This window comes from uncultured Methanobrevibacter sp. (assembly GCF_900314615.1).
Classification (GTDB): domain Archaea; phylum Methanobacteriota; class Methanobacteria; order Methanobacteriales; family Methanobacteriaceae; genus Methanocatella.
In genome coordinates this window covers 1-56841 of the sequence record NZ_OMWA01000019.1, presented here as the reverse complement: position 1 = coordinate 56841, position 56841 = coordinate 1, and the positions used below count along the sequence as shown (strand labels likewise).

The window sequence follows — 56841 nt, the reverse complement described above, 5'->3', positions numbered from 1 at the left end:
AAACAAGGACAAGTCAAGTGACTATCACTCAGTAGAGACAAATGATCAGGGTGTTGGAAAATTAACACTTGATAAGGATGACGGAAAATACACAATATCCGTTACATATGGTGGAAATGATAAATATAAAGGTTGTAATGCTACAAAAACTATTACAATCAAAAAAGAAGCTGAACAGGCTTCATCAGATACATCATCAACATCATCTTCCAGTTCAAAGTCCGCATACGCATACAAATCTGACGGAACTCCAATGTACAGTCAGGCTGAAGTAGACCAGTACATGTACAACAAATACGGTTCTGTAAACTACCATGTAGGCAGTAACGGTTATATGGATCTTGACGAACCTGGATTTGACGATGCAGGTCACTTTGTCGGATACTAATCTAAGTAGGTGAAATCTCACCTGCTGCTTTTTTTATTTTTTTAAATCTCTGCATACATTTAAACAGCTTTTTTTTAATTTTTGTGAATTTTCCATTTAACTTCCGGCAGGATAACTATTTATAATCTTGTTTCTAAAAGATTAATTAACGATGTAATTGAGGTTATTAAGATGGATACAAAAAATATAATAATAATTTGTTTAGTTATTGTTATTGTAGTTATGGCTATGTCAATAGGATTTCTGATTGGTCAGCAGGAAAATCATAATGACAATAATGTCACTAATGCTACTAATATCACTAATTCAACTAATTCAACTAATTCTACAAATGTTGCACCGAATGACGATGATGTAAGTGACACTTCATCGAGTGTTCAAGAGGAAGTCAAAACTGACACTTCCAAATCCAGCCAACAGGAGAAAGTGGATTATAATAGTCCTGATAGCGAGTATTATAAATGGGATACTGATGGAAGTTATCATAAAAAACAAGAAGGTGTGGATTATGTTTATGCTCAAGATGCAGTAACCGGAGAATGGAGCTATTGGGCAGATAAATCTTAAAAGAGGGAAATACTATGAACATAAAAAAAGTATTGTTAATATTAATTATTGGAGTAGCTGTAATTGCTTCAGCTAGCGCAGTCAGCGCAGGATTTTTAGATGGGCTGTTCGGTGAAGAACAGCATGACAATGTTATTCAAATAGAAAATATCACATTTAATACAACAAATGTATCTTCATTTAAATTATGGAATGGAACCGATATTTATGGGGTCCATGCCAATGGGTACGTTGATGAAAATGACTCAGGATACAATGTGCATATAATTAATTGCAGTAATATTGAAGGAATTTCATTTGAAGAGTTTATTCAAAGCTATTTAACTGAATTTGATAATTCTCCATCTCAAACAATTAATGGTGCTGTCATTTATACTTTATCTGCAGATTCTGGAGAACATGTAGGTGAACCAAGATATGTGTCTTATGTAAAAAATAAAGATTTACAGACTTTAGTTGAAATAAGCAGTCCTGATGCAAATGAAACTGCAAAAATGATTCTATCTTTAAAATTCAAATAATTTGATACAATTTTCAATTCATATAGATTGTTAGTAATAAATACTGAAAAATAAAATTGTTTAGATTCACATCAAATGTAAACTATGGATAAAATTAAAGCAGAAATAATTATATTACAGGTATTTGAAAAAAATTTGGAGGAATTTAATGGAAAACAAAAATATAATCATAATGCTTGTTGTTATAATTCTTGTTCTTGCTGCAGTTTTAGGTGCAGTAATGTTCATGTCTTTTAATTCAAAAGAACCTGTCAAAATAGTTATAACTAGCAATAATACACTAAATGAAGGTGAAAATCTGACTGTACAGTTAGCAGACTTAAATAAAACTGCTATATCCAAACAAAAGGTTAACGTTACAGTTACAGATTCCAAAGGTAAAGAAGTAGTTAACAAAGCAGTTAAAACCAACTCAAAAGGCAAGGCAACTCTTGATTTGGATTTGAAAAAAGGAAAATACAATGTCACTGTCTCCTTTGAGGGAAATGAAAAATATGGTGGAAATAGTACTGTACAGAAATTGACTATTAAAGAAGCAACTACTCAGTCAATCAGCGAAAATACTGTTGATATGAGTTTGTATACTGGTTATTCCTCAGCTATCGGCAGTTATAGAGTTGTTGAACATCAGCAGGAGCTGGGACTTCTTGAAACACCTGGTGGTAATTACTATGTTATGGGCGGTGACGGTATCTACACTTACGCAGGACGTGACTCACAGGGACATTACCAGTTAGGATCACCTGTCTGATAAATTAAAGTGCATTTGCACTTTTTTTTAAAACAAGTCTTTATTTAGTATAATCAACATATCTTAATATGTAATATTTTGTGAATTTACTTTTTCACATACTGGAGATGTATTAATGTTCAAGGTTTCAAATAAAATTTTAATTATTATGGCATTATTTATTTTTCTGATGCTTGTGCCTGTAAGCTTTGCACAGGAAAGCCAGACAGATTCATCAGATGATATTAATGCAACAATATTATCAGACTCACTGCAGACTTCAGACATATCTGCAGTGGAAGATGCGGATGAATTAAAACTCGCTGAAAGCCATTCCAGTGAAGTTAAAGAAGATGTATCTTCAAACTCAGATATCATTTCAGATGATGCATCATTAAAAAACAGGGATTTGCTTTCAACAAAAATACCTGTTGCATTTGCAGCAAATGTAATAATCGATTCAAATAATGTTGTTATCAATATTTCATCAGACAATCTAATCAATGAAAGCATTCAGGTTGATGTTAATAATGAAAGTCACGTTATAAATATGGTTAACGGTAAAGCCAGTCTGGAATTATCTGACTTAAAGAAAGGAAAATACACAGCTATTATCTCTATTATAAATAGTGCTGAATATTCTGCTCAGGCCAGTCTTCCGTTTGAGATTGAGGGTGTTAAAACAAGATTTCATTCAAACAATATTACTGTAATTGAAAATCAGAACGCAAACTTCAAAATTCAGCTGGTAGATGATAAAAGTATTGGCATTGCAGATAAACAGGTAATATTTACAATAGACGGTTTGGAAAAAAAAGAAGCTGTAACAGACTCTCAGGGTTATGCAACTATCCAGATTTGTCTGGAAGGTGGAAAACATACAATTACCACTTCATTTAACGGTGATGACACATATATATCAACAATTTTAGAAAACAAAGTTACAGCAAAATATATTCTTACAGCGCAGATTGACATTACTAAACAGTTAAATAATGTAACTGTGGACATTACACTCTCCAGACCTGTAACTCTTAACATGACTGCGCATTTTGACAATAAGGATAAACTTATCAAGGTCGTTAACGGTAAAGCCACTTTAGAACTGCCAAATATTGATTACGGAACATACACTATAGGACTTTATCTGGATAATGAAGAATATTACATGGCCAGTTACTCCGAAGATGTAGTTATTGAAGTAGTTCAGACAAGAATGAGTGCAGCAGATCTTCAAACTACAGAATTCAGCAATGAAGGATATTCAATCAGACTGACTGAAAACGGTAATAAGGCTCTTTCAAACAAAAAGGTTACATTCACATTGAACGGCAAGGTATATGAGGTTTTAACCGACAGCAGAGGTTATGCAAAACTCAATATCAACCTGACCGCCGGAAGTTATAAAATCACAACAAAATTCGACGGTGAAGGTTTATATCTGCCTGTAAGCAGCACAAACACAATCGATGTAAAGGCTAAACTTCATTTAGGTGGAGCCATAAAAATGGACTACAATAATGTGACAATTGACATTGAACTTTCCAAAAGCATCGATGCTGATTTTGAAGCTGAAGTTAACGGTAAAACATATAATCTCCATGCTGTGAAAGGTAAGACAAAACTTGTTTTAAATAATCTGGAAAACGGCAGATACGTTCTTCAGGTTATAATGAAAAATAGTGAACTTTATGAGGTAAACGGTATAAAAACCGCTTTTGTAGTCAATGTCACAAGACCTGAAATAATCATAAATGACTTTGAAACTTCTGAGCACAGCAATGAATCAATGAAAATCAGACTGGTCGATGAAGATAATAGGGGCATTTTCAATGGAACAATGATTGTTACCATAGACGGCAACGGATATAAAAAGATAACAGATAATGAAGGATATGTATCAATGCCGATAGATCTCGACGGGGGAAATCACAAGATTTCCGTCCAGTTTATAGGAGATGATGTCTTAATGCCAGCATCAGCTTCAGCAAATATTCTTGTAAAATCAGTTATATCCTCTGAAATACTTGTCAGCAAAAATTCAAAACATGTTCAAATCAGAGTAAATCTCTCAAAAGACATCAGCGCTGATTTGACAGTTATTGTCAACGGCAAATCATATAAACTGAATTCAAAGGATATTTTAAAACTAGATAATCTTGAAGACGGAAAATATAATGTATCTGTAAGCTTAAATGATGACAAGTATGTATTCATACCATCAGATACAAGCTTTACAGTTTCATCTTCACAGTTAAGCTCACAAATCCTTGCTCAGGATATGACCATATATTACTCAACTGAAATTACATTCAAAGCTCGCCTTGTAGATAGTGACGGTGCTGCACTTGCAGGAAAAACTCTAAGATACATTTTAAACGGTAAAGAGTCTACAATTGTCACTGACAGTCTGGGAACCGCTTCAGTTCCAGTGGAGTCTGCTGTCGGAGAATATGAAATCGAACTATATTTTGACGGGGATGAAAGTTATACAAAATCAAGTTCTGCAAATAAAATAACAGTCAAAACATCAATAATTCTTCCTTCACAGGATGTTTACACATTAAACGCACCATATGCTTTAATACTGCTGGATGAAAACGGTAATGCATCTACCCTTAAAGGTTCAGGATTCTTTGTCGATGACCTTACAGGAAATTTAATCCCTGACAGTGACGGTGTTGTTACACTGACTATAGGTCTGGATAAGGGAGTTCATTCATTAAAAATCATCAATCACATGACTGGTGAGGTAAAAACCCATAAAATTACCGTCCTTGACAGATTAAGCCAAAACAAGGATATTACCATGTACTATGGTGCCGGAAAATATTATAAAGTCAAAGTTCTTGACGATTACGGCCAGCCGGCTGATGGCGTTAACATAAACATAAAAATAGGTTCCACATCAAAAACAGTGAAAACTGATGGAAACGGTTATGCAAGCATTAAAATTACACAGAAACCTGGAAAATATTCTGTAACAGCTACATATAAAGGTTTCAAGGTATCAAACAAAGTCACAGTTAAAACAACACTTGTTACCAAAAACATAGCTGTTAAAAAAGGAAAAACCATTAAGTTTACTGCAAAGCTTTTAAACAGTAATGGTAAAATCCTCAAAAACAAGAAAGTAACCTTTAAATTCAGCGGCAAAACCTATAAAATCAAGACAGACAGCAAAGGAATAGCTACTCTTAAAGTAACAAACAAAAAGCTTAAGGTTGGAAAATACACTATCAAGACAACCTACGGCAAACTGACCAATTCCAATAAAATTACAATTAAAAAATAAGGTGGTTTGATGAAAATATGTCCTGAATGCGGTTCAATACTTGCGGATTTTGAACCTTACTGCAACAACTGCGGTTTTGATCCGGATTATGATAGGGGTGACTGGATAGAAGACTAATTGCACAAAAATCAATTACCCCAATGGGATTGATTTAATAAACTTTAGTAGATGCAAATGCATCTATATTTTTCTTTTTTTGAATCTCTAAAATTCAGCTTATTTTTTAACGTTTTATTCAAAATTTCTAATTCTGCTGTTTTTTACAGTTATCTATTGAAAGATTCAGGTCTTTTGTGATAATGGTGAATAGTTTTCTGTCGAAAATGTTATTATCTAATTTGTGAATAAATAGTATCAGTCATTATGTATATTGGAGGAAAATGGAATGGAGAGCAAAAATATAATTATAATATTGATTGTAATAATTGTTATTCTTGCAGCTGCAATAGGATTTGCAATGTTTAATCCAATGCATGCTAAAGAGCCAACAAAAGTAAAAATTACAAGTGATAAAGAGCAATATGAAGGTGGAAATTTGTCAGTGCAGCTGACAGATTTAAATAAAACTCCACTGTCAAAAGAAGTAGTTAACATTACAATAACTAACAGTAAAGGTAAAGTAGTTGTTGATCAGGTTGTAAAAACAGATTCTAAAGGTAAGGCAAAACTTGATCTTGATTTGAAGAAAGGAAAGTATAATGTTACTGTAAGTTATGGTGGAAATGAAAACTACACTGGAAACAATACAACACAAAAATTGACTATTAAAGAAGAAGTAGTTGAAGCGGAGCCTGCTAGTTCAAGCAGTAGTAGCAGTAGTTCATCTAATACTGATTCTGGAGCATTTTATAGTGCTCAATCTAATAAAATGTTTTATACTGGAGATGTAGTTGATACTCCTGGTGGTGGTAAAGCAAGACATCTTGGAAATAATAAATGGGAGCAAATATCTTATGGATAAATATTTAAATTATTTTAGATGCAATTGCATCTAAATCATCTCTTTTTTCGACTTGAAATATATTAAAATGTTATAACAATATATCATTTCTTTTATTAATTTGGCATTAACTGAATTATACAGTTCTTGGTTTGTAGGTATACATTTATGAATCATTAATATTATCATATATTTTAGACAAAGTAATTTACATGAAAAAAGTAAAGATTACTATTTTAAAAACAACTTTTCAGGAAGACCTGGCAAAGGAATACGGTATCGAAGGACTCACAACCTGCCCGTTAATGAAGGAAGGAGAAGTCTATTATGCTGATTATGCAAAGCCGGATGGATTTTGTGATGAGGCCTGGAAAGCAATATACCAGTATGTTTTTGCACTGGCTCATGGAGTTAAAGATGTCTGGTATTACAATGACTGGATTAAAACTCCGGGTGTTGCTATTGTTTCCTGCAATGACGGTTTAAGGCCGGTTATAATGAAACTGGAAGCAACTGACATTGAATCCAAAAACGATTAAAATATCTCAATGGATAAATGTTCAAATTGTGGTGTTAAACAATTAAAGAGTTTGATTAAAACTGATCAAACTCCTTTTGTGCATTTTCATAAAAATACCCTAGTTCACGGCCGTTTACAAATATGTGATTGACTGTAATGGATACGCTCATTTTATAATTTTCATTTACTTTTCCCCAGGTCACAAGAGGCTGGATTTGGTTTCCGGTCAAAACACAGTTGGTAATGCAGTCAAAATCAACCCACGGGATGCAGGAAAAGTTGGCAATATTTGTAAAGTCTCTTTTCTCCATCTCTAATGTAAATCCTTCATCTTCACCTTTTAAAATAGACTGGGAAAGCTGCCTAACATAATCATGCCATTCTATGATATCTTCAAACTCCTGAGGTGTTTTAACTCTCATCTCTCTGTAAATCTTTTTTCCTTCATCCATTATCGGACTTACTCCATCGAGATGGTCATATTCAACCGCTTTTCCGTCAACTATTCTTCTTTTAAGATTGTCAACTGAGTTTACAGCATTCATAAGACATCCCAGACTCATCACAAAAAATGACTTGTCGTTTTCATGGCACCATTTCCAGAGTTTTTCCACATCTACTCTTGCACACATCACATAACGTGAAGATAAAAAATTAATAAAAGGGTTCCTTTCTAAATCAAAATTGATTTCTTTCATATTATGACCTTAATCTTTTTATACTATATTTTATTATATTATATATTGTATAAATCATATACGGTTTTGTTAAAATGAAAGTAGTAATTGTCGGTGGAGGAGCTGGAGGTATCTCAACAGCTTCAAATATACGTAAACTTAATAAAGAAATAGAAATTACAGTAATCACAAGAGACAATAAGGTAGCATACTCTCCATGCGCTATTCCTTATGTATTGTCTGGTAAAATAGAATCTTTTGATGATATTGTAATGAGAACTCCTGAAGATTATAAAGAAAAAGACATTGATGTTATCATTGAAGCAGAAGTTACTGCAGTCGATTCTGATAAAAAAACAGTAACCTATGAAAAAGAAGGAAAGGAAACTGTTTTAAATTACGATAAACTTGTGCTTGCAACCGGAGGTAATCCGTTTGTCCCTCCTATGCAGGGTGTAGACCTTGACGGTGTATATAGAATCAGAAACATCGATGACGGTATTAAAGTGCAGGAAGCTATGAAAGAAGCTAAAAGTGCAATCGTCACAGGTGCAGGTTTAATCGGAATCGAAATTGCATATGCTCTTAAAAAACAGGGTTTGAATGTTATTTTAAGTGAAATGCTTCCTCAGATTGTACCAAGGTCTCTTGACAAGGACATGTCTGACATTCTTGTAAAATACCTTGAGATGGAAGGAATTCAGGTTGTTTTAGGTAAACCAATCACCAAACTCATAGGTGACGGTAAAGTCGAAAAGGCATGCTTCGGTGATGAAGAACTTTATGACGCTGATATGGTCATCATGGCAACCGGTGTTAGAGCAGAACTTAAACTTGCAGAAATGGCAGGATGTGAAGTCGGAAGATGGGCTATTATGGTAAACGACAGGATGGAAACTTCAGTGGAAGACGTTTATGCTGTCGGAGACTGTGTAGAATCCAAAGACCTTATCTTAGGTTCAAACACCATTTCCCAGTTAGGTACTACTGCTGTTCGCCAGTCCAAAACTTTAGCACGTACAATATGTGACAAGAAATCCAAATTCAATCCTGTATTGAACTCCATGGTATCTAAAGTAGGTAAACTTGAATTCGGTGCTGTTGGATACACTACAAGTTTTGCTCAGCAGAACAGAATCAGACCGGTTGTACAAAAAGTTGAAGCTCTTACAAGAGCAAGATATTATCCGAACGCCAAACCGATGGATATCAAAGTTATCTGTGACGGAAACGGAACCATAATAGGATGTCAGATCATAGCAGAGGAAAGAGTGGCTGAAAGAATCGATACAATGACATTAGCTATTACAGAAGGTTTAACCTGCTTTGATTTAAGCAATATGGAATTCGCTTACGCACCGCCTGTATCAATGGTTACCGATCCGCTTATATTAGCAGTAGAAGAAGTAAGTAAAAAATTCAATTAAATTATTAGGGGGAAAAAATTATGCCTGAACATGGACATGGTCATCATGGTCACGGGGGTCAGATGACTCCTGAACAGCAAAGACAAATGATTGAGCAGGAAATTAGGCTTGCAAAAAATCTAGGTCAGATTAAACATAAGATTGTAGTTATGAGCGGAAAAGGAGGAGTAGGAAAATCCACTGTAGCTGCAAACATCGCTGAGACTTTACAGAAACTCGGTTTTAAAACCGGAATTTTAGACGCAGATATTCACGGACCGAACATCCCGAAAATGTTAGGACTTGAACTTTACGGTGAAAATTTCCAGAACTATCAGTTTGAAGTATTCAGAGACCTTACAGAAGGAGCAATGGCAAAAGAAACATTTGAAAATGATGAACAGAAAGCAGAATTCATCAAAGCAAAACAGGAAGAATACAAGCATTCAATGTTTCCGGCAACAACTCCTAGCGGTCTTAAAGTAATGTCAATGGCATTCCTTCTGGACAATATTGACACACCAATCATCTGGAGAGGTCCTCAAAAAACCGGTGCTATCAGACAGCTCATATCTGACGCTCACTGGGGAAATCTTGATTATTTAATCATCGATAACCCGCCTGGAACCGGAGATGAACCTTTAACAGTTTTACAGACTATTCCTGATGCTGATGCTGTAATTATGGTAACAACACCGAACGTAGTATCACAGGAAGACGTTTTGAAATGTGTTAAAATGGTTGAAATGATGAATATAGATAAAATTGGCCTTATTGAAAATATGGCTTACTATATCTGTCCTCACTGTGGTGAAAAACTTCCTGTATTCGGTGAAGGCAACGGTGAGAAATTCGCAGATGAAATGGAAATCACATATCTTGGAGATCTTCCAATTGAAGAAAAAGTTTCCGATTCACCTAACAAGGACGGTGTTATCGCAACACTTGACCCAAGTGATGAGGTTTCAAAAAGATTTGTTGAAATCGTTTCTGAAATTCAAAACGACTTCATAAAAGACTAGTATTAATTATATAGCTCACACGAGCAATATTTATGATGTATCCTAAGAAATTAGGATCTTCTTTTAATTTTTTAAAATAATCTAATTTTTCAATAACGTATTCCTTGTTTTCATCCATGACATTGAGTGAAAAGTACTGCATTCCCATTACGTATTCATGTTCGTCTGTAAATGCAGGAACGAGATATTCTCCGTCATTGGCATAAGGAATTTTAACAGGCTTTCCGTCTTCAACAGATATTATCAAATAGTTTTCTTTAATATAGTTCCTTATTTTTTCTTCTGTTTCATCAATTGCCTTTTGATTCTGGTTTTCACTGTGCATATAAATCATGTTTATGTGATTTTTAAGCTCCGGATTATTTATGTCTTCGATTTTCATTGTATCAATTTTTGTCTGTTATATGTTAAAAAATTATTTTTTAATGTAGTCGTCCTTAGGTATGAATTTCAGTGCGGCGGAATTGATGCAGTAGCGGGGGCTTCCTCCGGGTCCGTCATGAAACAGATGGCCCAAGTGTGAGTTTGACTTAGCGCTTCTAACTTCAATGCGTGTTGTTCCGTGTGAAAAGTCCCTGTGCTTTATAACGGCATCTTCACTGGCAGGCTTTGAAAATGCAGGCCATCCGCATCCTGAATCGAACTTGTCATCTGATGTGAAGAGAACTTCACCGTCAACTACGTCTACATATACACCTTCTTCAAAAAAATCATCATATTTGTTGGTGAAAGGTGCTTCCGTTAAAGAAAGCTGTGTTATTTCATATTCTTCTTTGGTTAAGTGGTCAAATTCTTTATCGTCTATTAAATTTAAATCAACATGACAGTAGCCCTGCGGGTTTTTTTCAAGATACTTCTGATGATACTCCTCAGCAGGATAGAAGCTGCCGATTGCATGGGCCTCTGTAACGATTCTTTTTGATGACAGTTTCTGTTTTGCGGATAAAAACTTCAAAACAATAGTTTTCTGTGAGTCATCCTGCCAGTAGATTCCTGTTCTGTACTGTGTTCCGATATCCGGACCCTGACGGTTTAAAACGTAAGGGTCAATAATCTTGAAAAAATTCTCCAAAATCTCTTCCAGGCTAATGATTTGGGGATTGTATGTTGCCTTGACGCATTCTGCATGGCCGGTACGTCCTGTACATACCTTTTCATAGGTCGGTGCCAAATCCCTTCCGTTGGCATATCCCACTTCTGTTTGGTTAACGCCTTTAAGACGTGAGATAAAAGCTTCAACGCCCCAGAAACATCCTCCTGCCAGATAAATAACTCGCTGTTTTACAAACATAATTAATAATTTGTCATTAAACATAAAATATTTTTATTAAAAAATCTAAAGTTAATAACAGTTAGGAGGAATCTCATGTTTTACAGTACAATTATGAAAATTGATTCAATTGACAGATTAAGAGATATTAGGGATGCACTGCTTGTTGAACAAGGTATCAATCCCACTCGTCAAGGTGAACAGGCTATTAAAGTTGTAGTTGAAAGAATCGATGAAATTCAAGCTACTTTAGATAAATCTGCTACTAAAAATTTAAACAGAAGATAAGTGATTTTCGTGTTAAGGCGTGTCAGCAACAATAGGCGTCTTTTAAGAAAACGGATTTACAGGGCGCCCCACACCAGAAGTAGAATTTCCACATATTACCGTGAAAACAAGAACCTGGCCAAACCTTTCCAGGAAAAGTTCAGGGAAATGAACGGGCCAAACATAAAACGTAAAAAAAGACCTAAACGTGAAGTCGAAAAAGGCTTCAAGATGTCTTACCGCTACAAGTACTACCGTCAGGAAGTTGTGGAAAAAGAGGATGTGGATGAAGAAGAATCAGAATGATTCTTCCAATAATTCTTTTTTTGAAATATATTTATTTTCATCATGTATATTTAAAATGATGCCGCTGAAGGCATCGTCATTGCGTGAAAGTTCCTGAAATAGATGAAGGGAAACTTCACATGGCTTATAGTCAGCTAATTCTAAATAATCATAACCTTTTTTGTATTCATCTTCATCGCTGAAGACAATTATCTTAAAATCATCAAGGCTTCCCATTACAAGAAAGTCCTTTTCGTGATCTTCTCCGATTGCAGGGCAAATAAATTTCATTTAAAAACTCCCGTTCCTGTCCATATTAAAGTTCTGTGAGTGGGGATTAATTACAAAACCCTCAAAATGCTCATCTTCATCTGCTATTTCTGCAATATCCTCAGGGGTAATGACTTTCATTTCAAGCTTTTCCAAAAAGAGTTTTGATATTTCAGCGCTTCCAAGAGCATACTCGCGAATATCAGTAAATACAGGAATGATGTAGTTTGGATTAGGCTCTTTAACAATAAGCCTCACCCAGTCATCCTTCTCATCAATCAGTGTAAAGTATATTTCTTCAGGATATGCCTTTTTGATGTTTTTCTTAATCGGTTCAAGTTCCATGGCATCCTCGTTTTTGAGCTTTTTTACCATGTCTGCATAAACCTGAATATACTCTTTAATCTGGCTTTTTGAAGCCTTGACATTATTTTTCTGATAATCTTCGTAATCCTTAAGTTTCATGTTTAATCACAGCAGTCATGAACCTCTTCAGCGAATATGACAAAGTCACATTGAGGTGCATTGATAGCCAATCCTAAAAATTCTTCGTCATCGGCATATGCCTGAACGATTGCATTTCCATTAGCTTTGTCACATTTGAAGTTAGCTTCACCGGATTCATCACTAAATGATTCGATTGCTTTTTTAGCTTCTTCCTCATCGGTGTAAACAGGAATTAAAAATTCTTCCCTGTCTTCCTCTTCGTCACTGATGATAAGTGCAATTACTTCGTCATCTTCAGTATCTGCATTATAGACGATTACGAATTCTTCGTTGTAGACTAAATGGTCGATTTCATGGCCCATGTCATGGAGTTCGCCTGCTAAGGTTTGAAATTCTTCGGATTCATTATCTTCGATTTCATCCAGTTTTTCTTCAAGTTCAATATAATTATTAATTAATTCTTTAAGTTCGCTCATAATAATCACTATAATCGTTAATTTCTACAAAAAAAGATTTTTTAAATCTTCCTAAACACCACTAAAGGAATACAAACGAATGCTCATTTCAACCATCACCATTGTTCATATTATAAAAAAATAGTATATAACAATATGAACAATAGTATATTGCCTTTCAACATATATAAAGTTTTAGATTATTCTTATAATTTAGAAGTCATTTTCTATTGATTTAATTAAATTATAAATAATTCTGTTGGTACTTACATCAATGCCATATGTCTCAGCAAGTCTGATAACGCTGCCGTTAAGGGAATCAATTTCGGTTTTAATTTTCCTTTTCACATCCCGGTGGGTGGATGAGATGTGTTCATAGGTGTCCGGAACAAGTTTATTGTAGAAAATTTTCTTGTATTCTTCAGAATTGTCCCAAAAAGTCTCATATTCGCTTGCATTGATTACATCAAATATCTCATCGATAATTCTGTCCATAATCTCTTTTGAATATTCATTTTCAGTCAGTTTTCCGTAGTTTACATCAAGAATAGTGCCCAGTGGATTTAATGCGCAGTTGTAAAGCATTTTTGCCCAGAGATATTTGTCCACTTCATCTGTAAGCTCACAGCCTATACCTGATGCGGCAATCATATCTGCAATCTCTTTTAGGTCTTTCGGGTCCTGATTTTGAAGTGATCCGATTTGAATAGGTTCAGTATATACTGTAACTTCACTTATGTACCGGTCATGGCGTGCAAAACCGGTAATTAGTCTTGCGCAGAAAACTTCGCTTTTATCAAAGTATCTGAGATATGCATTGTCATTTCCAAAGCCGTTTTGAAAGATGATAATCTTGAAGTCAGTTTTTAAAATGTCTCTGAATTCATTCAGTTTCTGTGAAATGTCGTCATTTGCAGTTGTTTTTGATGTAATAAATACATAGTCAAAGCTGTTTTTGGCAATATCTCTGTAGTCACTGAATACCTTAACTTCATCTGAGCTGAATGAGTAGTTTTCAAAAAGTCCGCATCGTTTAATTCCATTTTTTTTAATAGCCTTTGCAGTTTCGCCTCTTGCATAAATTGAAACGTCAGCATTCTGGGACATCAATGATGCTGCAAGACCGATTCCAACTGCTCCGGCCCCAATCACTAAAATCTTCATCATTTAAATTTTTATTTTTATGTTATAAAAATATTTAGTTATGCCTAATTTTACTTATTTTTTGATATAACTAAATTTTTTAATTAGTTTTACCTAAAAAAGACTTCTCAATCGATTAATTTAAATATAATTAAATATAATATTTATTTTAAGTGATTATATGGCAACTACCGATTATATTATTAAAGAGGATAATACACAAAAGATATTTTTAAGTGAAAATACCTTGAATGTAGCTGATATCCTTAAAAAGCATTATATATACATTTATGAAGCCATTATCGATGAAGGAATAATTCTGAAGGCCGATGAATGCAGTCTGTTTAAGGAACTTGTTTTTGAAAATAAGGTAGTTGGATTTTGCAGCTATGACTTTTCAAGGGAATTTATAACAGTTGCCATCAACAATATCTATGTTCTTCCGGAGTTTCGGGGAAACGGCATTTTTCATGATGAGCTTTTAAAAACCATGAAGGAGCACAACAAGCCAAGCATAATGGAGCCTACAAGACTGGTTGTAGAACTGCTTTTAAGATATGGTCTTGCAAAAAAGATAACCCAAAACATTGTTGCAAGTTCTCTTGAATTTATCATTCCCGGAAGTCATGTCATTTCAAACGGCAATTATGACGCTTCAGAAGAGCTTTCAACCCATTTTTATGACCTGAACATTTGCGCAAGCATTCACATTCTGGATTTGGAAAACACTCACATTGCCTACAGCGAACCTTTAAACTATGATATAATTCATTATGACGTGCTTGAAAACCGCAGATTTATTGATGAAAACTATTTTTCCAAAATCAGGGAGATATTCATAAGCAGAGATGTTGAGATAATGAATGTAATACTTGATTTGGAGGACATGCTACCGGTAAAATCATATTCCATTGAGGATGTGGTGGGTTCGGGCGATGAGTTTTCACCATACATTGAATCTCTCATAGATGATGCCCATGTAACTCATGAAAAGGCAGTGAGAATCAAGCAGCAGATGATAGAAGAATACGAAGCCGGAATGATTGTAAATGAATCTCTGATGATAAGGCTTGCATATCTTTTCAAGGAGGATGTGGAGCCCTCAATAAAGTCCCACAGCGACGTATGCCCATACTGCAGCATGCCAATTGACAGCCATGACAAGTTCTGCCATTTCTGTGGAATCAATCTTGAATTTGACCCTGAGGAAAAGATGGACAGTCTGATGGAGTTTACAAACTTTAATCAGGTAGAATTGAGTGAAGACATTCGTTTTGTTGCATATAAGTTCTTAAAATTAATTGCACAGGGAATTGAGGTGGAATATTCAATATTTACAATAGTAAATACATATGATATTGAATGGAGTATTCTCAAAAAGTATTTGGAGGAAAACAGATATTTCTGCAATGGCAAAATCACTGAAAAGGGATGGACATTCATGGATAATCATCCTCTTAATGTATATGAAAAATACTGTCTGAATATGGTTGACTACAGTGATTTTGAAGCTTATTTCTATGAAAATGATGGTCTGGATAAAAAAGAAATAGTGTTAAATTACCTGAAGCAATTTAACGATGAATTTATTGATATTATCGATGAAATTAATGAAAATTAATTACCATCTTGAAAAACCGCCGGAATCTCCTGATGAACTGCTGGTGTCTATGAGATATTTGCAGTGATTAATGAAGTAGTCACTGTCTTCATATGAGATATCGTCACCTGAAATCACGTAGTTTTTATTGTTTTTATTGAAGTAGATGTCTGCACTGTATGATTCAACGCCTTCATTGTAAAGGAAGTATGCAGTTACGCCGTTTTGATCAATAGTCTGGTTTGATGTGTATTGTCCGGAACTCAACAGGTTTGAAACAATATCTTCAACCTTCTGACCGTCATCAAGTGTTGTAACATAAATTGTCATGTTATAGTTGGAATCATTATAGCTTACTGCAGAATCATTAACCTTGTTGCTTGTAAAATTGTCCATATTGGGAAAAGTGCTGTTTGAAACACCATTATTTCCTGCGGAAGTATCATTGGTTGCCGGTGTTGAGTCTCCAAACGGCAGATTGCCTGCGCCGGCATTGATGCCTATGTATAAAATTATTAAAATTACAAGCAAAGCATAAAGTTTTTTCATTATGTTTTCACCTATTTAAAGATATTTAATTTAAACTATATAATAATTATTTTTTTGATGCAGTTTGTCTATTCGGACTATTATATTTTTTTTCACTCGGATTGTGTATATGTTATCCATTATAATCACTATATTTTTGAATAATTTATAGAAAATCATGGTTATTTTAATAATTAATGATTAATTTGAAAAATATCTAAATAAAATGATAAATTTAAACAAAATTTAAGTAATTAAAATTAATACTAAACTTTATTATATTATAAAGAATAAATAGAACTATGTAATTCATAAAATATTTAATATTGTCTTATATTACTGATTTGTTAAATATAACAATTAGAATTATAAATTTTTAGGAAAATGGTGTGATTTTAGATGGATGATAAAATAAGAATGGGATTAATTGTTGCTGTTTCAATAATACTTCTTTTTGTTTTATCTTTATGGATTTCTCAAACACCTGCAGATGCCGATAATTCTGTAAGATTTGGAATATTGACATTATTGCCACCTCTTGTAGCTATTATATTGGCATTTATAACAAAAGAAACAATTTTATCATTGTTTATAGGTGTTTTCGTTGGAGAGTTTATGTTATGTGCAAATGACATCAATATCATTTCCACTATCGTAAATGCGTTCCTTAATCTGGCTTCACAGGTAATCACCTGTATGGCTGACCCATGGAATGCAGGTATTATTCTTCAATGTCTGCTTATCGGTGGAGTAATCCAGCTGATTACAAAAATGGGTGGGGCAAAAGCTCTTGCAGATTCATTTGCTAAAAGAGCCAACACTCCTAGAAAAGCTCAATTATTCACTTGGTTATTAGGATTATGTGTATTCTTTGACGATTATGCAAACTCCTTAATCGTAGGTCCAATCATGAGACCTGTAATGGACAAACTTAAAGTATCTAGAGAGAAACTGGCATTTGTAGTTGACGCAACTGCTGCTCCTGTGGCAGGTATTGCTATTATTTCAACATGGATCGGTCTTGAAATAAGTCTTATCGCTGCCGGTTTCCAGTCAGTCGGAGTATCAAATGCAACAGGTTTTGGAATATTCCTGCAGACCATACCATATAGGTTCTACAATATATTTATCCTTTTATTTATTGTAATTTCAGCAGCTACCCTATATGAATTCGGTCCGATGAAAAAGGCAGAACAGAAGGCACGTGCCAGAAAAGATGACGAACCTGTTGTTGTTGCAGAAGCACCTGGTTTTGATGAAGTAAAACCTGTTGAAGGAATCAAACTTTCAGTATGGAACGCTGTCATACCTATTCTTACACTGATTGTAGGAGCACTTATCGCATTTTACTGGAGCGGATACACCTCAATTTTAGGCGGAGAAGATCAGGCTCTCATAACTCTGATGAAAACATCCCCATTATCATTCAATGGTATATTTGAAGCATTGTCAGCTTCAGATGCATCTGTTGCACTTTTCCAGGCTGCACTTTTAGCATCAATCGTTGCAATAGTTATGGCAGTCGGTGAAAAGATACTTACCATTGAAGATGCAATATCCGAATGGATCGGCGGTATGAAAACCATCGTTATTACCGGTGTAATACTTCTTCTTGCATGGTCCCTCGGTGCTGTAATCGGTGAGGTCGGAACTGCTGATTATCTGGTAGGAATCCTGAGCGGTTCAATACCTGCATTTATCGTACCGACACTTATCTTTATTTTAGGTGCATTGATTTCCTTTGCAACTGGTACAGCATACGGTACAATGAGTATTCTTATGCCTCTGGCTATTCCGCTCGGATGGGCGGTAAGTTCAGGTGATATGAGCTTTACTATCGTCTGTACCAGTGGAGTGCTGACTGGAGCAATTTTCGGAGACCACTGTTCACCTATTTCAGATACAACAATTCTCTCATCAATGGGAACAAGCTGTAACCATATAGACCACGTACAAACACAAATCTACTATGCAATATTCGTAGCTGTAATTGCTATAGTGTTAGGTTACCTGCCTGCAGGATTCGGTGTTCCATGGTTCATCTGCATTCCGCTAGGTGTTGTAGCAATGTTTATCGGTCTTAGGATACTTGGTGAGAAAGTCGATTTTGATGAAGTTGAGGAAGAGGCCACTTCCTAAACTTTATTATTTTTTTTTTAAAAAATTAGTTTCTTAGTAGACTAATTAGTTTACTAATTCACTAAATAGTTTACAACTAAACTAAATAGTGTCTTAGTTAATTATATTCATTTTAATGCTTTTATTTAAAAAATGCTTCCTTTTCCGTAAGTTTTATATATGGATTGTAATATGTTTTACTGATTGATTTAAAAGGAGGTGAAAATACGAAAAGCAAAAGGTTATTCATTATTTCAATAATTTTAGTTTTTTTATACAGATTTACACCAAATTCATATCTAAAAGTGCAAATATGGCTCGAAAAATAGTTGAGGCTTCTGAAAAAGGAGATTACAGCAATATTGCATTCTTTTCAATCTTTACTTCATGAGTTAATGAAAATTAACTCTCTTTTTCTTTTTTTTCATCGGAAAAAATAAAATTCATCATCACACAGGTGTCTGTAGGTACAGTACCTGCATAAGTATTGTTTTTTAGCCGGAAACTCTTTTCTGTTGATTTTTTCACGTACTTCATGAAGGGTATCGACTGCATCATCAATTTCAGAATAACATAAATTCTTGCGCTTGTTTTCCTCTTCACATACATCAAGAAGTCTTAAACGTCCGTTTTTTGTAAAAAACACTCCAACTTTATTTACCTGTTTGTGGTAGACATTTTCAACAAGTAACTTATAGTAGCAAAGCTCCAGACGGTACTTTGAAAAGGAATTTGAATTGCTTGTCTTGTAGTCTATTACAGTAAGCTTTCCGTTTTCATCTTCCAATATGATATCACAGATTCCGGAAAACCTGTTTTTCTTGTCAAGGAGATATTCCTCATTAGAAAATAACTTATAGTCCCTGTCAACAAAGACTTCCTTAAAAAAGAGTCCTAAATTGTCAATATGTTCATCAAGACCATATCCTATATCCAATTCATTGGCAACTTTAATCAGTTCGTTTTGAATATCCACATCGTCCAGATTGTCCTCAAATTTGTCTGTAAACTTTTCAGCTATCAGATGAACATCGCTTCCAAGTGCCATATACTTGTTCGGTTTCATTTCAATTTCATCAATATACTGAAACTTGAACTCACGCGGACATTTGAGATATGTGTTGACTTTTGATTTGGATAATTTCATAGGTTAAATTTTTGTAAAAAATATTTTAAATAAGTTTGTATAAAATATAATTAGTGAGATTTTGTTCACTTTATTAATCGGAGAGTATAAAAAATGAAAATTGTAGCACTTCAAGCAAGCCCACGTAAAGGCGGAAACTGCGACGTATTAATGGATGAAATGATTAAAGGTATTGAAGAAAACGGCGGCGAAGTAGTAAAATACTTCCTCGAAGGCTGTGATATCGCACCATGTAAAGCATGCATGTACTGTGCTGAAAATCCTGAATGCGTAAGAGCTGACGACGGAAACAAAATTATCGATGATTTAGTATCAGCTGACGGTGTAATATTTGCAACACCAATCTACTACGGTCAGATGACTGCTCAAGGTAAACTGATCATTGACAGATTCTATGCAATCGGCCAAAACCCTGATAAAAGCTTATCCGGAAAAGCAGCATTGATATTTACTGAAAATCAGCCTGAAGGAACCTATGCAGATTATATTGAACTTACCAAATTCTCACCATTCACATTCATGGGATATGAAGTTATTGGTCATGTAGATGCAGGTTCAGCAGGCCCTGCAGGAATTGTAGCTGAAGAACAGGAAGACAAATTAAAAGAAGCTTATGAATTAGGCTTAAAATTTTAAACAAAAAAAGTAGATTAGATTAAATTCTAATCTATTCCAACTATTTTTCTTATTTCACTTTCATCTTTTTCTATCATTGAGGAAACTTCTGTAAGTGAATATTTTTTTAACAATTCCAATATGATGTTTCTTTCACCTTGGGTTATACCATTATTTTTACCAATATTTCTTTCTTCTCTTTTCATTTTTGCAATTACGCCTTCGGTTCTGGTTGTCACTTCAATCATCTCCATCAAGTTATCTATTTTGTCTGGTTCAATGTATTCCAGAATATTTAAATACATTGCCATGATAATTTCATCTATTTTTTCTTTTGGAATACAATGTTTTTTGAATTTGATATTATTGCACATTTCTTCAACGATTTTCGATTCTTTTTCATTTAATTCAAATAATGGAAAAGTAATTAATAATGAGCATTGCATTGAAGTCAATATTTCATTATTTTCAAATTTGTCCCTAATAATTTTTAAATCTTCTTGTTTGTTGATTTTTTTGGTTTTAATTATTCTTGGGTGATATGTTATATCAAGTTCTTTATATTCTGTTATTTTACCCTCTTTAGAAATTACAATAAGTATTGCAATTATGTCTGTTTTTTCTTTACAATAAGTTCTTTTGTAATAGTTGTACAGTTGTTGTAAATCATCACTTCTAAGTGTATTCTTTTTGAACTCGAATATGATGATTTTACCTGATTTTGTGGATACTCTAAAATCTTGTAAATCATCGAATATTTTTAATCTTCCTTTCTTATCGACAGTTATTAATTCTGTTGGAAGAATATCGTCTATTTCTTCATCTATATCTAAAACATTTAATATATTATTCAAGAAATACATGAAACAAATTTTTAAAAACAAATCACGGTTTTTCTGATTTTCAATACTCATTTAATCACCAACTTTTTATTTTCATATTTAAACCATATTATTGCTTAAAAATTTGTAATAAGTATTATATAAAAGATTTGTTTTAATTAAAGTCAATTTAACTCTTTAATTTCAATATTGCTGCGTTCTTGTTATTTTTTATTATTTATAATTTGTTGTAAAATACAACATTTTAAATATTATCTCTCCTAAATTAAAATGTAAGTGATAATTATGAAATGTGAAAAACTAGAATTATGCGAAGAATGGGATAAGGTATTTCCAAAATCCGATAAAGTACATCATGAAAAGGTAACCTTTGTTAACAGATATGGAATTACATTAGCTGCAGACTTGTACAAACCTTTAAATGCAGATGGTAAACTGCCAGCTGTTGCATGCTGCGGACCATTCGGTGCTGTTAAAGAACAGGTTTCAGGTTTATATGCACAGACTTTAGCTGAATATGGATTTTTAACAATAGCTTTTGACCCTTCATTTACCGGTGAAAGCGGTGGCCATCCTCGTTTTATGGCATCTCCCGACATCAACACTGAAGACTTTCAGGCTGCAGTTGACTTTTTGGCAACTCATGATGATGTAGACTCTGAAAGAATCGGAATCTGCGGTGTCTGCGGATGGGGAGGAATGGCCTTAAATGCAGCATCCATCGATACACGTATCAAGGCAACTGTAACATCAACAATGTATAACATGACACGTATCAACGCAAAAGGATACTATGATGCAGATGACAATGCAGATGCAAGATATGAAATGAAAGTGGCTTTAAACAATCAGAGGACTGAAGACTATAAAAACGGCGAATATGCAAGGGCAGGTGGAGTAATTAAAGAGCTCACTGACGATTTGCCTCAATTTGTAGTTGACTATCACAACTTCTACATCAAGGAGTTAGGATATCATCCAAGATCCCCTGGTTCAAATGACGGATGGAATGTAACAGGATGCATGTCATTCATCTCACAGCCTATAATTGCATACTCAGATGAGATTAGAACTCCGATTTTGATGATTCACGGTGAAAAGGCTCACTCAAGATATTTCTCAGAAGATGAATTTGCAAAACTGACAGGGGACAACAAGGAACTGATGATTATTCCTGATGCAGTCCACACCGATTTGTACTATAAAACTGATGTAATACCTTTTGATAAGATTGCAGAGTTTTACAGCAAAAATTTATAATCCCTTTTTGGGATTTACTTTTTTTTAATTCTTAAGTTTAAAATTAGGTTACTTTTTTGATATTCATTGATTTTTTTTGAATATTGTCTAAAATTATGTTTCTCTAACATATGTCCGTATTTAATTGATATTTGAAAAAATAATATTTTTACATAGGTTTTTGAGCTTTTTTTTCAATTACATTAATATATGTATAATAACAAAAATAAGTGTATAATATTCAGAAAATATAATTTTCAAATAAAATTCCGGTGTTTTTAATGAAAAGTAAAAAGATAATGTTATTAATTTGCATGGTAATATGTCTGATGTTTACAGTCTCAGGCGTTTTTGCAAATGACATAACAGATGAAACAGATGTACAGGTGCTTCAAGTAACCGGAAATGATGTAAATGATACGAATCTGCAGGCAAGCAGTTCATTGTCCACTTCTGCGGTTTACTTTGATGCATCTGCTAGTAGTGATGGAGATGGTTCCCAATCAAATCCATATAAAGTTTATAAAGCTGACAGGATAAATTACGGTGATACAGTTTATTTCGCTGATGGTGTGTATACTATTTCTGAGGCAAACTCAATTTATTCTTCTTCAAAATATCCGACAACATTTATAGGTTCCGAAAATACTATTTTGCAGTCTGGCTTATCACACAAGTTTGATTTTACTGTTACTGATAATTCTTATTTTGTTTTGAAAAACTTAACAATGATAGGTGTTCACATTAACAATCAGGCTAATCTGATAGCTGAGAATGTTGTATTCCAGGACAGTGTAGGTTTTAATCCTGATAATATGCCAAGTTTGTCTTATTCATATGTGTCCAAATACTATGATTCTTCATATGGTGGAGTAATTATCTGTGACACTCCTTCAAATAAAAAGACTACTTTAAATTTAACAAATTGTGATTTTAAAAACAATATTGCATTGTCAGGTGGAGTTATAGCTGCATATAATACTATTGCAAACATTCAAAACTGTAAATTTTACAATTCCACTGCAAGCAACTTTGGAGGTGCAATTTACAGTATTAAATCCAATTTCAAAATTATTAAGTCCTCATTTGAACTTACTAATTCCAAATATGGTGGTGTAATATATTCCAATTCAACTGACCTGTATTTGAAAGATTCTCAGTTTACTAAATCTCAATCTAATAGTTTCGGTGGTGTAATTGCTGCATTTTCAGGCAGATTAGACATCAACAATGTCATATTTACTAATTATAAGTCATTAGGTGATGCAGGTGGTGCAATATATTCCACTGGAATAACATTAAATATTGCTGATTCCACATTCACAGACGGTTATTCCGATTTTGGAGGAGCAATCTGTAACTTAAAATCTAATTCAACAGTTACCAATACCAAATTCATAAATAACCATGCTGAATATTACGGCGGTTCTATCTACAATATGTACGGAAACATTGTCCTTTCAAAAAATATCTTCAACAAAACCCAGGCTGAAACCGGAGGAAGCATATTTAACAGATTTTCAGATTCATTCGAATTATCAAACAACCAGTTTGTCGATTCAAAAGCTGATGAAGGAGTAATCGTATTTATTGACGGAGATAATGTTAAGGTCACAGAAAATGGAAACACTTATGATAACACTTATGTTCTTTTAGTATATGGAAATGTTTATAATATTGATTATTATGAATCAGTTCCTGTAATTAAATTCTCACCGGAATCAATTGAAGTTATACCAACATTTTACGATTCAAGAAAATACGGATATATTACTCCGGTCAAAGACCAGATTCAGGGAGGAAACTGTTGGGCATTTTCAGGTATTGCCACATTGGAAGCATGCATTAAAAAAGCAACCGGAATTGCTTATGATTTTTCTGAAGAAAACGTTAAAAACCTGATGTCAGAATATTCCCTGTTTGATTTGGATGCTGGAGTAAACAACGGTGGAAACCTCTATATGTTTATAGCTTATCTTGCAAGCTGGTTCGGTCCGATATATGACGAATATGATGTTTATGATGATCACTCAGCAATATCTAAAATATTTGATTCTTTAATCCATGTTCAGAATGTCTGCATTTTGCCTGAGCGGAAAAATTTCTATGACAATGACGAAATCAAAAAGGCAGTATTGAAATATGGTGCTGTTTCAATCGGTATTGATTTATCTGCAAATCAGGGTCACGCAGTTACCATTGTCGGATGGGATGATGAATTCACCAGTAGTGACTTTTTAGGAAATAAGGCACTTGGTGCATGGATAATTAAAAACAGCTGGGGTTCCGATTGGGGATATAACGGTTACGGATACCTTTCCTACCAGCAGCCTATCAGCTACGGTTATACATTCATCTTTGATGATGAGCGAGAGTACAGCAATGTATACCAGTATGATTTTGCAGGAAAAAGCGATTTTCATAGCTTGTCTGGTGGCGTAGTTTATATAAAAAATAAGTTCACTGCTAAAAATGATGAAATATTGTCTGCATTTTCAACATACTTTGATGAACCTACTAATTTCACAGCTTATGTCTACCTGAACGGAGAACTTGTAACTTCACAGAACGGCTCCTCTGATTATAAAGGATATTATACAATTCCGTTTGATAAAGAAGTTAATTTGAAAAAAGGAGACACATTCGAAATTGCAATCAAGATTTTCAATGAAGGACAGGTTTACTTCCCACTTTGTACAGCAAAAGGTATTGATAATATAATTTCCTGTGAAGACATTTCATTTTTCAGTACCGATGGTTCTACTTGGAATGATTTATATAAAAATGCTCAGGGTGTAGCTTGTATAAAAGCATTCGCCCGTTCAAAAAGTTTAAATGAAATATCCATCGATGTAGACCAGTTAGGTGGAGGCTCCAATCCTTTCAGCAGCATTAACGTTAATGATTTAGTCAATATTCAATTAAATCTTCCTCAAAATTATGTTGTTGATGGAGTAAACCATCCAATTGACGGTCTTGTAGAATTCACAATCAACGGTCAAAGTTACTTTGCCAAAGTTGAAAACGGAAATGCTGTTTTAAACATCTCCTTTGATAAAGAAGGAACATATGATATTTCAGCTCAATTCAAATCCAGTAGAGTGACTTCCAATGTCATAAAATTCCAGGCTAATGTAGTCAAAACTCCTCAGGCAGATTTAGTTATTCAGGCAAATGATGTATCTAAATTCTATGGAGCATCTGGAAATTATGCAGTTACATTAACTAACGACGGTAAAGCTTTAAGCGGTGCAAATGTTAGAATTTTAGTAAATGGAAAAGAATACACTGTAGCAAAAAGTGATGCTAACGGTCAGATTGTCCGTGATTTGAACTTGACTGTTGGAACATATCAGATTTCTGCTGTATATGGTGGAAAAGTTGCAACATCCAAATTCACAGTTTTATCAACAATTGTTACCAATGATCTCACTCAGGAATATGGTGATTCTCAAATTTCAGCATCCTTTTTAAATACTGACGGTAATGCTCTTACAAATGCAAAAGTTACATTCGATATTGATCTTTATGGAGTAAATGCTCAGTTTAACACTAAAGCTGATGCAATCACTGATGCTGCAGGTGGAGCTTCCTCTAAAGTTAGCTTACCAGTGTCCAAATATTTAGTATCAGTTTCAAACCCTGTCACCGGTGAGAAAAAACAGTTCCTATTGGATATAATGCCTGTAGATACATCATGTATACTTTCAATTACTCAGTCAGGTTCTTCAGTCACATTTAACGCATTTATTGATACTAATGCAACTCTTACTGTAATGACACGTTTCGAAAAAAATAATCCTCATGTCAATTTCGTTATTGGGGATAAAGTGTATAAAGCTAATGCCAATTATACACGTATAAATGATGAAAATAGGATTGTTGCTTATGCTAGTTATACACTAGCCAATGCCTTTGCAAACGGAGATTATACAGTATCTGCAATTTTTTCAGGTGACGGCAACTTTAAAGTTTCTTCAGACACAAGAGAATTTTCAGTCACCGAAAATCCATATACATTATCTTCAAGTGATTTTTTAGGTTATTACGGCAGTGCAGGAACTATAGCTACTATACTTAAAAAAGAAACTGAAAATGGCAAAGTAAAATGGGTTGGTGTCAAAGGCGAAGTCGTTTATGCAACAATAGGAAATATAAAATATAATGCTACAACTGATGAAAATGGACAAGCTATTTTCAGACCTGATTTGGAAGTGGGTGAATATGTGGTATTATTTGAATACAAAGGTCAGTCATTAATGAAATATCTTTTCGTTGAATCCACAATTGATATGGATGATTTAAGCGGTCAGTATTTAGATTCCAAAGTAGAGGCAACTTTCAACTATTATGTCGGAACTGATTTAAAACCTCTGGAAAATAAAGATGTTAAATTCATTGTTAACGGAAAAGAATATGGAGCAGTCACTGATGAATACGGATATGCAAGTGCAGATGTTGACCTGCCTGTCGGAACTCACACTGTTACAGCTGTAAACCTGTACAACGGTGAGAAAAAACAGTCAAAGATAACAATCTTTAAAACAACTCCTACACTTTCAATTTCTAAATCCAAACGTGGAGATTCTGTATTTATAACTGCTAGTTTCACACAGACTTCTGCAGTCGGTAATGTTATATTTACTATGGGGTCAAATAAGTATGTCACTATTATTGAAGGAGGTCAAGCAATACTTGCATTAATCGTTCTTGATGAAGGTTCATATGATGTATATGCGAATTATATCGGAGATCCTAACTTCAACAATATTATGTCAGAGACTATGAATTTTACTTATGAGCATACAAACTACACAATAACTGCCCCAATAGTAACAAAATATTATGGTGGTTCTGAAAAATTCGCAGTTACTTTAACTAACTTCAATAACCCTGTCAGCGGTGAAACTGTAACCGTGACTATCGCTGATAAAGTATATAATATTACAACTGACAGTAGGGGTGTTGCTACACTTAATGAAAAATTAAACCCTGGAACTTACAGTGTATACTGCAGTTTCGACGATAAGACTGTTTTTTCTGAAATTACTGTAAAATCGACAATTACTGTCACAAGTAGTACTGAAGATGTTTCATACTCAAAATTGAGTGCGGAATTCAGGGACACTAACGGTAATCTAATCAAAAATACTCAGGTTACATTTAAAGTAGGTAATCAGGAATACAAACAAACAACCAGCAGCGAAGGTATTGCAACTTTCGAACCTACTTTGGATAAAGGCGAATATACTGTATCTGCTGTAAATCCTGTTACCGGAGAAATCAAAGATTCCAAACTGGTTATTACAAAATCAACTCCAACATTTGATGTATCTGTAGTTAAAAAGGATGGAGTAAATGTTTTAAAAGTTGTTTTACCGAAAGCAGCTACAGGTGTTGTTGAATTTGTATTTGATAATGGAGAACTTTATGAAATTCCACTCGAAGGCGGAGAATGTATACTTGACGGTATTGACCCTGGTGAATATCAGGTTAAAGTTACCTATAATGGAAATGATGCATACAATCCAGTTTCAAAATCCACTCCATTTACAGTTTACAGAATTGCATCTGTTTTAACAGCTTCAGGTGTTACAACCACTTACGGAACCAGCAAAAAGATTGTCATGACACTGAAAGATACCAGAGGCAATATTCTGGCCGGAAGTATTATAACTGTCAAATTGAACAATAAAGTTTATCCTGCTGTAATTTCAAGTGAAGGAGATGCTGAAATCACAGTTCCTGCATCATTAGGTGCAAAAACCTATTATGCAGAAATAACCTATGCCGGCGAAGACAATATTGACGGAATTACAAAGACAGTTAAAGTTGTAGTTAAAAAGGCAACTCCGAAATTAACTGCAGCTAAAAAGACCTTTAAAGTTAAAGATAAGACCAAAAAATACGTGGTTACCTTAAAAACAAATAAAAACAAAGTTTATAAAAAACAGAAAATCACCATAAAAGTCAACGGTAAAACATATAAGGCTACTACAAACACAAAAGGACAGGCAACATTTAAACTTACCAAATTAACTAAAAAAGGAGCTTTCACAGCTGTTGTTACATATTCCGGAAACTCCAATTTCAATAAAGTAACTAAAAAGGTTAAAATTACTGTTAAATAAGTGACCAAAATCACTTATTTCTTTTTTTTATTTTAAATTATTTTTCACTATTTTTTTTACAATTTATCAATGTTTTTAAAAAATTTATTGTTCAAATAAAATTTTTTAAATAGTTGTTTGATTAAATTAATATTAACTGACTTTTGATTATGAGGATATCATATGAAGACTATTAACAAGCTGGACAATAAAATTAAGTTAACCTATCTGCTGCTGCTGATAGTGAATGTGGCATTATGGGTAATTATAATTTTAGAATCTTCAAAAAATGTTTTTCAATTTTCTATTTCTGATTTGGAAAATTACGCTACAATAGCTTCAGTTCTAATCATATTCGGTTTTATATCTTCAAGACTGCCAAGATTAAGGTCATTGGGTGACAGTGCATTATATGAAATAGGATATCTTCTCATAATGGGTATGTTGGGTCTGTCAGTATCATATTTTAATTCAATAGCTAATGATTTTCTCTCTTTGGAACCTTTCGTTGATATGTTCATGATTTTGGCAATTGTTCTGATTATCTTGATTTTAGCAATCAGGCTGAAATTTATGAAATCTCTTATTGTCCGTGACTACACTCGCAGGGATAAAATTTTCTGTATGATATTTTTCTTGATGTTGGGCTTTCTTGCAACATTCATGTCTCTGGATTATGGAAGTTATTCATCTAATGTGAGGACTATGACTGTAATGATGGCAGGAATGTTCGGAGGACCTATTGTAGGAATTCCAACGGCTTTTCTCTGTGGTGCTTTAAGATTATGTCTGGGAGGCCTTACTGTTGTTCCATGTGCTATTTCAACAGTCATCTGCGGATTTCTCTCAAGTGCTGTATATATCTGGAATGGAAAAAGATTTTTAAGAACTCACCAATCAGCAATTCTAATGTTTTTATTTATTGGTTTTGAAATGCTGATGATTATCGTCTGCTGCGGAGTAGAAAGTATTCCTATAATCCTTAATATCTATGCACCTATGGCATTTGCAGCTGTTGTCGGAATAATTCTCTTTAAGCTGGTTATATCTGAAACAAGAGATGAGGAATCTGACGATGATAAAGATCCTGAAACTGAACTTGAAGAGTTAAAAACTTCCTTAAAAAAATATGAAGAACGGATTGAGAAACTGGAAGAGAAACTGAATGAAAACAAATCAAAAGAGAGTGACTGATATGGGTTTAGGTTCATTTTTTAAAAGAAACAAGAAAGATAAAACTGAAGAAGTAGTTGAGGATTGCCACATTGACATTAACACTGATGAATGTGATGGTTGTGAGAAATGCTCCATTGCATGTCCTAACAATGTTTTGATGATTGTCGATGAGGTTTCAACAGTCCGTGACGCACAGGTATGCAGGAGCTGCAAGGTATGCATGGCAATTTGTCCTAATGACTGCATTACCGTAAATTAATGATGAAATTTTCATCTTCTTATTTTTTTCTGTAAATTCCATTATCCAATTCTAAAAGAAGTAATTGATAATTTTAATAGTTAATATAAAACTTATCAGTTTAAATGAATCTTTCATTAAAATTATAAAAGAAATAGTTTAAATTAAAAAATTTGAATTTGATTATCTACATTTATAAAATAAAAAATAGAATTATAGGCTGAGTTCATCAGCACCTATAACTTGAATAGTCATATTTTTGATAAATTCTTCACTTTCTTCGCCGAAGTTTAAAAAGTGAGGGGATGCCATATGTCTTTTAAGAACATCTAATGATTCCCATTTTTCAACAAATGTCAAACAATCATCATTTATAGATTTTAAAAGTTTATAATCAATATTACCTTCTTCCTGTAAGGTTTCAAATATCAATTCATCGGCAACTTCTATAATACTATCTTGACAACCTTCTTTTGGTTCAATATTTGCTAAAACTAATATGAAATCCATGTTATCACCAAAAAAACTTATAATTTTCATTATACTTAATATTTATGTTAAATATATTTAACATCGGGAAGTTTGCAAAAATACTTTAATTAAAAACCAGATATATTAAAACAGTAAAAATTATTTGGAGAAAGAAGATGATATATTCAACAGAAATTGAAAATATGTGTCTTGTTAGAAAAGGTGCAAATCATGACCCTGCTCCAATTCCTGAAGAAGGAAAATGGGTTAAAGCAAAAGAAGTATCTGATATTTCAGGTTTCACTCACGGTATCGGCTGGTGCGCACCGCAGCAAGGATGTTGTAAATTAACTTTAAATGTTAAAGAGGGTATAATAGAAGAAGCATTGGTAGAAACATTAGGTTGTTCAGGAATGACTCACTCAGCAGCAATGGCTGGTGAAATTCTTGTTGGAAAAACAATTCTTGAAGCATTGAACACCGATTTGGTCTGTGATGCAATCAACACTGCAATGCGTGAACTGTTCCTCCAGATTGTATACGGAAGAACTCAGTCAGCATTCTCTGAAGGAGGTCTTCAAATCGGTGCTGGACTTGAAGACTTGGGAAAAGGTCACAGAAGCCAGGTAGGAACAATATATTCAACCAAAGAAAAAGGTCCAAGGTATCTTGAACTTACAGAAGGATACATTACAGAAATAGGCCTTGACAGCGATGATGAAATTATAGGTTACAAATACATTAACTTAGGCGTAATGCTTGATCAAATCAAAGAAGGTGTTGACCCTATGGAAGCTATTGACAATGCAACAGGCCAGTACGGAAGATTTGATGATGCAGCTAAAAAAATAGATCCGAGGAGTGAATAAAATGAGCTTATTTGAAAGTTATGAAAGAAGAATTGACCAGATCACTCCGGTTTTAGAAAAATATGGCATAAAAGACCTCCAGGAAGCTAAACAGATTTGTCTTGACAAAGGATTCGACCCTTATGAAATTGTCAAAGGCGTTCAGCCAATCTGTTTTGAAAATGCCTGCTGGGCATACACTCTTGGAGCTGCAATAGCTATAAAACAGGGATGCATCAAAGCATCTGAAGCTGCAAAGGCAATAGGTGAAGGTCTTCAGGCATTCTGTATTCCTGGAAGTGTAGCTGATGACAGGCAAGTAGGATTAGGACACGGAAACCTTGCATCAATGCTTTTAAGTGATGAAAGTGAATGTTTCGCATTCCTTGCAGGTCACGAAAGTTTTGCAGCTGCTGAAGGAGCTATCGGTATTGCAAACTCTGCAAATGAGGTAAGAGAAAAACCTTTAAGAGTAATATTGAACGGTCTTGGAAAAGATGCAGCATTAATCATATCCAGAATCAACGGATTCACTCATGTTGAAACTGAATTTGACTACTTTACCGGCGAAGTTAAAGTAGTTAAGGAAAAAGCTTATTCTGATGGTGAAAGGGCAAAAGTAAGATGTTATGGTGCTGATGATGTACGTGAAGGAGTAGCTATCATGCATCTTGAAGGAGTTGACGTATCAATTACAGGTAACTCAACAAACCCTACACGTTTCCAGCATCCAGTTGCCGGAACATACAAAAAAGAATGTATCTTGCAGGGCAAAAAATACTTCTCAGTCGCATCAGGAGGAGGAACAGGAAGAACACTCCACCCTGACAACATGGCTGCAGGACCGGCATCATACGGTATGACAGATACTTTAGGAAGAATGCACTCAGATGCACAGTTTGCTGGATCATCTTCCGTCCCTGCTCACGTGGAAATGATGGGATTGATTGGAATGGGTAACAATCCTATGGTCGGAGCTTCTGTAGCTGTTGCAGTTGCTGTTGAGAAAGCTATGAAATAAGGGATTTCATCCCTTAATTATTTTTTTTGTTCTGAGTATTGTCTTGGAGATTATCTAAACTGTTTTTTGAGTGGTATTATGATGACTATGTGGGGACTTGCCGTTAGAGGAATATGCGAATTTGAAGGTAAGGTTTTGCTTTTAAAAATAAGATCCAAATCAGCTCATGATGCAGGTAAATGGGAAATTCCCGGGGGCAAGGTTAAAAAATGCGAATATTTTGATGACGCTCTTCGAAGGGAATACCTTGAGGAAACAGGCCTTGAAGTGGATATTGAATCACTGTATAATGTAGTTAGAAATGATTATACAGCATGCAAAACCTCTGAAGAGATAAAATCAATTCAGCTGATTATGAAGGTTACATGCAAAAGCAGTGATGTTAAAATCAGCAGAGAACATGATGAATATGGATGGTTCAGCTGGGATGAAGTTTATAAAATGATTGCTGACGGGCTTTTGACACCGCCAGCAGTCAATGCTTTCATGAAGAGATAGGGATGTAGAAAATATTAAACATCCCTATTTCAGTTCTCAATTTTGCAATTTCAATGTCTTTTAGTTCAAGTATGGTACTGAGATTTTCTTTTGTAAGGCTATGATGATTTTTAAGTTCCTCAATTCTGATGTATTTTGAATCAACTTCAACAAAACATTTAAATCCTTGCTCTTGAAGGATTATTCCAATCAGTTGCGCTTTTTTGACATCGGCAATGTTTTTTTCTAGTATGTCTTTAAGAGTAGTCATTTTTTTCCGCCTCATTATTGGTTTAACTATTTTAGGGTTGAATTTCATAAACACATTTTCCATCGCCCATTGAATAACATTTAACTTCTTCAATGTTTAAATCGAGTTTGAAATAGCTATTGAAAAGTTTTTCTAGCATTCCTTTTTCCAGATTGCATATAGGCAGTCCTGATTTTGGAAAATTGAATGATTCAAAACAATCTATGCAAGTTATTCGTATTTTGTTTTCAGTATCGAATTGTATTTCGCCTAAATTATTTTCTCTCCAGTATAGGGATATATTGTCCAGGAAGTTTTCCAGATTTTCGTCGTATAATTGGCTGAACAGGTATTCGCCAATGTAATTTCCGATTTTCTGCAAAATTGGGGAAATATCCATCCCGTATTCCATTAAAATGGATTTGAAGGTATGGGTCAGCAATGTAACGTAGTTTATTTCGCCCTGTTGAATAAACTCGTCTATCAATAATTTAGTCTGGTTTTTATAGTTTTTCTTGATTTGTTTAGAATCAATTGATCCTAAAAAATCGGCATTCAAATAGAAAATCTTTTTTCTATTGTCGCGGGGGTCTGCTTTATAGTTCACAATCCCTTCTTCGCGTAAATCCCTTAGATGCATAGATACGCTGGCTTTGGATTTAGATGTATTTTCAACTATTTCTTCGAAGTTCATTTCGTCGTGTCTAAGCAGGTCGAGAATTTCATATTTCATTGGACTTTTAATGATGTCAATTCCGACCATCTGCTGGTTTGTTTTATTATCGTTTAATATTATTTGTATCGGGTTTGAGGTAGTCATAGTGTGCCTCCTAAAATTATAATTAAACTAAAAACATCTACATTGCAAATAAATATTTGGTCTTTTTTAATATATAAATCTTTTTAAAATGCTTAAAATTTTGTTTAGACAAACTTTAACTGTTAAATGCAATAAATACTAAATTTAAATTAAAAGTAGGTAATATCAATTAATTTTGAGAAAGAAAAAATATGAAAAATTTATAGTTTTTTAAGTGGTTTTGTGATATAAATTGTGATTATGTAAAAAATTTGTTCGTATTTATTAAAACATTTTTAATTTCTGGTGATGGTAATTTGTTGATTATTCGAGTCCTAAAAGTTTGGAAGCGTTTTTGTATAAAATCAGTTCCCTTTCTTCATCTGTGAGATCAATCCTGTTAAAGTATTCCATTTCGCTTTCAGATTCCCACATAGGATAATCGGTTCCCCACAGAACTCTGTCAGCACCATATGCATGAATCAGTCTTAAGGCAGTTTCGGGTGTAAGGTCATAAAGACTTGAGCTTAAATCCACATAAAGATTTGGAGTTCCGGCAAGCTTTTCGGTAGCTTCCTCCCACATGCTCCATCCTGCAAAATGAGCTCCGATAAATGTAATGTCTGGAAACTTGTCAAGGAAGGGTTTAATCTGTTCAGGATTTGAGTAGTTGTATCTGAAATCTCCGCAGTGAACAAGCATAGGAACATTGCCTTTGCTTACAACTTCTCCGATTCTGAATGCTTTTTCTTCATTCATTGCAAACATCTGAAAGTCAGGATGCAGTTTTACTCCTTTAAGTCCAAGCTCTATCAGATAATCAAAATCGCCCTGGATGTCTTCGCTGTCTGGGTGAAGTGTTCCGAAACCTGTAAACAAATCCGGATGCGTATTCACGGATTCTGCAATAAATTCATTAATTGATTTGACCTGTTTTGGAGTAGTGGCAACTGAATGCACCAGATAGTGTGTTACTCCAACTGTATTTCCGTCTCTTATCAAATCATCCAATTTTCCGTTCAGTGACATATCCAAATCATAAAAGTCTCTAATTCCAGTTACTGCTTTATCTGCTATTTTTTCAGGATATATGTGACAATGTGCATTTACTATTTTTTGCATAAAATTAAACCACCTATAATAATCATGTTACATTTTTATTTTTTAACTATAAAATATTTAATTAATTTGAATGTATAATTATATAATATGTCAGTAGAAAGATGTCCTAACTGTAACAAGATTATCTCTCCACAGGAAAAAATCTGTGCTGGCTGCGGTTTAAAGCTTGATAACAATTCAATCGGAAGAATCAATTCGATATATCACAAAAGCAATATTGGTGTTTTGATATATCTGGCAATTTTTTTGCTTGGAGCATTAATATATGCATTTGTAAACTGGATTCTGGCAATAGTTGTTGTTGTGGTGCTTTTTGCAGTTTCACTGTATCTTCTGTTTAGAAATTAGGTGAAAAATCAGTATAATTTTTCACCGGTGTATTCATTTTCTTCAGTGTAGATTCTAATCAGCCTGTCAACGAGATCCTCATACATGAGCCTGTAGCCGATAGCTCCTCCGTGAGGTGACTGGACATTATTAAGGCTTAAATCAGAATACTCTCCGCAATTGTTGATGATATACCACATTCCGTGAGGAGTATATATGAATAATTCACCTTCGCCGTCTTTAGCTCCATTTTTAAAGCTGTCCTGGGGATCATATATTTTTGTGGAATGAACTGCAAGTCTTGAGAGGTCCTGTTCGGGACGTGTACCGCTTTTAAAAAGCATTGTAAGCCATTCATAGGATTTGTCCTTAAGGTTTGCTTTTTTAATAGGGTCTGCAAAAGTTTCCTTTACTTTGTTTTGTCTTTTTTCAAGGGTGTTTGTTATTCCAAGTATTTCTTCGACTTTGCTGACATCCTTTTCAAGGCATCTCCATCCTTCAGGCCTTCCGGTTACCTGAACATTTCCTTCAACAAAGTCCATTCTTTTGAATTTTCTGAAATAGGGTTTTACCTTTTCAAATTCTTCATCGGGAATCTTTCTGTTCAGTCCATAAAGGTATCCGTATTCGTTGGCATCATAACATTTTGTTTCAAGTTTAAGTTCTTCATCAACCATATAATCAACTCTCTAATTGTTTAAAGATTAGTTTTAATAGTATAAAACATTTTATATTTATTAACAAAAATTTTAAAAAAATTGAATTTGATATCTTTTGTTTAAATTAATTTAAATATTTTAAAAGATATTTAGAATTTTTTCAAGCTCGTAAGCTATTTTTATTATAAAAACTAATATTAAGATATGGTAAAAGTAAGTATAATGGGGTCAACAGGAATAATTGGAAAAAATGTTGCATTTACCCTAGCAAGGGCGGATACTGTTGATGAAATAGTATTTTTTGCAAGGCCCCAAAGTGTGGATAAGGCTAAAGGCGAAACTTTTGATATGTATGATGCGCTGGCAGCTGAAGATATAGACTGTAAATTAACACCGACTGATGATTTTAATGATTTGAAAAATTCAGAAATTGTGCTTATTACTGCTGGAGTTCACCGTGAAGAGGGGATGAACAGACGTGATTTGGCAATTCCTAATTCTGAGATCGTAGCCGAATATGCTCACCAGATTTCAGTTCATGCACCGGATTCAATCATAATGGTTGCAACCAATCCGGTTGATGTAATGACAACCGTTGCATATAAGGCTTCCGGATTTAAGAAAACCAAGGTAATAGGTATCGGAAACCACCTGGATTCATTAAGGCTTAAAGCTTATTTCTCAAGACAAATCAACATCAACAGTTCTGAAGTGCATACACGTGTTATAGGCGAACATGGAGATCATATGGTTCCTCTTTTAAGTTCAACAACAATCGGTGGTATTCCGTTGAAGTATTTCGTACGTGCTGTTGATATGGAAGTTCCAAGACTGGTAAACAGACTCAAAAAAGCGGGAAATACAATCATTTCAAAAAAAGGCGCCACAGAATATGGTCCGGCATTTGCTATTGCAAATTTAATTTCAACAATAATCACTGATTCTCATAAAATACTGACAGTTTCAACATATCTTGAAGGAGAAATTGCAGATGTACATGATGTCTCTATTGGAGTTCCGGCAGTACTATCCAAAAACGGTATTGCAATGATTGTACCTATTCATATGAATGATTTTGAACTTCATGAATTCAAGGAAGCTGCAGAAGCTATCAAAGAGACTACCGATATCGTTATGGATAATTTGAATAAGTAGATGAAATTATGGATTTGTTGAGTTTTGTTAAAAAATGGACAGAATCAAGTTTAATTTTAAAAATTATTATTGGATTGATTATAGGGGCAGTTTTAGGAATTTTAGTTCCGCAATATTCGATAATCGGATTGCCGGGTGATTTGTTTGTAAGTGCACTTAAGGCAATTGCTCCGATTTTGGTATTTGTACTGGTTACCTCAGCAATTTCAAAGGCAAAAAGCGGTATTGCACAAAGGTTTAAGACAGTTATAGTTCTGTATTTGTTCAGTACATTTTTGGCAGCTATGGTGGCTATTATCGGAAGTTACATGTTTCCGGTTACTATGCATTTGTCTGCAGCAAGTACTGCCACTACTCCGGGCGGACTTGGAGAAATAGTATCAAATCTGCTTTTAAACATTTTCCAAAATCCTATCAAGTCTCTGGCTGAAGGTGAGTATCTTGGAATACTTTTCTGGTCAGTAGTATTAGGTATTGCAATTAAAAATGTTGGTAGGGACAGCACAAAAGATGTATTGGATGACCTTGCAGAAGCGATTACCCGTGTGGTGCGTGCTGTAATTCAGTGTGCTCCTTTCGGTATTATGGGGCTTGTTTTCAAGTCAGTTTCTGAAAGTGGAATAGGAATATTTACACAATACGGGCAGCTGATTTTACTTTTAGTAGGATGCATTGGATTTGTTGCATTTGTTACAGATCCTTTAATAGCAGGATTTGCACTAAAACGAAATCCTTATCCTTTGGTATTGACATGCCTTAGAGAAAGCGGAATCACTGCATTTTTCTCAAGAAGTTCAGCGGCCAATGTTCCGGTAAATATGGAATTATGCAGTAAATTGGGCCTTGACAAGGATTTTTATTCAATAAGCATTCCTTTGGGTTCAACCATTAATATGGAAGGTGCCGCAGTGACAATTACGGTAATGACCCTTGCGGTATGTAACACTATAGGAATCCATGTGGCATTTCCTTTGGCAGTCATATTATGTATAATCTCTACCCTGGGAGCATGCGGTTCATCAGGTGTGGCCGGAGGTTCACTTCTACTGATTCCTATGGCATGTTCACTGTTCGGAATATCTCCAGACATTTCCATGCAGGCTGTTGCAGTCGGATTTATAATTGGAGTAATTCAGGATTCCTGTGAAACTGCACTAAATTCCGCCGGTGATGCACTGTTTTCAGCTACAGCAGAATATTATGACCGATCCAAAAAAGGAGAACCCGTTAATTTCTTAGGAGAATTTGCAAAATGAAACTGGTAGTACAGAGAGTAACACACGCAAGCGTTAAAGTAGACGGTGATGTCACAGGTAAAATTGATGAGGGGCTTATGGCGCTGGTAGGTTTCGGTGAAAACGACACTCAAAAGGAAGCCGATTATCTGGCCCGTAAACTTGCAAAGCTGAGAGTATTTGCAGATGATGAAGGCAAAATGAACAAATCAGTACTGGATATTGGAGGAAAGCTCCTGCTGGTTCCTCAGTTTACCCTATACGGCAAAGTCAAAAAATACAGGCCTTCATTTCACAGAGCCCTTGCACCTGATAAGGCAACAGAGCTTTTTGATTACTTTGTAGAAAAGTGCAGGGAATATGTTGAAGTCCAAACCGGTGTTTTCGGAGCATATATGAAAGTTGACTTGCTCAATGACGGTCCGGTAACAATAATACTTGAAAAAGAATTCGATGATTAGTATCAAGTTAAATACATAAATTTAAAAGCAGATTATATAAATATATAATTTGATAATCATTGGAGACTTTCTAAAAATGTCCGGTAAAATTACCAAAGCGCAAGAGATTAAAAGATTAACAACTCCTTTAACTTTCAAGGATTCCAAAGCATATGACTGTGAAGGAAAATTAATCAGCTGTGTAGAAACATTATCTGAGATAAAATACATCGTAGAGCCTCGCGAAGGCATTCTTAGTGATGACGAGATAATGCAGTATGCACCTGAATCAAAGGCAGCTTCACAAATACGCTTAAAGAGAGGTTTTGGTGATCTTTCAGATATGCTTTTAGTTCATGAATCTCTACCATGGCTTTTAGGTCTTTACTATGTAATTTTACTGTCCATATCTCTTCCTATTCTTTTTAATAGGAATCTCTTTTTTTCAGTGATAATTCTTGTTTTATTCATAGTTCCTATACTTTATGCATACCGTGCATTCAATTTGAAGACTTATCGCGCTAAAGATACTGCTGAATCTCAAAAGAGAGATACATCTAAAGCAGATAAAGGTGATGAAAAAGTCACTGTGGATATTGATGAGGAAATGCATCTTGAATCACTCAAACAGTATGAGGTTGAAATAAATAATCTTAAGGTATTGTTTGAAGTTAAAGAGGATGTAGCAAGACAACTGGTAGCTAAAAAGTTCAAGCCTCCTCAGATTACATATGACAGGTTTATCCTGATGATTGACAAATGCAATGATTTGTTTTATTCTCAGGCAGATACAGCATTAAATATTATAAAACTGGCTGCTGAAGACACACCAAGAATCAGAAAAGAGGTTGAAAATAAAATAGATTCAATGAAAAGAATAATTGACCAGATTGAAGATTTGACAAATGAACTGGTAATCAATATAAGTACCGATTCCGATTCCAAACAGGAAGTGCAGGTTTTATTGGATGATATGGAAGACCTGATAGGTTCCGTTAAAGATTATAAAGAGTGATTGAAATGTCTAAAAAATGTCCGGAATGCGGTGAATCTGTTCCTCAGGAAGCACATTTCTGTGCCAATTGCGGATATGATTTTTTCAGAAAGGATTCGCTTAATTCAACAAGTTCCAAAAGCAGTTCAGGAATATTTTCAGACGGAAAAATTTTTCTGGTGCTGATAGCTATTGTTATTATAGTAGGTGCAGGTGTGGTTATTTCAATGGGGTTCGGTGGCGGAAATCATAATAATCAAGCTGATGACACTCCAAAGCATGAAGTTGACCTGACCATTACAGACGTTAACGGTTGGGATTCAGACGGTTCAAGTAAAAAATCATATAGCCTATATACAGAAGCAATATTTAACAAAGTCCCTTCAGATTTGAAAGGATATAACATCAGAACAGTTTATATGGATGAAAATAATACACAGATTGGTCAGGAAACAGAAACTTTGGCAAATGTTTATTATGATACTGATTATCCGATAAGCTTTGCTTATTATACCACATTTAAAAAACCTAATCCGGACCATGTAAATGTGGAAATTATAAAAGATGGAAAAGTAATAGATAATTTTACATCTATAATAGATAAAACAGGTATTGATTATTTAAATTAATGGTGATAGTATGGCTGAATTTTCCCTAGATATTGATGAAATTAAAAATGATGTAGAAACAACCTTGAAAGAGGAAGAAAAAAAATTAGAAAATTCTAATATAAAAACTCAGGCAAATAGTAATGCTGTTGCAATATTTGACGCTGATTTCACTGATCCTCAATCAAGAGACCGTATCATGAAACCACTGGATTCATTCGGTTTGACTGACATGTCCAAATCCGCAAGCAGAAATGAAATGCTTGCTACAAGATTTGTTGATTTGCAGAAAGGCGGCAAAGACTCTGAAAATATCGGAGAAAAACTCGCTGAACTTGACAGGCAAATGAAAGATCTTGACCCAAGCAAAGTCGATTTCACTAAAAAAGGTGTTTTCGGCAATCTGCTTAATCCTGTCAGAAAATACTTCGAAAAATATGAAAAAGCTGAAGGAGCTATTTCAAACATTATGGAGTCACTGGACAAAAGCAGTAAAGTGCTTCAGAATGACAATACAACTCTTTTAAACGAAGAAAACTACTTAAGAGAAGTAACCAACAAACTGCTGGCAGACATTGAACTTGGTAAACAGATGGATGAATCAATTGAAGCACAAATTCAGGAAGCTGAACTCAACGGCGTTCCTGCTGACAAAATCAAGTTCGTACGTGAGGAAATACTCTTCCCTCTAAGACAGAGAATCATGGATATGCAGCAGATGATTGTTGTAAACCAGCAGGGTATTGTATCCCTGAATGTTATCAGAAGAAACAACAAGGAACTTATACGCGGTGTATACCGTGCTAAAAACGTTACCTTATCTGCTTTAAGAACTGCTGTAATGGTTGCAAGCGCTTTATATGATCAGAAAATCGTAATGGATAAAATCAACATATTGAATTCAACCACTGAAAACATTATTGAAACCACATCCCATATGCTAAGAGAGCAGGGAAGTGAAATTCAAAAGCACAGTGCAGAGACTATGATATCTCCTGATGTTTTAAAAGCATCATTTTTAGAAGCTCTCCAGGCTATTGAAGATGTAAGCACATATAAGGAACAGGCACTTCCTAAAATGAAAGAAACAATTGATATGTTCAGTGACATGGCAAATGACGGTCAGAAAGTTGTTGACAAAATAGAAACAAACAACAGAAATCTAATGGAATAATATGGATATATTTGATAAAATCAAAAAATCATGGTGGGTAATCCTTTCGTTTATAATGTTTTTAAACGGATTCGGATTCATCTACATTGCAGTAAAGTACAATAACAGAAATTGGCTTCTGGAAGGGGTAATGTATGAAGCTCCATGGTTTTTATATTTTATAATGTTTGCAATGTATGGGGGGCCAAGATACGGCATACTGAATCCTACCCTTCTGATTTTACTTTTAGCAATGCTGCTCTATTTTGTAAGCATTATCCGTTCGGTCTGGCTTGCAGTCAAGTTATGGGATGTATATGAAAACGAGGAGAAATACACAATCTCTTCAACATCTCTTAAAAATGATAATAATAATGAATCAGGCAGCTTCAACAATAATATTTTATGCTGTGTGTTTCTGATTGTAATATTTATCATATTTGCCGCTGTAGCATTATAAACTGGTGTTTTTATGATTGGAAACGACTGGGATTTGATTTTAAAAGAAGAGTTTGAAAAGGATTATTTTAAAAAGATTATGGAATTTGTTGATGCTGAATACGCTTCAAAAACAGTATATCCTCCATATGATGATATATTCAATGCATTTAAGCTAACACCTTTCAGTGATGTTAAAGTGGTCATTATAGGCCAGGACCCTTATCATGAGAAAGGTCAGGCCCACGGACTTGCTTTTTCAACACCTGAGGGAAGACCGATACCACGATCTCTTAAAAACATATTTAAGGAAATCAGCAGTGAATATGACTGTCCGATACCTCAATCAGGATGTCTTGAAAAATGGGCCAAGCAGGGAGTATTTCTTTTAAATACTGTACTCACGGTTGAAGAGGGCAATGCCAATTCACACAGTGACTGCGGATGGCAGACATTCACTGATAAAGTTATAGAAAGTTTAAATGAACACACAATGCCGGTTGTATTTCTTCTGTGGGGAAAACAGGCGGAAAAGAAAAAAGAGCTAATCACCAGTCCGAATCATCTGGTTTTAGTCACATCACACCCTTCACCGTTTTCAGCAAGACGTGGATTTTTCGGGTCAAATCACTTTAAGATGGCAAACGAATTTTTAAAGGAAAATAAAATGGATGAAATTAACTGGAGACTTGACTGAATCAGGTCATAACTCCAAAGTTAATTCCATTGCTTCCGAATGAAACGAATGAATGAGAACTTTTAGAATTGCTCGGTGAATCATATCTTTGAGATTCAAGTGCATTCACAATTTTGTAGTTTTGATATTCATCGCCGAGGATGTCATAAAACTCTTTATGAGTATAATTTGACGGAGATGAACTTTTAACTATTTCTTTTATATCTGAGGTTATATTGTGTCCGATCCAGTTGATATAATAGAATTCTTCACCGGATGAAAACCACAGGATTGAATTGTTTGTCCCGTCATGCCTGTCGTAGTAGGTAAAGTGAACTGCATCATGGCCTGATACTGTAACTTTCTTTTCAGGGTATTTCTCGATATAATATCCGTACAGGCTCATTATATTTGGATTGACATATCTTATTGTGAAAACGTCAATGTTTTCATCAAATTCATACATGTTGAAGTCGCTTTGATACGGATTTTCATACTGTGGAGGTATCTTGAACGTTTCATATCCAACATTTGCTTCTGTCCAGTTTGATGAGTCCGTTGCACTTGCAGCATTAATCAGGACTAATAATGCCAAAAGAAAAATTAGAATCTTTTTTGTCATGGTAATAGTATGTGTGTAAAGGCTTAAATAACTATCTCATAATCTGTTTTTCTATTGTCCCTCATTCTTGAGTCCATATCAACCAAGTCATACACCAGGGGATTTGCAATAAGCATCATCCAGATTTCATATGTTACCTTTACAAAGTTACTGTTCAGCCGGATATGGTCATGGACAATAGGGCATTTATATGGAAATTCGCTTTCATCAAAAATCAGATGAAACTCCCCTTTTTTATCAAGATGAGGTATCAGCGGAAATGTTCTGCACTGAATAGGTCTGATTGATCTGTCGCATTTAGGCGGATTTGTGCATTTTACAAGATAAATCTGACCTTTCCATGAATGAGGGTATTTGATTTCAGCTGAATCGATATAGTAAAGTTCAAAGTCAGGTGAATCTTCATACATGAGCTCTTCGCCCGGAAGCAGATAAAGGGCCAGCTCTTCATTTCTGTAATCTTCCGCATCATATACGCAGCAGACTTCACCGCACAGTTTTCCGCAGTCAAAATCAACGGGGCTTACTTCATCAAGTCTTCTGTATATCTTTTCTATTGATTTTTTCATCTCATCAGCTGTTATTTCCATAGTTTTAGTTTTTAAATTAAACTTATTAAATATTTTGAAAAATTTATATTGAATTAAAGTTAATATAAAAGTGATGGGTCTGGCTTTAAACATTATAATAGGTAATGCAATTTCTTTTGTTGCAGGCATTTTTCTGATTTTGAGTATGGTTGTCAATGATGAGAAAAGGGCATACAAGCATCAGTTTCTAAACGCATTTGTCCTTATGATTTCATCCGTTTTCTTTTTGTCCTGGACCGGCGTTACCACCATGGCAATAGCTGCAACAAGAAACATTATGGTATACAAGGACCGTCTGACACTCAACTGGACAATATTTTTCATTGTCCTGTCTGTTGCCGTTGGCCTTGCAGTAAATACCATGGGAATTATCGGGCTTTTACCTATAATGGCTATTATTCAGATTACAATCTGCAATTACGCTTTAAAAGAGATCAAATGGATTAAGCTCAGTTTCATTGTAAATGAACTGTTTTATATAGTCTATTTCCTTGCGATATGGGACTTTTCTTCATTCGGTATAGAAAGCATAACTGCACTTATTGGTCTTGTTTCATTTTTCAAGCTGATTCATGATGAAAAATAAGACTGAATACTTTTTTTAATTTGAAAGTCATATATGTTAATATGTTTAGAAAAATGAGAAGGTCAAAACAAAAGCTTTCCGAGGACGAATGTATTGATATATTGATTAAATATCCCCGAGGTGTTCTGGCGCTTTTGGGAGATGACGACTATCCTTATGCAATTCCAATGAGTCATGTTTACGTTGACGGTAAAATCTATTTTCACGGTGCTCAAAAGGGTCATAAAAACGATGCTGTTAAAAAATACTCAAAATGTTCCTACTGCGTAATGGATGAAGGTGTCAAAAATGACGGTGAATGGTGGTATACATTCAAAAGCGTTATTGCATTCGGCAAAATCAGAACACTAACTGATAAGGATGACAAGATTGATAAGCTGACTCATCTGGGAGACAGGTTCTTTCCTACTCATGAAGAAACTGTTGATGAAATCAACCGTCTGATTGACAGGACTGAAGTTTTTGAAATAACCATTGAGCATTTAAGCGGTAAAATTGTTGTTGAAAAATGAATCAATTTTTCTATTTTATATAATTTTTCTTTAAAATGTTCATATTTTTTTTAAATTATTTTAATTCTGGAATTTCATATTTTAAATTATTTATAATATTTTTTTATTATTTTATACAAAAATACATATTTTAACATTATTTTCATTGAATATATAATAAATGATATGTTTTTATAAATTTTATTATTTATTAAGAGTATAATTAAAATTAAATTAATTTATTATTCAAAAACTAGAAAATAATTTAAATGATTAATTAAATATATAATTGTAATTAGAATATATGGTGTTTTGAATGGCAAAAATTGAATTGGAATTAACTGATGATCAGGTTAACAAATTAAAAGAACTGGAATCATATGATATGGATGTAGGAAAACTCATCGATAATTTTTATGAAGCCCGATCCAAAGTATCATCTGAAATCGGGGAAATGGAGAAAAACACTTCTCTTTTGGGAAAAGTCAAAGACAGTTCTTTGGATGTTGACAATAAGGCTGAAAATCTTGATGAAAACTTTTCCGAAAACGAAACATATGAAGTGAAAATCAAGGATGCAAGGCATAAAATCAGCTGGGCAAAAGACATATTCAGGATATAAGTAATAAATATTTTACATTCCTTTTTGTGATTTAGTTAATTATTAATAGGTTAATTATAGATAATAGTATTAATTAACCTTTTTGAGGAATTTTATGGTTAAAATTGAAGCGGAATTAACTGATGAGCAAATTGAAAAATTAAATGAATTGGAATCTTATGGCATTGGTTTCGGAAAACTTGTTGATAATTTCTATGAGGCAAGAGAAATATTTGCTTCAGAAATTGATGAAATAGAAAATGACAATTCTTTTTTAAGCAAAATTAAAGACAATTCTTTGGATATTAATAGTAAAGCAGAAAATCTGGATGAAAACTTTACAGATACTGAAGATTATGATGTAAGAATTAAAGATGCCAGACATAAAATCAGCTGGGCTAAAGACATATTCGGAATCATTTAATTGTTATTTTTGATAAATTGAATATTTTTGGTGATATTATGGATGATAAGCAGAAAGTAATTGAAGCATTCAGAAATTCTGAAGACCCTCTAAACGCAAAAAAGGTCAGTGAATTATCTGGTGTTGAGAAAAAAGAAGTGGATAAAATAATGAAAGAACTCAAAAAAGATGAAACAATCGTTTCACCTAAAAGATGTTACTGGACTCTTGCAGATAAATAATTTGAGGAAAATATGAAAAATCATAGGATTTTTTTAATTTCATTAATTATCCTTGCAGCAATCTCACTATCTGCAGTATACAGTGCCGATTCAACTCAGCTGGTTGACGGTTTAAATGCAACATCAGATTTAAATCAGGCATTAAGTGATGCAGCTTCACAGAACAAAACTGTTTTTCTGCTTTTTGATCAGTCAAGCTGCTATTACTGCGATTTGTTAAAGCAGGATGTATTAAGCAACAGTGATGTTCAAAAAGAATTGAATGAGAATTTCATTGTTGTGTGCGTTGATGTAAACAAAAATGCTACACTTGCAGGCCAGCACAAGGTTGTAGGCACTCCGGACTGCATATTTCTTGATTCTACAGGCAAAGAAGTCCACAGGATAGACGGATATCTGCCTGCAGATGAATTTTTAAACTCAATCAAGGAGATTTAGATGGAAATTCTTCCACTAATCTCATTTACAACAGGAGTAATATCCATATTGTCTCCCTGTATTTTACCAATTTTGCCTATTTTTGTTAGCGTAAGCCTTAAATCCAAATCAAAACTTGAGTTACTGTCTTTTATTGGCGGACTCATAACTATTTTCATTGCAGTTATATTTCTCACAGGTTTTTTCACATCAGTTCTTTATACATATATCACCCCAATCAGAGTCATATCAGCAATAATCCTTCTGATAATAGGAATTCTGATGTTTTTTGACTATTCATTTTCATTTAAAAGCCTGCCTAATATCACAGGTGAGGGTCTTGTATCATCATACGTTATGGGAGTTCTCACATCCGTTGCATGGGCTCCATGCTATACTGGATATCTGATATCCCTTATCACATTGCTTATAAGCTCTGCTAATCCGTCATATGCTGTATTAAACATTATCATATACTGCATCGGTTTTGCTTTGACACTGATTGTAATGAGCTTTATAATATCAAAAATCAACCTGGAGAAACTGATTTCAAAGGCAAAATACATTCCTAAAATATTTGCGGTTCTTGTAATCTTCGGAGCGCTCTATCTTCTCTTTGATGCTCTTAAGGTCTTTATCTGAAAATGATAATTTTTCCATAAACTCTTGGTATGCATATAATCAAAAGCATCTGCAATATTCTTGGATGAATTTCAAAAACTGTCAGAATTATCAGAGATGTTTTACTTTAACATTAAATATTTGAAAATTTGAAGTTAATTTTAATTGGGGATATATATCAAGCCCTTTAAAAATCCAATTTTTAAAATAAAAAAAGCAGATGTTAAAGTAAAAAACAGATATTTATACTATTTAAACTAATATTTTATTTGAGGTTAAAAAAATGGATTATGATGTTATTTATATTGGAAGCGGAAATGCCGCTTGGCAAGGTGGCCGATTTTTAAGAAAAGCAGGCCTTAAAATATTAATCGTAGAAGAAAGTCTTTATGGAGGAACATGCGCAAACAGAGGATGCAACTCAAAGGCACTTCTTGATGCGCCATATGAAATAAAAGCACTGGCGGATAACTTTGAAGGTGTTGGAAAAGCAGGCAACTTTGAAGTGGACTGGCCAAGCCTGATGAAATTCAAAAGAAAAAGAATCGCAAATATGGCACCGTTTCTCGATGGAAAATTCGATGAATATGACCTTGATGTGGCACACGGAAAAGGTGTTATCATAGACGAACACACAGTTCAGGTAGGCGAAAAGCAGTTTACAACAGATAAAATTGTAATAGCAACAGGTCTTAAACCTGTAATTCCCGACATTCCAGGTAAAGAGTATCTACATGACAGTACAGATTATCTTGATATCGATGAGCTTCCAAATCATGCAATTATCATAGGAGCAGGATTTGTAGGTATGGAATTTGCTTCAATATTAGCCGAAGCGGGACTCAGCGCAGATGTAATCATCAGGGGAAACATGGCACTGAAATACTTCCACCAGCCTTACGTCCAGAAGGTCATTGAGATTTTAAAGGAAAAAAATATCAGATTCCATTTTAACCAGACAGTAAAAGAAGTCATAAGCAATGTCCAAATCGATGATCCTCTCGCTAAAGTTTTAAATGTTGCAAGTGCACAAAATTCAGATGAACTTTTAAGAGACCCTGAGGCAAAAATTGACAATAAGGCATATGAAGACGGATTTAAAGTAGTCTGTGACAGCGGACTTGAGCTGACCGGGGATTATGTCGTTGCAGCTATGGGAAGAGAAGCCAATGTGGAAGATATAGGTCTTGAAAACGTCGGTTTAACTTATACAAGCAAGGGAATCAAGGTAAACGGACACCTGCAGACTGAAATTCCTAACATCTATGCTTCAGGTGACGTTGCAGATACCGGCGTTGCAAAGCTTGTAACTGTTGCAATACATCACTCAAAATACCTCGCAAAAGAGCTTTTAGGAGAAGCTGATGAGATAACCTATCCTGTTGTTCCTGCAGTTGCATATACAATACCAAGAATTGCTACAGTAGGTGTACCTGCATATGTTGCAGAGGAAAGTGATGAATATGAAGTTCACCAGATTAGATATGGTAATTCATACTCTCTGGAGCTTAAAAACGACACAACCGCAGAGGCAAAAGTCATTGTAGATAAGGACCTTCAGATTGTCGGTGCAGAAATCTATGCTGCAGATGCTGAAAACGTCGCAAACATGTTTGCATTCATAATAAACAAAAAGATAACTCTTGAAGAGCTTGACTATATGATTTACGCATTCCCTTCAAGCAGCTCAGTATGTCTGTATAAACTGCACAATATCCATTATGATTTATAGCATAGGTAAAATGCCTATGTTTTAAACTTTTTTTTGAAAAGCATGATTAAAAAAGACTATATTTTAATTTTAATATTGATAATTATAATTCTGTCATTGGGAATGGCTATAATCAGCATGTCCGGTGAAAATAAGACAGCGATTAATAATACTGCTCCTCATGACCATGAAGTTATTGCTAATTCTTCAGATGATCCTGGGACTGTTGAAGTCATTAAAAACATAGGAAATCCCGACGGCAGGAAGATTGCATATGTGGTCGGTGTTCATCCCCTTGAAAACCTCACACATAAAACACTTTTAAAAATACTTCCGACACTCACAGATTTGAACAACTGCTATGATATCTATATCATTAACGTAACTGAAGATATTGGTCATTATGGTGACGGGTCATCAGATAACAGTCAGGGAAGGCAGAACGGCCAGAACTTGGCTTTGAAATATGTATATCCTGAAATTGCTGAGGGCGGTTATGATCTGGCAGTTGATGTTCATTCAAATGTTGGTGCATATGAATATAAGACTTTTGTATTTTCTCCTGTTAAGGAAGGCCTCAGCGTTGATTATACTCATGACGTTGCAGATAATTGTCAAAACATTTCATATTATGCTCCGGATTCCACAACAAGCGGACCATATCTGACAATTCCGTTAAATGAAAATGGTGTTCCTGCATTCTACTATGAGGAATACAGTTTCGCACCTCAATATGAAAAGGATTTGCACATGCTGGAACTGATTTATGCTGTTGATAATGAAATATTTTAAAATAAATATGGTATTTTTTTAGAGTTAAAATAATACAATTCTTTGTGATTCGCATTTTTTCCTAAATTCAATGTCTTCTTTGCTAGGTGGTTCATTCATTTTTCTTAAAAAATCCATAGCTTCTTTACCATATAATGTAGGTGTTTCTCCAATTGGTTTTGCCATTAAAATGCACCTCATAAATCTTTAATATTAATTTAATTTTTTTCTTTAAATAGTTAATCCTTTTTTTAAAAATTATTACAATTTTAATTTTTTTTATTAAACTCAAAAATAGAAGTGTATTTAATAACATTTCAAACTAAACTTTATTAATCAAAAAACAGTAATATTTGAGTAATGTCTAGAAAAAATCATCGATTATTTTTAATAATACTTATAATTGCAATAATCTGCAGTGTTTTTGCTTTTACACAGCTTGCAGTATTCCATAATCAGCCAGGTTCAGACAATGCTACCGGCACTGCAGATGTAACACATGAACTTTTAGGAAATGATTCACTAGGTTCCGTTGAAGTGATAAGAAATGTAGGAAACCCTAACGGTGAGAAGATAGCTTATGTTGTAGGTGTGCATCCTCTTGAAAATGATACCCATGCTACTTTGCTTAAACTGCTTCCAAAGCAGTCCAATTTAAATCACTGCTATGACATATATGTCATAAACGTAAGCATGAACTACTCCCAGTACGGACAGCTCCTGCCTGACGACCAGCCCGGAAGAGCTGAAGGCCAGGATCTTGCACTGAAATATGTCTATCCTCAAATTGTAAACGGCAGCTATAAGCTTGCTGTTGACATACATGGCCACGGAAGTGCTTATCCTTATGATACTTTTGTATTCTCTCCTGTAGATGGAGGTGACGGTGAAAAACTCGGCAGAAATGTTTCCCAGAGTACTCAAAACATTTCATATTACAATCCTTACCAGACTACAAGCGGACCTTATCTGACAATTCCGCTAAATCAGAACGGAGTTCCGGCAATTTATCTTGAAGAGAACAGTTTCTTTTCACAGGATGTAAAGGATTCCCATATGCTGGAGCTTATTCGCGGTGTTGATAATTTGAAATTATGATGTTTTAGAAGAATGGACCTATAAGTTCAGATTAATTGATTTGTCTGCCAAATCTTTTAATTCTTCTATAAATCTTTCATCTAATTTATTTATTTCCATTGTGTTTTCCCATTTCTGGTTAATTTCAATTAATTTGGGAATTATTTTTTCACCTTTCGGTGTCAGACTTAATGTATACTGGCGGCCGTCTTTTTTTGATTGGGTTCTTTTTAAATAGTTATTTTGTTCAAGATTTCTAATTGCATGTGTAATGCCGCTTTTAGTTAAAAATAGATGGTCTGTTAAATCTTGCTGTGTGATGTTTTCTTTATTATGAATTGTTAAAAGACACATTAACTGAATCAGATTTAAATCATATTTGTTTAATGAATCATTTAAGTATTTTCTATTGTTTTTGTGTAGAATGTAGAATATTTCTCCGATACGTTCATATGGTATTGGTGATTTTTTTTGATTTAAATTCCATATTTTATATTTAATTTACAGAATGTCCAAAAAAATGTTTACTGATGTTCCCTTTATTGAAAAGGTGCTGGAATCCACAATGACTGAGAAATTCCATATTATTGTCGGTGATGAGTGTACCCGCTGCAGGATATGTTCATAGGTATGTCCACGAGGCAATATTGCATTAACGGAAGAAGGACCTGTTATTGGAGATATATGTGAATTCTGTTTAGGATGCGTACATCACTGCAGAAACAACGTTTTAACAATCAATGATGAAAAAAACAGTCATGAAAGATTCATTAATCCTCATGTAAAGATTTCAAAAATCATAAAAAGCAATAATGTTTTAAAAAATTAAGTGGGTAGATTAAACTACCCTTATCTGTTTGTATTGAATTTGTCGCTTGAACGGATTCCGACAAGTGACGCAAACACCGCAAGAACGCATGCAACTGTACATATAAGACAAATTGTCTGTGAAGCCTGCACAATCATTGATGCATATTGCGGAGCTAATTCCAGACTGCCCATTACCCATGCAAAGACTAAAGTCAAAAGCCCTAAACTCATTGTTTGTCCTATGGTTCTCATTGTAGCCTGTGATGCTGAAGCGGTCGGTGCGTCCTTTGGCGGAACTGAACTCATAATAGCATTCATGTTCGGGGATGAAAAGAGTCCCATACCGAAACCCTGCAGAATCATTGCAACAACAACAAGATATAACGGTGTATCCTGGGTTAGGAAAGTCAGTATCAGCATTGCAACTGTAGCTATTGCCATTCCTATAGCGGCCAGTTTCTGAGGATGTATTTTATCAGATAATTTTCCGGCATTAGGCGCCATTATAGCCATGATTATTGGTGTAATAATCAAAATCAGTCCTGACATCTGTGCATTCCATCCTCTGACGTACTGGAAATGATAGTTCAATATGGTTGTAATCACCATTACTGCAATATAGCTGCATAATGCCGCAATATTTGATGAGGTGAACTTCTTGTTTTTAAAGAGATTCATGTTGAATACAGGTGATTTCTGCCTTAGCTCATATGCTCCGAATATTATCAGCATCACTATTCCTATGATTGTAATCAGTAAACCGTTGGTTGTTGTCAGTGTGGTAAATCCGTATATGAAAGCTAAAATTCCGATTCCATAAAGTATTGAACCGGTTTTATCAATTTTATCTTTTTCATATGTTTTCCATTCTCCTGGAATTTTAAGCACCATTAATAAAATACATAATACCAGAAACGGAATTACAAAGTAAAACATTGATCTCCATCCAAGATTCTGGACTAAAAATCCGCAGATTACCGGTGAAAGTGATGTTGCAAGATACACTCCGGTTACTGTAAAACCCAGTGCTTTTCCTCTGTTTTGAGGTTTTACTGCCTGTACAACCATTGCCATTGCAGATACGTTTAAAAATGCAACTCCTGCTCCCTGAAGTATTCTGAAAACTAAAAATGTTTCTGTTGAAAATGAAAGACATGCTCCGACGGATGCAAGAAGATATAAAACTACACCTGCAAGCAGTGTCTTTTTAACTCCGAATTTTCCTGAAATCTGTCCTGCAGGTACAGTAAACACTGCCACCACAAGGAAAAATATTGTCGGTACCCAGTTTTGAATAACATTGTTCATTGCAAATTCCTGCGCTATTGCCGGAACTCCTATGATGATTCCATTTGAGAGAAATACTGCAAAAAATGATGTTATAAATGATACAGCTATTACTATTGTTTCTAAGTCAAATTTCATAATATCACTCCTCTATAAGATTCATTCCTCTGATTGCTATTTCTTTCAGTCTTTTTTTAAGTTCTGCGTCTTTATCTGTTATTCCAACTTCCTCTTCCCATTTTTTTGATAGTTCCCTATATTTCGGAACAAGTTCGTTTCCTTTTTCAGTCGTATAGAGCATGTATTTTCGACGGTTTTCGGGATTTACGTCTCTTTTGATAAATCCCTCATCCTCCATTTTTTTCAAGACCTTGGCTATGTTTCCCTTGCTTTGAGAAAACATATTGACCAGATCTTCCTGTGAGCAGTCCGGATTGTCATAGATGTACATGATATATCTCACATCATGGCCCAAATCGAGTTCATTGAATTTTGCTTTCATATATTTCTGCTGATTCAGGGATATGTTGTGAATCCATGCCACAAATGGAGAACTGTCTTTAATTGCCTGATGGCTTTTATCATCCATTGTTTTCACCTGTTTTATGTTATGTATATAAAACAATATAAATGTTTCTTATGAAACAGTTAATAATGAAACAATTAATTTTCAGCCTTAAAATCTTTTAAATTGTCAATAGAAAACTATAAATACAATGGTTAAATGACAACAATTTTACTAAGTCACAACAATTTTATTAAGCCAATACAATTGGATTAAGCTTAAATAGAATGAATATTATAGTTATTAGTGGAAATTATGATTGAAGGTTGCAGTATAATGGTTAAAATTGAAGATATCGAGTTACTGATTAGGGATTTAATTCGAATTAATGAAACAATAGTCACTGATTATGACGCAGAACTTCTGTGCAGCGACTATGAAAAAACAAAAAACAGGCTTAAAAAACTATACGATAAAAAAATTGAACTGGTTAAGGAGCTTGAAAAGGCAATGGATGAATTTTTTGAAATCCCTCAGAATTTCATAACAAAAAAGCTAAAATTAAATTCATTTAAACTGATTCCGAAAATCGTTAACTTCGAATACAAATTCAACCTTCCAAAATCAGTTGATGCAACATCAAGACAATACTTCTGCTATACATTCATGATGGAAAAGTTAACACGTGAGTTTGATGTAATAACCAGACATAACGACGGATATTATATTCTCGACATATCTGCAACTTTAAACCTTAAAAAGCTATTAAAAGGTGAACTAAATGGGACATATTAAACCGATGGATTTTTTGAAATTCTTCATAGATCAAGGCTATTATTTTCAAATAGCAACTATGGATGATGATGAGGTCAATGATGACTGGATGGTTGTCAACAAGGACAATTTCGAAGAATATAAAGATATGATTGAAAGCAAAAAGTCCTCTGACAGTATAAACAGGTGATAGAATGAATTTTAACTGTTCATTGAATGTTAGAATTGAAAATAATTACGGCCATAATCACTTATTATTTTAACTGTCATCATATCATCAGAAGGATTCTTTATTTAATGCTTTGACATTAGAATCTATTAAATTATTTAATTGATTTTACTTTAACATTAACGATATGTAAATTTTACATTAATTTCAATAGGGGATATACATCAAAGCATTAAAAATTTTACTTTCAAGCGATTGTCAACTGAAAAATATATTTAATTTGTGGGGCAATATAGTATTGGAGGATGATTTTGTGAGTAAAAACAAAATAATTTTCGCAATATTAATAGCAGTGATAGCAATTCTTATGGTTGGTGCAGCTTCTGCATTCTCCTTATTTGGAAAAACCCAAACCAAACTGAATATCACTGGTGAGGATACACTTTATCCGGGGGATAATTTGACAATCAACCTCACAAACGATAAGGGAGAAGCCATTGAAAACGCAACTGTAAACATTACTGTTACAGGAGATAACGGTTTTAATAAAACAGCCAATGTTACTACCAATAAAAGCGGTATTGCTGTTTTAGAAATTGATTATGAAGCCGGAACATATGCAGTTAACTGTTCATATGCAGGTGATGATGATTTTGAAGCATCTGATATATCTAAAAACATAACTGTTAAAGCCAATGAAGTTGCAACTTCTGATGATTCATCATCTAGCGGAGATCCAGGTGCATTCTATAGTGCACAGGAAGGCAGAATAATCTACACTGGTGAGGTTCACGATGCTCCTGACGGCCATAAGTATAAACATTTAGGTAATAATGAATGGCAAAAAATAGATTAAATGAAAGTTAGTGCAATACTATCTTTCACTTATTTTTTTAATTAGATTCAATTGTCAACCATAACTAGGACAAACTGGACATTTGAAAAAAATAACTCTTTTTTAAACAACTTCAAATCCTATAAGCTTTATATTGTTTGAAAGCAGTTCAGAATCTGTATCAATTTCTTCGGATAATTTTGTAGTTATGTATTTTTTGTTGTCGTCCGGAAAAACGGTTGCAATAGTCAACTCATCACTGTCACTTAATACACTAGCTAAAAAGTTAGCACCGCTTGAAATACCGATTCCCAAACCGAATTCCTTTGCAATCCTTTTGGACATGTTTATTGCATCACAGTCATGAATCAGAACAATATCATCAATTGCGCCACGGTCAACAATTCCCGGAATAAAGTCATCTCCTATTCCTTCAATAAGATGGCTTCCTTCTTCCATTCCCATTTTAAGTATTGATAATGTGGATGGTTCAAGTGCGATTATTTTTGAATCAGGATTGTTGTCCTTTAATCTTTTTCCAATACCCATCAGTGTGCCTCCGGTTCCAATGCCTGAAACGAAAGCATTCACGTCAGGAACTGCATCGATGATTTCCTGACCGGTTGTTTTATATTGGGCTTCAACGTTTAATTCATTATCAAATTGGAGTGGTCTGAATGCGTCATGTTTTATGGCAAATTCTTCAGCAAGCTCAAGTGCCTTTTTAAATCCGCCTTCTTCTTTTGATACCAGGTGTACATTTGCACCATACATTTCAATAAGGTTTCTTCTCTCAAGAGATACCCAGTCAGGCATGAATATATGGACTTCATGACCTAAAAGCGCTCCGATAGCACTGAATGAGATTCCGGTATTTCCGCTTGTTACTTCAACAATAGGCTGACCATCCTGTAGTTCGCCGTTTTCTTTTGATTTTTCAAGAATGTATAATGCTATTCTGTCTTTGATACTGCCTGAGTAATTGTAATATTCAAGTTTAGTATAAATACTGCCTGATTTTCCTTCATATTCATAATCAATTTTTATCATTGGTGTGTTACCAATCAGTTTTTCCAAATTCATAATCTTCAATCCAATTCAATAATGTTTTAATTTATGTTTTTTGATTATAAAATACTTTTTTGCTAAAAAAATATTTTAGAATTTGCCTAAAAATGATTCAATATCATTCATGAACAATTTTAAAAAATTCAGTCTTTAAAATGATTATATTTCAAACAGGTGATGATTCAGATTTTTGTCCATTGATATGCGATTCTAGCGGATCCGTCTGCAACATATATTCTTCCGCATTTTATAAAATCGTTTCTTTCAATGAGTTTCTGCATTATCAGATTTTTTTTATCTAAATGGTGCAAGAATACCTTGACTTCTTCAAGTCGAGGATGAATTGCATAAAAAGAGCATTAGTTATCAAATGCTCTCGCTTATTCTTTATATATTGTCTATTGATATATTATATTTTGTGTTCAAAATTAGTTGGAATATAAAATAGATATTTTTGATGTGTTTTTTCATGTTAGATGAGTGTATTATTGTTAATGAAGGTTTGAAGGTTAAGTTGTATCTTGATAAGGTTATGGTGGATGAATTTAATCGGAGTCTGGGTAATGTTAGATTTGTTTGGAATAATTTATTAACAGAATACCAAAAAACCTTTGAATTATTTAAACAACATGGTTATACAAAGCTAAAATGCAATCAAACCACATTCAACACCATGTTAACAATGTTGAAAAAGGAATATCCATTTTTATATGACAGTGAATCTAGCACATTGCAGCAGGTCTATCGTGACTTAATACGTTCATTTAATGGA

66 protein-coding genes (1 of these 66 only partly in view) are annotated in these 56841 nt (G+C 34.2%); 44 read left to right on the top strand and 22 right to left on the bottom strand.

All coding sequences use genetic code 11. The annotated features are described in order from the left end of the window. From QZN33_RS07245 to QZN33_RS07215, 7 genes are all read left to right on the top strand, one after another. Positions 1-388 carry the 3' portion of a carboxypeptidase-like regulatory domain-containing protein gene (locus tag QZN33_RS07245; RefSeq protein ID WP_296790499.1) on the top strand. It extends 218 nt beyond the left edge of the window, so the window shows 388 of its 606 coding nt (coding positions 219-606); the start codon falls outside the window, past its left edge; its stop codon occupies positions 386-388. A gap of 171 nt (positions 389-559) precedes the next feature. Next, entirely contained in the window at positions 560-955 is a 396-nt protein-coding gene (locus QZN33_RS07240) for a hypothetical protein (protein ID WP_296790497.1), read from the top strand. Between the two features lie 14 nt (positions 956-969). Then, entirely contained in the window at positions 970-1476 is a 507-nt protein-coding gene (locus QZN33_RS07235) for a hypothetical protein (RefSeq protein WP_296790495.1), read from the top strand. A gap of 148 nt (positions 1477-1624) precedes the next feature. Beyond that, positions 1625-2227: a hypothetical protein gene (locus QZN33_RS07230; RefSeq protein WP_296790493.1), complete on the top strand. Its 603-nt coding sequence runs from the start codon at positions 1625-1627 to the stop codon at positions 2225-2227. Positions 2228-2375: 148 nt separating this feature from the next. Beyond that, positions 2376-5501 carry a hypothetical protein gene (locus QZN33_RS07225; protein ID WP_296790491.1) on the top strand — a complete coding sequence of 1042 codons (3126 nt, stop codon included), beginning with the start codon at positions 2376-2378 and terminating at the stop codon, positions 5499-5501. Between the two features lie 385 nt (positions 5502-5886). Continuing rightward, entirely contained in the window at positions 5887-6462 is a 576-nt protein-coding gene (locus QZN33_RS07220; protein WP_296790489.1) for a hypothetical protein, read from the top strand. A 191-nt stretch (positions 6463-6653) separates the two neighbouring features. Beyond that, the gene (locus tag QZN33_RS07215) at positions 6654-6980 is read left to right on the top strand and encodes a TIGR04076 family protein (protein WP_296790486.1); all 327 of its coding nucleotides are present in this window, start codon (positions 6654-6656) and stop codon (positions 6978-6980) included. A gap of 55 nt (positions 6981-7035) precedes the next feature. On the opposite strand, the gene QZN33_RS07210 is transcribed toward QZN33_RS07215, so the two are convergent. Further along, entirely contained in the window at positions 7036-7659 is a 624-nt protein-coding gene (locus tag QZN33_RS07210) for a CatA-like O-acetyltransferase (RefSeq protein ID WP_296790484.1), read from the bottom strand. 74 nt (positions 7660-7733) lie between these two features. On the opposite strand from QZN33_RS07210, the gene QZN33_RS07205 reads away from it, so the two are divergent. Both QZN33_RS07205 and QZN33_RS07200 read left to right on the top strand, forming a co-directional pair. Next, positions 7734-9065 (top strand): FAD-dependent oxidoreductase, encoded by a 1332-nt coding sequence (locus QZN33_RS07205; RefSeq protein ID WP_296790482.1) that lies wholly within the window; start codon positions 7734-7736, stop codon positions 9063-9065. 20 nt (positions 9066-9085) lie between these two features. After that, positions 9086-10066, top strand: coding sequence for an Mrp/NBP35 family ATP-binding protein (locus tag QZN33_RS07200; protein WP_296790479.1), 981 nt, complete (start codon positions 9086-9088; stop codon positions 10064-10066). Here QZN33_RS07200 and QZN33_RS07195 read toward each other — a convergent pair. Both QZN33_RS07195 and msrA read right to left on the bottom strand, forming a co-directional pair. Further along, on the bottom strand, positions 10053-10448 hold the full coding sequence (locus QZN33_RS07195; RefSeq protein ID WP_296790478.1) for a hypothetical protein: 396 nt from the start codon (positions 10446-10448) through the stop codon (positions 10053-10055). The genes QZN33_RS07200 and QZN33_RS07195 overlap by 14 nt on opposite strands. A gap of 33 nt (positions 10449-10481) precedes the next feature. Then, entirely contained in the window at positions 10482-11381 is a 900-nt protein-coding gene (gene msrA, locus QZN33_RS07190; RefSeq protein WP_394347052.1) for a peptide-methionine (S)-S-oxide reductase MsrA, read from the bottom strand. A 51-nt stretch (positions 11382-11432) separates the two neighbouring features. Between msrA and QZN33_RS07185 the strand changes: the two genes are divergently transcribed. Both QZN33_RS07185 and QZN33_RS07180 read left to right on the top strand, forming a co-directional pair. Then, on the top strand, positions 11433-11624 hold the full coding sequence (locus QZN33_RS07185) for a hypothetical protein (RefSeq protein WP_292601247.1): 192 nt from the start codon (positions 11433-11435) through the stop codon (positions 11622-11624). 9 nt (positions 11625-11633) lie between these two features. Next, on the top strand, positions 11634-11909 hold the full coding sequence (locus QZN33_RS07180) for a hypothetical protein (protein ID WP_296790474.1): 276 nt from the start codon (positions 11634-11636) through the stop codon (positions 11907-11909). Here the strand turns inward: QZN33_RS07180 and QZN33_RS07175 are convergent. From QZN33_RS07175 to QZN33_RS07160, 4 genes are all read right to left on the bottom strand, one after another. Further along, the gene (locus QZN33_RS07175) at positions 11901-12179 is read right to left on the bottom strand and encodes a hypothetical protein (protein WP_296790472.1); all 279 of its coding nucleotides are present in this window, start codon (positions 12177-12179) and stop codon (positions 11901-11903) included. The genes QZN33_RS07180 and QZN33_RS07175 overlap by 9 nt on opposite strands. Then, entirely contained in the window at positions 12180-12623 is a 444-nt protein-coding gene (locus QZN33_RS07170; RefSeq protein ID WP_296790470.1) for a hypothetical protein, read from the bottom strand. It abuts the gene before it with no gap. A gap of 2 nt (positions 12624-12625) precedes the next feature. Beyond that, positions 12626-13081 carry a hypothetical protein gene (locus tag QZN33_RS07165; protein WP_296790468.1) on the bottom strand — a complete coding sequence of 152 codons (456 nt, stop codon included), beginning with the start codon at positions 13079-13081 and terminating at the stop codon, positions 12626-12628. Positions 13082-13273: 192 nt separating this feature from the next. Then, positions 13274-14224, bottom strand: coding sequence for a ketopantoate reductase family protein (locus QZN33_RS07160; RefSeq protein WP_296790465.1), 951 nt, complete (start codon positions 14222-14224; stop codon positions 13274-13276). Positions 14225-14384: 160 nt separating this feature from the next. On the opposite strand from QZN33_RS07160, the gene QZN33_RS07155 reads away from it, so the two are divergent. Continuing rightward, entirely contained in the window at positions 14385-15824 is a 1440-nt protein-coding gene (locus QZN33_RS07155; RefSeq protein WP_296790463.1) for a GNAT family N-acetyltransferase, read from the top strand. Here the strand turns inward: QZN33_RS07155 and QZN33_RS07150 are convergent, their stop codons facing one another. Then, positions 15825-16352, bottom strand: coding sequence for a hypothetical protein (locus QZN33_RS07150; RefSeq protein ID WP_296790460.1), 528 nt, complete (start codon positions 16350-16352; stop codon positions 15825-15827). A 378-nt stretch (positions 16353-16730) separates the two neighbouring features. Between QZN33_RS07150 and QZN33_RS07145 the strand changes: the two genes are divergently transcribed. Next, positions 16731-18470, top strand: a complete 1740-nt coding sequence (locus QZN33_RS07145) for a Na+/H+ antiporter NhaC family protein (RefSeq protein WP_296790458.1) — start codon at positions 16731-16733, stop codon at positions 18468-18470. Positions 18471-18873: 403 nt separating this feature from the next. Here QZN33_RS07145 and QZN33_RS07140 read toward each other — a convergent pair whose 3' ends face one another. Then, the gene (locus tag QZN33_RS07140; protein WP_296790456.1) at positions 18874-19596 is read right to left on the bottom strand and encodes a PD-(D/E)XK nuclease family protein; all 723 of its coding nucleotides are present in this window, start codon (positions 19594-19596) and stop codon (positions 18874-18876) included. Between the two features lie 93 nt (positions 19597-19689). Between QZN33_RS07140 and QZN33_RS07135 the strand changes: the two genes are divergently transcribed. Continuing rightward, positions 19690-20232, top strand: coding sequence for a flavodoxin family protein (locus QZN33_RS07135; RefSeq protein WP_296790454.1), 543 nt, complete (start codon positions 19690-19692; stop codon positions 20230-20232). Positions 20233-20258: 26 nt separating this feature from the next. Here the strand turns inward: QZN33_RS07135 and QZN33_RS07130 are convergent, their stop codons facing one another. Continuing rightward, positions 20259-21125: a hypothetical protein gene (locus tag QZN33_RS07130; protein WP_296790452.1), complete on the bottom strand. Its 867-nt coding sequence runs from the start codon at positions 21123-21125 to the stop codon at positions 20259-20261. Between the two features lie 213 nt (positions 21126-21338). On the opposite strand from QZN33_RS07130, the gene QZN33_RS07125 reads away from it, so the two are divergent. The 4 genes from QZN33_RS07125 (at position 21339) to QZN33_RS07110 (ending at position 29837) form a co-directional block, all read left to right on the top strand. Continuing rightward, entirely contained in the window at positions 21339-22313 is a 975-nt protein-coding gene (locus QZN33_RS07125; RefSeq protein ID WP_296790450.1) for an alpha/beta hydrolase, read from the top strand. 260 nt (positions 22314-22573) lie between these two features. Further along, positions 22574-28423, top strand: a complete 5850-nt coding sequence (locus tag QZN33_RS07120) for a lectin like domain-containing protein (protein WP_296790448.1) — start codon at positions 22574-22576, stop codon at positions 28421-28423. Positions 28424-28585: 162 nt separating this feature from the next. Then, positions 28586-29596, top strand: coding sequence for a LytS/YhcK type 5TM receptor domain-containing protein (locus QZN33_RS07115; RefSeq protein WP_296790446.1), 1011 nt, complete (start codon positions 28586-28588; stop codon positions 29594-29596). Beyond that, positions 29568-29837, top strand: coding sequence for a ferredoxin family protein (locus tag QZN33_RS07110; protein ID WP_296790444.1), 270 nt, complete (start codon positions 29568-29570; stop codon positions 29835-29837). The genes QZN33_RS07115 and QZN33_RS07110 overlap by 29 nt, the downstream gene beginning before the upstream one ends. Positions 29838-30029: 192 nt before the next feature. Here QZN33_RS07110 and QZN33_RS07105 read toward each other — a convergent pair whose 3' ends face one another. Next, positions 30030-30326, bottom strand: a complete 297-nt coding sequence (locus tag QZN33_RS07105) for a putative quinol monooxygenase (RefSeq protein WP_296790442.1) — start codon at positions 30324-30326, stop codon at positions 30030-30032. Between the two features lie 137 nt (positions 30327-30463). Here QZN33_RS07105 and QZN33_RS07100 point away from each other — a divergent pair, with 137 nt between their 5' ends. The 3 genes from QZN33_RS07100 (at position 30464) to QZN33_RS07090 (ending at position 32654) form a co-directional block, all read left to right on the top strand. Beyond that, positions 30464-31156, top strand: a complete 693-nt coding sequence (locus QZN33_RS07100; protein WP_296790435.1) for an iron-sulfur cluster assembly scaffold protein — start codon at positions 30464-30466, stop codon at positions 31154-31156. Position 31157: 1 nt separating this feature from the next. Beyond that, entirely contained in the window at positions 31158-32156 is a 999-nt protein-coding gene (locus tag QZN33_RS07095; protein ID WP_296790432.1) for a GGGtGRT protein, read from the top strand. A gap of 78 nt (positions 32157-32234) precedes the next feature. Continuing rightward, the gene (locus tag QZN33_RS07090) at positions 32235-32654 is read left to right on the top strand and encodes an NUDIX domain-containing protein (protein WP_296790430.1); all 420 of its coding nucleotides are present in this window, start codon (positions 32235-32237) and stop codon (positions 32652-32654) included. On the opposite strand, the gene QZN33_RS07085 is transcribed toward QZN33_RS07090, so the two are convergent. From QZN33_RS07085 to QZN33_RS07075, 3 genes are all read right to left on the bottom strand, one after another. Then, positions 32641-32904, bottom strand: a complete 264-nt coding sequence (locus QZN33_RS07085; protein WP_296790428.1) for a hypothetical protein — start codon at positions 32902-32904, stop codon at positions 32641-32643. The two genes, QZN33_RS07090 and QZN33_RS07085, sit on opposite strands and share 14 nt — an antisense overlap. A 31-nt stretch (positions 32905-32935) precedes the next feature. After that, positions 32936-33703, bottom strand: coding sequence for a V4R domain-containing protein (locus QZN33_RS07080; RefSeq protein WP_296790426.1), 768 nt, complete (start codon positions 33701-33703; stop codon positions 32936-32938). 303 nt (positions 33704-34006) lie between these two features. Further along, positions 34007-34804, bottom strand: a complete 798-nt coding sequence (locus tag QZN33_RS07075) for an amidohydrolase family protein (RefSeq protein WP_296790423.1) — start codon at positions 34802-34804, stop codon at positions 34007-34009. Between the two features lie 87 nt (positions 34805-34891). Between QZN33_RS07075 and QZN33_RS07070 the strand changes: the two genes are divergently transcribed. Continuing rightward, positions 34892-35152 (top strand): hypothetical protein, encoded by a 261-nt coding sequence (locus QZN33_RS07070; RefSeq protein WP_296790421.1) that lies wholly within the window; start codon positions 34892-34894, stop codon positions 35150-35152. Positions 35153-35160: 8 nt separating this feature from the next. On the opposite strand, the gene QZN33_RS07065 is transcribed toward QZN33_RS07070, so the two are convergent. After that, positions 35161-35808, bottom strand: a complete 648-nt coding sequence (locus QZN33_RS07065; protein ID WP_296790419.1) for a hypothetical protein — start codon at positions 35806-35808, stop codon at positions 35161-35163. Positions 35809-35994: 186 nt separating this feature from the next. Here QZN33_RS07065 and QZN33_RS07060 point away from each other — a divergent pair, with 186 nt between their 5' ends. The 8 genes from QZN33_RS07060 to QZN33_RS07025 all read left to right on the top strand — a co-directional run bounded on the left by QZN33_RS07060 (position 35995) and on the right by QZN33_RS07025 (position 42510). After that, entirely contained in the window at positions 35995-36945 is a 951-nt protein-coding gene (locus tag QZN33_RS07060; RefSeq protein ID WP_296790417.1) for a malate dehydrogenase, read from the top strand. Positions 36946-36953: 8 nt separating this feature from the next. Further along, positions 36954-38201, top strand: a complete 1248-nt coding sequence (sstT, locus tag QZN33_RS07055; RefSeq protein WP_296790415.1) for a serine/threonine transporter SstT — start codon at positions 36954-36956, stop codon at positions 38199-38201. Further along, positions 38198-38641, top strand: a complete 444-nt coding sequence (gene dtd / locus QZN33_RS07050) for a D-aminoacyl-tRNA deacylase (protein WP_296790413.1) — start codon at positions 38198-38200, stop codon at positions 38639-38641. The genes sstT and dtd overlap by 4 nt, the downstream gene beginning before the upstream one ends. A 76-nt stretch (positions 38642-38717) precedes the next feature. Beyond that, entirely contained in the window at positions 38718-39635 is a 918-nt protein-coding gene (locus QZN33_RS07045; RefSeq protein WP_296790411.1) for a hypothetical protein, read from the top strand. Between the two features lie 5 nt (positions 39636-39640). Further along, positions 39641-40243, top strand: a complete 603-nt coding sequence (locus tag QZN33_RS07040) for a zinc-ribbon domain-containing protein (protein WP_296790407.1) — start codon at positions 39641-39643, stop codon at positions 40241-40243. A 10-nt stretch (positions 40244-40253) separates the two neighbouring features. Further along, positions 40254-41396 (top strand): toxic anion resistance protein, encoded by a 1143-nt coding sequence (locus QZN33_RS07035; RefSeq protein ID WP_296790405.1) that lies wholly within the window; start codon positions 40254-40256, stop codon positions 41394-41396. 1 nt (position 41397) lies between these two features. Beyond that, a complete protein-coding gene (locus QZN33_RS07030) occupies positions 41398-41835 on the top strand; it encodes a hypothetical protein (protein ID WP_296790403.1) in 438 nt (145 codons plus the stop codon). Positions 41836-41847: 12 nt separating this feature from the next. Next, the gene (locus QZN33_RS07025) at positions 41848-42510 is read left to right on the top strand and encodes a uracil-DNA glycosylase (RefSeq protein WP_296790397.1); all 663 of its coding nucleotides are present in this window, start codon (positions 41848-41850) and stop codon (positions 42508-42510) included. 1 nt (position 42511) lies between these two features. Here QZN33_RS07025 and QZN33_RS07020 read toward each other — a convergent pair whose 3' ends face one another. Continuing rightward, positions 42512-43084, bottom strand: coding sequence for a hypothetical protein (locus QZN33_RS07020; protein ID WP_296790395.1), 573 nt, complete (start codon positions 43082-43084; stop codon positions 42512-42514). A gap of 50 nt (positions 43085-43134) precedes the next feature. Beyond that, on the bottom strand, positions 43135-43701 hold the full coding sequence (locus tag QZN33_RS07015; protein WP_296790393.1) for a hypothetical protein: 567 nt from the start codon (positions 43699-43701) through the stop codon (positions 43135-43137). Positions 43702-43774: 73 nt separating this feature from the next. On the opposite strand from QZN33_RS07015, the gene QZN33_RS07010 reads away from it, so the two are divergent. The 9 genes from QZN33_RS07010 to QZN33_RS06970 all read left to right on the top strand — a co-directional run bounded on the left by QZN33_RS07010 (position 43775) and on the right by QZN33_RS06970 (position 49565). Next, positions 43775-44287, top strand: a complete 513-nt coding sequence (locus tag QZN33_RS07010) for a YgjV family protein (protein ID WP_296790390.1) — start codon at positions 43775-43777, stop codon at positions 44285-44287. Positions 44288-44328: 41 nt separating this feature from the next. Next, the gene (locus QZN33_RS07005) at positions 44329-44799 is read left to right on the top strand and encodes a pyridoxamine 5'-phosphate oxidase family protein (RefSeq protein WP_296790387.1); all 471 of its coding nucleotides are present in this window, start codon (positions 44329-44331) and stop codon (positions 44797-44799) included. Between the two features lie 295 nt (positions 44800-45094). Continuing rightward, positions 45095-45400 carry a hypothetical protein gene (locus tag QZN33_RS07000; RefSeq protein WP_296790385.1) on the top strand — a complete coding sequence of 102 codons (306 nt, stop codon included), beginning with the start codon at positions 45095-45097 and terminating at the stop codon, positions 45398-45400. 94 nt (positions 45401-45494) lie between these two features. Continuing rightward, the gene (locus tag QZN33_RS06995; RefSeq protein ID WP_296790382.1) at positions 45495-45803 is read left to right on the top strand and encodes a hypothetical protein; all 309 of its coding nucleotides are present in this window, start codon (positions 45495-45497) and stop codon (positions 45801-45803) included. A gap of 38 nt (positions 45804-45841) precedes the next feature. Continuing rightward, positions 45842-46024 (top strand): MarR family transcriptional regulator, encoded by a 183-nt coding sequence (locus QZN33_RS06990; RefSeq protein WP_296790380.1) that lies wholly within the window; start codon positions 45842-45844, stop codon positions 46022-46024. A 12-nt stretch (positions 46025-46036) separates the two neighbouring features. Continuing rightward, a complete protein-coding gene (locus QZN33_RS06985; protein ID WP_296790377.1) occupies positions 46037-46462 on the top strand; it encodes a thioredoxin fold domain-containing protein in 426 nt (141 codons plus the stop codon). Then, positions 46463-47083: a cytochrome c biogenesis CcdA family protein gene (locus QZN33_RS06980; RefSeq protein WP_296790373.1), complete on the top strand. Its 621-nt coding sequence runs from the start codon at positions 46463-46465 to the stop codon at positions 47081-47083. A gap of 262 nt (positions 47084-47345) precedes the next feature. Next, positions 47346-48794: an NAD(P)/FAD-dependent oxidoreductase gene (locus tag QZN33_RS06975; RefSeq protein ID WP_296790368.1), complete on the top strand. Its 1449-nt coding sequence runs from the start codon at positions 47346-47348 to the stop codon at positions 48792-48794. Positions 48795-48836: 42 nt separating this feature from the next. Further along, positions 48837-49565, top strand: a complete 729-nt coding sequence (locus QZN33_RS06970) for a hypothetical protein (RefSeq protein ID WP_296790360.1) — start codon at positions 48837-48839, stop codon at positions 49563-49565. A gap of 24 nt (positions 49566-49589) precedes the next feature. Here QZN33_RS06970 and QZN33_RS06965 read toward each other — a convergent pair whose 3' ends face one another. Next, positions 49590-49730 (bottom strand): hypothetical protein, encoded by a 141-nt coding sequence (locus QZN33_RS06965; RefSeq protein ID WP_296790358.1) that lies wholly within the window; start codon positions 49728-49730, stop codon positions 49590-49592. A 174-nt stretch (positions 49731-49904) separates the two neighbouring features. Here QZN33_RS06965 and QZN33_RS06960 point away from each other — a divergent pair, with 174 nt between their 5' ends. Beyond that, positions 49905-50642, top strand: coding sequence for a hypothetical protein (locus QZN33_RS06960; protein ID WP_296790356.1), 738 nt, complete (start codon positions 49905-49907; stop codon positions 50640-50642). Positions 50643-50660: 18 nt separating this feature from the next. Here QZN33_RS06960 and QZN33_RS06955 read toward each other — a convergent pair whose 3' ends face one another. The 3 genes from QZN33_RS06955 to QZN33_RS06945 all read right to left on the bottom strand — a co-directional run bounded on the left by QZN33_RS06955 (position 50661) and on the right by QZN33_RS06945 (position 53307). Further along, positions 50661-51047, bottom strand: a complete 387-nt coding sequence (locus QZN33_RS06955) for a MarR family winged helix-turn-helix transcriptional regulator (protein ID WP_394347053.1) — start codon at positions 51045-51047, stop codon at positions 50661-50663. 423 nt (positions 51048-51470) lie between these two features. After that, positions 51471-52856, bottom strand: a complete 1386-nt coding sequence (locus tag QZN33_RS06950) for an MFS transporter (protein ID WP_296790352.1) — start codon at positions 52854-52856, stop codon at positions 51471-51473. A 4-nt stretch (positions 52857-52860) separates the two neighbouring features. Continuing rightward, the gene (locus tag QZN33_RS06945) at positions 52861-53307 is read right to left on the bottom strand and encodes a MarR family winged helix-turn-helix transcriptional regulator (protein ID WP_296790350.1); all 447 of its coding nucleotides are present in this window, start codon (positions 53305-53307) and stop codon (positions 52861-52863) included. Between the two features lie 231 nt (positions 53308-53538). Between QZN33_RS06945 and QZN33_RS06940 the strand changes: the two genes are divergently transcribed. From QZN33_RS06940 to QZN33_RS06930, 3 genes are all read left to right on the top strand, one after another. After that, positions 53539-54018, top strand: a complete 480-nt coding sequence (locus QZN33_RS06940) for a hypothetical protein (protein ID WP_296790348.1) — start codon at positions 53539-53541, stop codon at positions 54016-54018. Further along, on the top strand, positions 54005-54187 hold the full coding sequence (locus QZN33_RS06935; RefSeq protein ID WP_296790346.1) for a hypothetical protein: 183 nt from the start codon (positions 54005-54007) through the stop codon (positions 54185-54187). The genes QZN33_RS06940 and QZN33_RS06935 overlap by 14 nt, the downstream gene beginning before the upstream one ends. A 292-nt stretch (positions 54188-54479) precedes the next feature. Continuing rightward, complete coding sequence (locus QZN33_RS06930) at positions 54480-55022, top strand: Ig-like domain-containing protein (RefSeq protein ID WP_296790345.1); 543 nt, start codon at positions 54480-54482, stop codon at positions 55020-55022. A gap of 102 nt (positions 55023-55124) precedes the next feature. Here the strand turns inward: QZN33_RS06930 and QZN33_RS06925 are convergent, their stop codons facing one another. Beyond that, positions 55125-56084: a PLP-dependent cysteine synthase family protein gene (locus QZN33_RS06925; protein ID WP_296790344.1), complete on the bottom strand. Its 960-nt coding sequence runs from the start codon at positions 56082-56084 to the stop codon at positions 55125-55127. A 454-nt stretch (positions 56085-56538) separates the two neighbouring features. Between QZN33_RS06925 and QZN33_RS06920 the strand changes: the two genes are divergently transcribed. Next, positions 56539-56841, top strand: a 303-nt coding sequence (locus tag QZN33_RS06920) for a helix-turn-helix domain-containing protein (protein ID WP_296790342.1), incomplete at its 3' end; no start/stop codon positions are given.

What these genes read in the sequence shown, in the direction of transcription:
- QZN33_RS07165 (WP_296790468.1), bottom strand. Translation starts at nt 13,081, where the DNA reads ATGAGCGAACTTAAAGAATTAATTAATAATTATATTGAACTTGAAGAA.
- QZN33_RS07145 (WP_296790458.1), top strand. Translation starts at nt 16,731, where the DNA reads ATGGATGATAAAATAAGAATGGGATTAATTGTTGCTGTTTCAATAATA.
- QZN33_RS07205 (WP_296790482.1), top strand. Translation starts at nt 7,734, where the DNA reads ATGAAAGTAGTAATTGTCGGTGGAGGAGCTGGAGGTATCTCAACAGCT.
- QZN33_RS07070 (WP_296790421.1), top strand. Translation starts at nt 34,892, where the DNA reads ATGTCAGTAGAAAGATGTCCTAACTGTAACAAGATTATCTCTCCACAG.
- QZN33_RS07235 (WP_296790495.1), top strand. Translation starts at nt 970, where the DNA reads ATGAACATAAAAAAAGTATTGTTAATATTAATTATTGGAGTAGCTGTA.
- QZN33_RS06935 (WP_296790346.1), top strand. Translation starts at nt 54,005, where the DNA reads ATGGGACATATTAAACCGATGGATTTTTTGAAATTCTTCATAGATCAA.
- QZN33_RS07060 (WP_296790417.1), top strand. Translation starts at nt 35,995, where the DNA reads ATGGTAAAAGTAAGTATAATGGGGTCAACAGGAATAATTGGAAAAAAT.
- QZN33_RS07155 (WP_296790463.1), top strand. Translation starts at nt 14,385, where the DNA reads ATGGCAACTACCGATTATATTATTAAAGAGGATAATACACAAAAGATA.
- QZN33_RS07045 (WP_296790411.1), top strand. Translation starts at nt 38,718, where the DNA reads ATGTCCGGTAAAATTACCAAAGCGCAAGAGATTAAAAGATTAACAACT.
- QZN33_RS06940 (WP_296790348.1), top strand. Translation starts at nt 53,539, where the DNA reads ATGATTGAAGGTTGCAGTATAATGGTTAAAATTGAAGATATCGAGTTA.
- QZN33_RS07195 (WP_296790478.1), bottom strand. Translation starts at nt 10,448, where the DNA reads ATGAAAATCGAAGACATAAATAATCCGGAGCTTAAAAATCACATAAAC.
- QZN33_RS07215 (WP_296790486.1), top strand. Translation starts at nt 6,654, where the DNA reads ATGAAAAAAGTAAAGATTACTATTTTAAAAACAACTTTTCAGGAAGAC.
- QZN33_RS07220 (WP_296790489.1), top strand. Translation starts at nt 5,887, where the DNA reads ATGGAGAGCAAAAATATAATTATAATATTGATTGTAATAATTGTTATT.
- QZN33_RS07200 (WP_296790479.1), top strand. Translation starts at nt 9,086, where the DNA reads ATGCCTGAACATGGACATGGTCATCATGGTCACGGGGGTCAGATGACT.
- QZN33_RS07025 (WP_296790397.1), top strand. Translation starts at nt 41,848, where the DNA reads ATGATTGGAAACGACTGGGATTTGATTTTAAAAGAAGAGTTTGAAAAG.
- QZN33_RS06975 (WP_296790368.1), top strand. Translation starts at nt 47,346, where the DNA reads ATGGATTATGATGTTATTTATATTGGAAGCGGAAATGCCGCTTGGCAA.
- QZN33_RS07185 (WP_292601247.1), top strand. Translation starts at nt 11,433, where the DNA reads ATGTTTTACAGTACAATTATGAAAATTGATTCAATTGACAGATTAAGA.
- QZN33_RS07130 (WP_296790452.1), bottom strand. Translation starts at nt 21,125, where the DNA reads ATGAGTATTGAAAATCAGAAAAACCGTGATTTGTTTTTAAAAATTTGT.
- QZN33_RS07210 (WP_296790484.1), bottom strand. Translation starts at nt 7,659, where the DNA reads ATGAAAGAAATCAATTTTGATTTAGAAAGGAACCCTTTTATTAATTTT.
- QZN33_RS06925 (WP_296790344.1), bottom strand. Translation starts at nt 56,084, where the DNA reads ATGAATTTGGAAAAACTGATTGGTAACACACCAATGATAAAAATTGAT.
- QZN33_RS07160 (WP_296790465.1), bottom strand. Translation starts at nt 14,224, where the DNA reads ATGAAGATTTTAGTGATTGGGGCCGGAGCAGTTGGAATCGGTCTTGCA.
- QZN33_RS07085 (WP_296790428.1), bottom strand. Translation starts at nt 32,904, where the DNA reads ATGACTACTCTTAAAGACATACTAGAAAAAAACATTGCCGATGTCAAA.
- QZN33_RS07000 (WP_296790385.1), top strand. Translation starts at nt 45,095, where the DNA reads ATGGCAAAAATTGAATTGGAATTAACTGATGATCAGGTTAACAAATTA.
- QZN33_RS06985 (WP_296790377.1), top strand. Translation starts at nt 46,037, where the DNA reads ATGAAAAATCATAGGATTTTTTTAATTTCATTAATTATCCTTGCAGCA.
- QZN33_RS07115 (WP_296790446.1), top strand. Translation starts at nt 28,586, where the DNA reads ATGAAGACTATTAACAAGCTGGACAATAAAATTAAGTTAACCTATCTG.
- dtd (WP_296790413.1), top strand. Translation starts at nt 38,198, where the DNA reads ATGAAACTGGTAGTACAGAGAGTAACACACGCAAGCGTTAAAGTAGAC.
- QZN33_RS07010 (WP_296790390.1), top strand. Translation starts at nt 43,775, where the DNA reads ATGGGTCTGGCTTTAAACATTATAATAGGTAATGCAATTTCTTTTGTT.
- QZN33_RS07035 (WP_296790405.1), top strand. Translation starts at nt 40,254, where the DNA reads ATGGCTGAATTTTCCCTAGATATTGATGAAATTAAAAATGATGTAGAA.
- QZN33_RS07175 (WP_296790472.1), bottom strand. Translation starts at nt 12,179, where the DNA reads ATGAAATTTATTTGCCCTGCAATCGGAGAAGATCACGAAAAGGACTTT.
- QZN33_RS07080 (WP_296790426.1), bottom strand. Translation starts at nt 33,703, where the DNA reads ATGACTACCTCAAACCCGATACAAATAATATTAAACGATAATAAAACA.
- sstT (WP_296790415.1), top strand. Translation starts at nt 36,954, where the DNA reads ATGGATTTGTTGAGTTTTGTTAAAAAATGGACAGAATCAAGTTTAATT.
- QZN33_RS07065 (WP_296790419.1), bottom strand. Translation starts at nt 35,808, where the DNA reads ATGGTTGATGAAGAACTTAAACTTGAAACAAAATGTTATGATGCCAAC.
- QZN33_RS07015 (WP_296790393.1), bottom strand. Translation starts at nt 43,701, where the DNA reads ATGGAAATAACAGCTGATGAGATGAAAAAATCAATAGAAAAGATATAC.
- QZN33_RS07105 (WP_296790442.1), bottom strand. Translation starts at nt 30,326, where the DNA reads ATGGATTTCATATTAGTTTTAGCAAATATTGAACCAAAAGAAGGTTGT.
- QZN33_RS07075 (WP_296790423.1), bottom strand. Translation starts at nt 34,804, where the DNA reads ATGCAAAAAATAGTAAATGCACATTGTCACATATATCCTGAAAAAATA.
- QZN33_RS07240 (WP_296790497.1), top strand. Translation starts at nt 560, where the DNA reads ATGGATACAAAAAATATAATAATAATTTGTTTAGTTATTGTTATTGTA.
- QZN33_RS07125 (WP_296790450.1), top strand. Translation starts at nt 21,339, where the DNA reads ATGAAATGTGAAAAACTAGAATTATGCGAAGAATGGGATAAGGTATTT.
- QZN33_RS07030 (WP_296790403.1), top strand. Translation starts at nt 41,398, where the DNA reads ATGGATATATTTGATAAAATCAAAAAATCATGGTGGGTAATCCTTTCG.
- QZN33_RS07090 (WP_296790430.1), top strand. Translation starts at nt 32,235, where the DNA reads ATGATGACTATGTGGGGACTTGCCGTTAGAGGAATATGCGAATTTGAA.
- QZN33_RS07005 (WP_296790387.1), top strand. Translation starts at nt 44,329, where the DNA reads ATGTTTAGAAAAATGAGAAGGTCAAAACAAAAGCTTTCCGAGGACGAA.
- QZN33_RS07110 (WP_296790444.1), top strand. Translation starts at nt 29,568, where the DNA reads ATGAAAACAAATCAAAAGAGAGTGACTGATATGGGTTTAGGTTCATTT.
- QZN33_RS07225 (WP_296790491.1), top strand. Translation starts at nt 2,376, where the DNA reads ATGGCATTATTTATTTTTCTGATGCTTGTGCCTGTAAGCTTTGCACAG.
- QZN33_RS06970 (WP_296790360.1), top strand. Translation starts at nt 48,837, where the DNA reads ATGATTAAAAAAGACTATATTTTAATTTTAATATTGATAATTATAATT.
- QZN33_RS06990 (WP_296790380.1), top strand. Translation starts at nt 45,842, where the DNA reads ATGGATGATAAGCAGAAAGTAATTGAAGCATTCAGAAATTCTGAAGAC.
- QZN33_RS07150 (WP_296790460.1), bottom strand. Translation starts at nt 16,352, where the DNA reads ATGAAAAAACTTTATGCTTTGCTTGTAATTTTAATAATTTTATACATA.
- QZN33_RS06945 (WP_296790350.1), bottom strand. Translation starts at nt 53,307, where the DNA reads ATGGATGATAAAAGCCATCAGGCAATTAAAGACAGTTCTCCATTTGTG.
- QZN33_RS07230 (WP_296790493.1), top strand. Translation starts at nt 1,625, where the DNA reads ATGGAAAACAAAAATATAATCATAATGCTTGTTGTTATAATTCTTGTT.
- QZN33_RS07120 (WP_296790448.1), top strand. Translation starts at nt 22,574, where the DNA reads ATGAAAAGTAAAAAGATAATGTTATTAATTTGCATGGTAATATGTCTG.
- QZN33_RS07040 (WP_296790407.1), top strand. Translation starts at nt 39,641, where the DNA reads ATGTCTAAAAAATGTCCGGAATGCGGTGAATCTGTTCCTCAGGAAGCA.
- QZN33_RS07170 (WP_296790470.1), bottom strand. Translation starts at nt 12,623, where the DNA reads ATGAAACTTAAGGATTACGAAGATTATCAGAAAAATAATGTCAAGGCT.
- QZN33_RS06950 (WP_296790352.1), bottom strand. Translation starts at nt 52,856, where the DNA reads ATGAAATTTGACTTAGAAACAATAGTAATAGCTGTATCATTTATAACA.
- QZN33_RS06980 (WP_296790373.1), top strand. Translation starts at nt 46,463, where the DNA reads ATGGAAATTCTTCCACTAATCTCATTTACAACAGGAGTAATATCCATA.
- msrA (WP_394347052.1), bottom strand. Translation starts at nt 11,381, where the DNA reads ATGTTTAATGACAAATTATTAATTATGTTTGTAAAACAGCGAGTTATT.
- QZN33_RS07140 (WP_296790456.1), bottom strand. Translation starts at nt 19,596, where the DNA reads ATGAAATTATCCAAATCAAAAGTCAACACATATCTCAAATGTCCGCGT.
- QZN33_RS06960 (WP_296790356.1), top strand. Translation starts at nt 49,905, where the DNA reads ATGTCTAGAAAAAATCATCGATTATTTTTAATAATACTTATAATTGCA.
- QZN33_RS07095 (WP_296790432.1), top strand. Translation starts at nt 31,158, where the DNA reads ATGAGCTTATTTGAAAGTTATGAAAGAAGAATTGACCAGATCACTCCG.
- QZN33_RS06995 (WP_296790382.1), top strand. Translation starts at nt 45,495, where the DNA reads ATGGTTAAAATTGAAGCGGAATTAACTGATGAGCAAATTGAAAAATTA.
- QZN33_RS06965 (WP_296790358.1), bottom strand. Translation starts at nt 49,730, where the DNA reads ATGGCAAAACCAATTGGAGAAACACCTACATTATATGGTAAAGAAGCT.
- QZN33_RS07135 (WP_296790454.1), top strand. Translation starts at nt 19,690, where the DNA reads ATGAAAATTGTAGCACTTCAAGCAAGCCCACGTAAAGGCGGAAACTGC.
- QZN33_RS07100 (WP_296790435.1), top strand. Translation starts at nt 30,464, where the DNA reads ATGATATATTCAACAGAAATTGAAAATATGTGTCTTGTTAGAAAAGGT.